Origin of the sequence: Paracoccus sp. Ld10 (assembly GCF_045064235.1) — a bacterium.
Classification (GTDB): Bacteria; Pseudomonadota; Alphaproteobacteria; order Rhodobacterales; family Rhodobacteraceae; genus Paracoccus.
Genome location: NZ_JBISHD010000005.1, coordinates 1 through 55980 on the forward strand (window position 1 = coordinate 1; position 55980 = coordinate 55980).

The 55980-nt window shown below is 67.4% G+C and carries 55 protein-coding genes and 1 pseudogene (1 of these 56 only partly in view); 31 read left to right on the forward strand and 25 right to left on the reverse strand.

The window, feature by feature from the left end:
* The coding region (locus ACJJVR_RS02295; RefSeq protein ID WP_405401912.1) for a hypothetical protein at positions 1-255 on the forward strand (255 nt) is incomplete at its 5' end.
* 14 nt (positions 256-269) lie between these two features.
* Here the strand turns inward: ACJJVR_RS02295 and ACJJVR_RS02300 are convergent.
* The 4 genes from ACJJVR_RS02300 to ACJJVR_RS02315 all read right to left on the reverse strand — a co-directional run bounded on the left by ACJJVR_RS02300 (position 270) and on the right by ACJJVR_RS02315 (position 4274).
* Positions 270-890 carry a sulfite oxidase heme-binding subunit YedZ gene (locus ACJJVR_RS02300; RefSeq protein ID WP_405401914.1) on the reverse strand — a complete coding sequence of 207 codons (621 nt, stop codon included), beginning with the start codon at positions 888-890 and terminating at the stop codon, positions 270-272.
* Positions 890-1810 carry a protein-methionine-sulfoxide reductase catalytic subunit MsrP gene (msrP, locus tag ACJJVR_RS02305; protein WP_405401916.1) on the reverse strand — a complete coding sequence of 307 codons (921 nt, stop codon included), beginning with the start codon at positions 1808-1810 and terminating at the stop codon, positions 890-892. Before msrP ends, ACJJVR_RS02300 begins: the two co-directional genes overlap by 1 nt.
* Before the next feature lie 137 nt (positions 1811-1947).
* Positions 1948-3984, reverse strand: coding sequence for a DNA helicase RecQ (gene recQ / locus ACJJVR_RS02310; RefSeq protein WP_405401918.1), 2037 nt, complete (start codon positions 3982-3984; stop codon positions 1948-1950).
* Positions 3984-4274, reverse strand: a complete 291-nt coding sequence (locus tag ACJJVR_RS02315) for a YggT family protein (RefSeq protein WP_405402168.1) — start codon at positions 4272-4274, stop codon at positions 3984-3986. The genes recQ and ACJJVR_RS02315 overlap by 1 nt, the downstream gene beginning before the upstream one ends.
* Positions 4275-4426: 152 nt before the next feature.
* Here ACJJVR_RS02315 and ACJJVR_RS02320 point away from each other — a divergent pair, with 152 nt between their 5' ends.
* The 5 genes from ACJJVR_RS02320 (at position 4427) to ACJJVR_RS02340 (ending at position 8844) form a co-directional block, all read left to right on the forward strand.
* On the forward strand, positions 4427-4987 hold the full coding sequence (locus ACJJVR_RS02320) for an acyl-CoA thioesterase (protein WP_405401919.1): 561 nt from the start codon (positions 4427-4429) through the stop codon (positions 4985-4987).
* 42 nt (positions 4988-5029) lie between these two features.
* Positions 5030-6400 (forward strand): MFS transporter, encoded by a 1371-nt coding sequence (locus tag ACJJVR_RS02325; protein WP_405401920.1) that lies wholly within the window; start codon positions 5030-5032, stop codon positions 6398-6400.
* Positions 6397-7260, forward strand: a complete 864-nt coding sequence (gene mepA / locus ACJJVR_RS02330; RefSeq protein ID WP_405401922.1) for a penicillin-insensitive murein endopeptidase — start codon at positions 6397-6399, stop codon at positions 7258-7260. Before ACJJVR_RS02325 ends, mepA begins: the two co-directional genes overlap by 4 nt.
* Positions 7233-8150 (forward strand): esterase-like activity of phytase family protein, encoded by a 918-nt coding sequence (locus tag ACJJVR_RS02335; RefSeq protein WP_405401924.1) that lies wholly within the window; start codon positions 7233-7235, stop codon positions 8148-8150. The genes mepA and ACJJVR_RS02335 overlap by 28 nt, the downstream gene beginning before the upstream one ends.
* A gap of 91 nt (positions 8151-8241) precedes the next feature.
* The gene (locus ACJJVR_RS02340; protein ID WP_405401926.1) at positions 8242-8844 is read left to right on the forward strand and encodes a queuosine precursor transporter; all 603 of its coding nucleotides are present in this window, start codon (positions 8242-8244) and stop codon (positions 8842-8844) included.
* 323 nt (positions 8845-9167) lie between these two features.
* On the opposite strand, the gene ACJJVR_RS02345 is transcribed toward ACJJVR_RS02340, so the two are convergent.
* Together ACJJVR_RS02345 and ACJJVR_RS02350 are read right to left on the reverse strand one after the other, a co-directional pair.
* Complete coding sequence (locus ACJJVR_RS02345) at positions 9168-10934, reverse strand: L-lactate permease (RefSeq protein ID WP_405401927.1); 1767 nt, start codon at positions 10932-10934, stop codon at positions 9168-9170.
* A 112-nt stretch (positions 10935-11046) separates the two neighbouring features.
* Positions 11047-12228 (reverse strand): acetyl-CoA C-acyltransferase family protein, encoded by a 1182-nt coding sequence (locus tag ACJJVR_RS02350; protein ID WP_405401929.1) that lies wholly within the window; start codon positions 12226-12228, stop codon positions 11047-11049.
* 129 nt (positions 12229-12357) lie between these two features.
* Between ACJJVR_RS02350 and ACJJVR_RS02355 the strand changes: the two genes are divergently transcribed.
* The 3 genes from ACJJVR_RS02355 (at position 12358) to ACJJVR_RS02365 (ending at position 14044) form a co-directional block, all read left to right on the forward strand.
* Positions 12358-12726, forward strand: coding sequence for a winged helix-turn-helix domain-containing protein (locus tag ACJJVR_RS02355; protein WP_405401931.1), 369 nt, complete (start codon positions 12358-12360; stop codon positions 12724-12726).
* 93 nt (positions 12727-12819) lie between these two features.
* Positions 12820-13404, forward strand: coding sequence for a lytic transglycosylase (locus ACJJVR_RS02360; RefSeq protein ID WP_405401932.1), 585 nt, complete (start codon positions 12820-12822; stop codon positions 13402-13404).
* A 52-nt stretch (positions 13405-13456) separates the two neighbouring features.
* A complete protein-coding gene (locus tag ACJJVR_RS02365; RefSeq protein ID WP_405401934.1) occupies positions 13457-14044 on the forward strand; it encodes a glutathione S-transferase family protein in 588 nt (195 codons plus the stop codon).
* On the opposite strand, the gene ACJJVR_RS02370 is transcribed toward ACJJVR_RS02365, so the two are convergent.
* The 5 genes from ACJJVR_RS02370 to ACJJVR_RS02390 all read right to left on the reverse strand — a co-directional run bounded on the left by ACJJVR_RS02370 (position 14023) and on the right by ACJJVR_RS02390 (position 19871).
* A complete protein-coding gene (locus ACJJVR_RS02370) occupies positions 14023-15210 on the reverse strand; it encodes an NAD(P)/FAD-dependent oxidoreductase (protein ID WP_405401936.1) in 1188 nt (395 codons plus the stop codon). The genes ACJJVR_RS02365 and ACJJVR_RS02370 overlap by 22 nt on opposite strands.
* A complete protein-coding gene (gene holA, locus ACJJVR_RS02375) occupies positions 15207-16235 on the reverse strand; it encodes a DNA polymerase III subunit delta (RefSeq protein WP_405401937.1) in 1029 nt (342 codons plus the stop codon). The genes ACJJVR_RS02370 and holA overlap by 4 nt, the downstream gene beginning before the upstream one ends.
* Positions 16236-16238: 3 nt before the next feature.
* Positions 16239-16733, reverse strand: a complete 495-nt coding sequence (gene lptE, locus ACJJVR_RS02380; protein WP_405401939.1) for an LPS assembly lipoprotein LptE — start codon at positions 16731-16733, stop codon at positions 16239-16241.
* Complete coding sequence (gene leuS, locus ACJJVR_RS02385) at positions 16720-19272, reverse strand: leucine--tRNA ligase (protein WP_405401940.1); 2553 nt, start codon at positions 19270-19272, stop codon at positions 16720-16722. Before leuS ends, lptE begins: the two co-directional genes overlap by 14 nt.
* Before the next feature lie 122 nt (positions 19273-19394).
* Entirely contained in the window at positions 19395-19871 is a 477-nt protein-coding gene (locus ACJJVR_RS02390) for a DUF3576 domain-containing protein (protein ID WP_405401942.1), read from the reverse strand.
* Between the two features lie 158 nt (positions 19872-20029).
* On the opposite strand from ACJJVR_RS02390, the gene ACJJVR_RS02395 reads away from it, so the two are divergent.
* Positions 20030-21130 (forward strand): porin, encoded by a 1101-nt coding sequence (locus ACJJVR_RS02395; RefSeq protein WP_405401944.1) that lies wholly within the window; start codon positions 20030-20032, stop codon positions 21128-21130.
* Between the two features lie 72 nt (positions 21131-21202).
* Positions 21203-21862 (forward strand): YggS family pyridoxal phosphate-dependent enzyme, encoded by a 660-nt coding sequence (locus ACJJVR_RS02400; protein WP_405401945.1) that lies wholly within the window; start codon positions 21203-21205, stop codon positions 21860-21862.
* Here ACJJVR_RS02400 and ACJJVR_RS02405 read toward each other — a convergent pair.
* Entirely contained in the window at positions 21850-22326 is a 477-nt protein-coding gene (locus ACJJVR_RS02405; RefSeq protein ID WP_405402171.1) for a L,D-transpeptidase, read from the reverse strand. The two genes, ACJJVR_RS02400 and ACJJVR_RS02405, sit on opposite strands and share 13 nt — an antisense overlap.
* Positions 22327-22331: 5 nt before the next feature.
* Complete coding sequence (ribA, locus tag ACJJVR_RS02410; protein ID WP_405401947.1) at positions 22332-23390, reverse strand: GTP cyclohydrolase II; 1059 nt, start codon at positions 23388-23390, stop codon at positions 22332-22334.
* A 135-nt stretch (positions 23391-23525) separates the two neighbouring features.
* Between ribA and ACJJVR_RS02415 the strand changes: the two genes are divergently transcribed.
* Positions 23526-24212: a response regulator transcription factor gene (locus ACJJVR_RS02415; RefSeq protein WP_042249906.1), complete on the forward strand. Its 687-nt coding sequence runs from the start codon at positions 23526-23528 to the stop codon at positions 24210-24212.
* 165 nt (positions 24213-24377) lie between these two features.
* Here the strand turns inward: ACJJVR_RS02415 and ACJJVR_RS02420 are convergent, their stop codons facing one another.
* Together ACJJVR_RS02420 and ACJJVR_RS02425 are read right to left on the reverse strand one after the other, a co-directional pair.
* Complete coding sequence (locus ACJJVR_RS02420) at positions 24378-25349, reverse strand: glutathione S-transferase family protein (RefSeq protein WP_405401949.1); 972 nt, start codon at positions 25347-25349, stop codon at positions 24378-24380.
* 57 nt (positions 25350-25406) lie between these two features.
* Positions 25407-26723, reverse strand: a complete 1317-nt coding sequence (locus ACJJVR_RS02425; RefSeq protein ID WP_405401951.1) for an MFS transporter — start codon at positions 26721-26723, stop codon at positions 25407-25409.
* Positions 26724-26839: 116 nt separating this feature from the next.
* Here ACJJVR_RS02425 and ACJJVR_RS02430 point away from each other — a divergent pair, with 116 nt between their 5' ends.
* The 6 genes and pseudogenes from ACJJVR_RS02430 (at position 26840) to ACJJVR_RS02455 (ending at position 31631) form a co-directional block, all read left to right on the forward strand.
* A complete protein-coding gene (locus ACJJVR_RS02430) occupies positions 26840-27625 on the forward strand; it encodes an exodeoxyribonuclease III (RefSeq protein ID WP_405401952.1) in 786 nt (261 codons plus the stop codon).
* Positions 27626-27958: 333 nt separating this feature from the next.
* A pseudogene (locus tag ACJJVR_RS02435) lies at positions 27959-28984 on the forward strand (IS481 family transposase).
* Positions 28985-29223: 239 nt separating this feature from the next.
* Positions 29224-30129 (forward strand): tetratricopeptide repeat protein, encoded by a 906-nt coding sequence (locus tag ACJJVR_RS02440; RefSeq protein ID WP_405402173.1) that lies wholly within the window; start codon positions 29224-29226, stop codon positions 30127-30129.
* A 3-nt stretch (positions 30130-30132) separates the two neighbouring features.
* On the forward strand, positions 30133-30759 hold the full coding sequence (locus ACJJVR_RS02445; RefSeq protein ID WP_405401953.1) for an LON peptidase substrate-binding domain-containing protein: 627 nt from the start codon (positions 30133-30135) through the stop codon (positions 30757-30759).
* Complete coding sequence (locus ACJJVR_RS02450; protein WP_405401954.1) at positions 30756-30947, forward strand: Trm112 family protein; 192 nt, start codon at positions 30756-30758, stop codon at positions 30945-30947. The genes ACJJVR_RS02445 and ACJJVR_RS02450 overlap by 4 nt, the downstream gene beginning before the upstream one ends.
* 24 nt (positions 30948-30971) lie before the next feature.
* Complete coding sequence (locus ACJJVR_RS02455) at positions 30972-31631, forward strand: rhomboid family intramembrane serine protease (protein ID WP_405401956.1); 660 nt, start codon at positions 30972-30974, stop codon at positions 31629-31631.
* Between the two features lie 4 nt (positions 31632-31635).
* Here ACJJVR_RS02455 and ACJJVR_RS02460 read toward each other — a convergent pair whose 3' ends face one another.
* From ACJJVR_RS02460 to ACJJVR_RS02480, 5 genes are all read right to left on the reverse strand, one after another.
* Positions 31636-32445, reverse strand: a complete 810-nt coding sequence (locus ACJJVR_RS02460; RefSeq protein ID WP_405401958.1) for a DUF2268 domain-containing putative Zn-dependent protease — start codon at positions 32443-32445, stop codon at positions 31636-31638.
* Positions 32446-32482: 37 nt separating this feature from the next.
* Complete coding sequence (locus ACJJVR_RS02465; protein WP_405401960.1) at positions 32483-35068, reverse strand: DNA translocase FtsK; 2586 nt, start codon at positions 35066-35068, stop codon at positions 32483-32485.
* Positions 35069-35072: 4 nt separating this feature from the next.
* Positions 35073-36272, reverse strand: a complete 1200-nt coding sequence (locus ACJJVR_RS02470) for an aminotransferase class I/II-fold pyridoxal phosphate-dependent enzyme (protein ID WP_405401961.1) — start codon at positions 36270-36272, stop codon at positions 35073-35075.
* A gap of 85 nt (positions 36273-36357) precedes the next feature.
* Positions 36358-37686: an amidase gene (locus ACJJVR_RS02475; RefSeq protein ID WP_405401963.1), complete on the reverse strand. Its 1329-nt coding sequence runs from the start codon at positions 37684-37686 to the stop codon at positions 36358-36360.
* Positions 37687-37863: a DUF1674 domain-containing protein gene (locus ACJJVR_RS02480; RefSeq protein ID WP_405401965.1), complete on the reverse strand. Its 177-nt coding sequence runs from the start codon at positions 37861-37863 to the stop codon at positions 37687-37689.
* 93 nt (positions 37864-37956) lie between these two features.
* Here ACJJVR_RS02480 and ACJJVR_RS02485 point away from each other — a divergent pair, with 93 nt between their 5' ends.
* From ACJJVR_RS02485 to mutL, 9 genes are all read left to right on the forward strand, one after another.
* Positions 37957-39192 (forward strand): RsmB/NOP family class I SAM-dependent RNA methyltransferase, encoded by a 1236-nt coding sequence (locus ACJJVR_RS02485; protein ID WP_405402175.1) that lies wholly within the window; start codon positions 37957-37959, stop codon positions 39190-39192.
* Positions 39193-39252: 60 nt separating this feature from the next.
* A complete protein-coding gene (locus ACJJVR_RS02490) occupies positions 39253-39429 on the forward strand; it encodes a hypothetical protein (protein WP_405401966.1) in 177 nt (58 codons plus the stop codon).
* Between the two features lie 61 nt (positions 39430-39490).
* Positions 39491-41077, forward strand: coding sequence for a bifunctional phosphoribosylaminoimidazolecarboxamide formyltransferase/IMP cyclohydrolase (gene purH / locus ACJJVR_RS02495; protein ID WP_405401968.1), 1587 nt, complete (start codon positions 39491-39493; stop codon positions 41075-41077).
* Positions 41077-41772 carry a signal peptidase II gene (gene lspA, locus ACJJVR_RS02500; RefSeq protein WP_405401970.1) on the forward strand — a complete coding sequence of 232 codons (696 nt, stop codon included), beginning with the start codon at positions 41077-41079 and terminating at the stop codon, positions 41770-41772. The genes purH and lspA overlap by 1 nt, the downstream gene beginning before the upstream one ends.
* 30 nt (positions 41773-41802) lie before the next feature.
* Positions 41803-42321 (forward strand): DUF3035 domain-containing protein, encoded by a 519-nt coding sequence (locus tag ACJJVR_RS02505; RefSeq protein WP_405401972.1) that lies wholly within the window; start codon positions 41803-41805, stop codon positions 42319-42321.
* Positions 42318-43538: a cytochrome P450 gene (locus ACJJVR_RS02510; RefSeq protein WP_405401974.1), complete on the forward strand. Its 1221-nt coding sequence runs from the start codon at positions 42318-42320 to the stop codon at positions 43536-43538. The genes ACJJVR_RS02505 and ACJJVR_RS02510 overlap by 4 nt, the downstream gene beginning before the upstream one ends.
* Positions 43539-43695: 157 nt before the next feature.
* Entirely contained in the window at positions 43696-45138 is a 1443-nt protein-coding gene (locus ACJJVR_RS02515; protein ID WP_405401976.1) for a M16 family metallopeptidase, read from the forward strand.
* The gene (locus ACJJVR_RS02520; RefSeq protein WP_405401978.1) at positions 45135-46451 is read left to right on the forward strand and encodes a M16 family metallopeptidase; all 1317 of its coding nucleotides are present in this window, start codon (positions 45135-45137) and stop codon (positions 46449-46451) included. Before ACJJVR_RS02515 ends, ACJJVR_RS02520 begins: the two co-directional genes overlap by 4 nt.
* A gap of 112 nt (positions 46452-46563) precedes the next feature.
* Complete coding sequence (mutL, locus tag ACJJVR_RS02525; RefSeq protein ID WP_405401980.1) at positions 46564-48381, forward strand: DNA mismatch repair endonuclease MutL; 1818 nt, start codon at positions 46564-46566, stop codon at positions 48379-48381.
* Positions 48382-48480: 99 nt separating this feature from the next.
* On the opposite strand, the gene ACJJVR_RS02530 is transcribed toward mutL, so the two are convergent.
* Positions 48481-49680, reverse strand: coding sequence for a PQQ-dependent sugar dehydrogenase (locus ACJJVR_RS02530; RefSeq protein WP_405401981.1), 1200 nt, complete (start codon positions 49678-49680; stop codon positions 48481-48483).
* A gap of 83 nt (positions 49681-49763) precedes the next feature.
* Positions 49764-50819: a saccharopine dehydrogenase gene (locus ACJJVR_RS02535; protein WP_405401982.1), complete on the reverse strand. Its 1056-nt coding sequence runs from the start codon at positions 50817-50819 to the stop codon at positions 49764-49766.
* A 122-nt stretch (positions 50820-50941) separates the two neighbouring features.
* On the opposite strand from ACJJVR_RS02535, the gene ACJJVR_RS02540 reads away from it, so the two are divergent.
* Entirely contained in the window at positions 50942-51724 is a 783-nt protein-coding gene (locus tag ACJJVR_RS02540; protein ID WP_405401983.1) for an MBL fold metallo-hydrolase, read from the forward strand.
* Here ACJJVR_RS02540 and ACJJVR_RS02545 read toward each other — a convergent pair.
* Genes ACJJVR_RS02545 through ACJJVR_RS02555 form a run of 3 tightly spaced genes read right to left on the reverse strand, consistent with a single transcriptional unit; the run spans position 51721 to position 53466 of the window.
* Positions 51721-52371 (reverse strand): pseudouridine synthase, encoded by a 651-nt coding sequence (locus tag ACJJVR_RS02545; RefSeq protein WP_405401986.1) that lies wholly within the window; start codon positions 52369-52371, stop codon positions 51721-51723. The two genes, ACJJVR_RS02540 and ACJJVR_RS02545, sit on opposite strands and share 4 nt — an antisense overlap.
* On the reverse strand, positions 52368-52994 hold the full coding sequence (locus tag ACJJVR_RS02550; RefSeq protein WP_405401987.1) for a LysE family translocator: 627 nt from the start codon (positions 52992-52994) through the stop codon (positions 52368-52370). The genes ACJJVR_RS02545 and ACJJVR_RS02550 overlap by 4 nt, the downstream gene beginning before the upstream one ends.
* 19 nt (positions 52995-53013) lie before the next feature.
* A complete protein-coding gene (locus tag ACJJVR_RS02555; RefSeq protein WP_405401989.1) occupies positions 53014-53466 on the reverse strand; it encodes a GAF domain-containing protein in 453 nt (150 codons plus the stop codon).
* 116 nt (positions 53467-53582) lie between these two features.
* Between ACJJVR_RS02555 and ACJJVR_RS02560 the strand changes: the two genes are divergently transcribed.
* The 3 genes in view from ACJJVR_RS02560 to ACJJVR_RS02570 are tightly spaced (at most 15 nt apart) and all read left to right on the forward strand, a layout consistent with a single transcriptional unit that may run on beyond the window.
* Positions 53583-54899: a histidine kinase gene (locus ACJJVR_RS02560; RefSeq protein WP_405401990.1), complete on the forward strand. Its 1317-nt coding sequence runs from the start codon at positions 53583-53585 to the stop codon at positions 54897-54899.
* 15 nt (positions 54900-54914) lie between these two features.
* The gene (locus ACJJVR_RS02565) at positions 54915-55541 is read left to right on the forward strand and encodes a response regulator (RefSeq protein ID WP_405401992.1); all 627 of its coding nucleotides are present in this window, start codon (positions 54915-54917) and stop codon (positions 55539-55541) included.
* Between the two features lie 9 nt (positions 55542-55550).
* Positions 55551-55980, forward strand: the 5' portion of a protein-coding gene (locus ACJJVR_RS02570; protein ID WP_405401994.1) for a DUF2478 domain-containing protein. The gene runs 83 nt beyond the window's last position; only the first 430 of its 513 coding nucleotides appear in the window; it begins with the start codon at positions 55551-55553; its stop codon lies beyond the right edge, outside the window.

Here is a 55980-nt window from a genome sequence, read left to right on the forward strand (position 1 = left end):
ATATCTCTTCAGATATCCATCAATGTCAAAAAGCAAGAGAACCAAAATCACGATCACGACGTCAACTCGACGCCACAACCGTCACCAAATCCCCAGAATGTCTCCCGATCCAACCGCGCCTCTCAGCACCGCCTTCCCGGCCCCTCCAGCGTTCCCGCCTTCGGTGAAGCGGTGTTTAGGCCGAGGTGCCGAGGGACGCAAGCGGGTTTTGTGAAAAAAACGTGTCAGCCGGTCAGTTTTCTTTCAATGTATTGAAAGTAAAAGAAACCTTAGGCGCGCGCCGGGCGTGTCCAGGACATCGGCCGACGAATCACCAGTCTGGAGGCCAGCAAAAGCCCGATCACCACGGCCCAGAAGATCGGTGCGATCTCGTTGACCTTGATCGCCCACAACCAGTGCATCGCAGCCAGCGGGGCGGCGACATAGACCAGCTTGTGCAGGCGTCGCCACGCCTGCCCCCCCATGCGCCGCAGGGACAGGTTGTTCGATGTCACGGCCAGGGCGACCACAATCAGGAAAGAGCCCATTCCGAACAGCAGATAGGGCCGCTTGAGGATGTCGCGCGCCATCTGTCCCCACAGCAGCCCCATATCCAGGACGATCCAGGACAGCACATGGGGCAGCGCATATGCGAAACAGGCCACCCCGATCGCACGCCGGAACCGCATCAACGACACGCCCGTCAGGCGCAGCAGCGGCGTCACCGCAAGCCCGCCGATCAGAAAGTACAGCGCGGTCTGGCCAAGGCGGTGTTCGACCTCCTGCACCGGATCGACGCCAAGGCCGCCCGTGAAGATGTCCCACAACAGGATGGCAAAGGGGATCGCCCCCGCCAGCCATACCGCCCAGACCGGAATACGCCGCAGCGCGTTGTTGATGCTGCGGATCATCAGTAGTTCACCGACAGGTCCATCCCCGCATACAGCGAGGCGACCTGATCGCCATAACCGTTGAACATCTGCGTTTCCTCACGCCCGCCGAACAGCCCCGAACCGATGACCCGGTGGGTGGCCTGACTCCAGCGCGGGTGATCGACCTGCGGGTTCACGTTGGCATAGAACCCGTATTCGCTGGCCTGCAGTTGTTTCCACGTGTTCACCGGTTCCTGCTCCAGCAGGTTGATGCGGACGATCGACTTGATCGACTTGAACCCGTATTTCCACGGCACCACCAGACGGATGGGCGCGCCGTTCTGGTTGGGCATCGGCTGATCGTACAGGCCGGTGGCCAGAATCGTCAGCGGGTTCATGGCCTCGTCCAGACGCAATCCCTCACGATAGGGCCAGTCCAGGATGGCGCGCTGTTGGCCAACCATCTCCTCGGGGCGGACAAGGGTCTCGAATTCGACGAACTTGGCACTTGGCTGGACACCGACCTTGGCCAGCACGGATGCCAGCGGCACGCCGATCCAGGGAACCACCATCGACCATGCCTCGACGCAACGCAGGCGATAGATGCGTTCCTCCAGCGCGTTGTCGGGGGCCAGATCCTCGACGCCGTAACTGCCGGGGCGGTCGACCAGACCGGTGATCTCGACCGACCACGGATCGGTCGTCAGCGCAGCCGCATTGCGGGCCGGGTCTTCCTTGCCGGTGCCGAATTCATAGAAATTGTTGTAGTTGGTGATCTCTTCGAACGTGTTGGGCGTCTGGTCTGTGGACAGGGGCGACGGTCGCCCGGTCATGCCCTGTGCCTGAACCCGTCCGGCCAATGCCGGCAGCGCGACCGCCGCCGCGCCCGCGGCCATGAACTTGCGTCGGTCCAGAAAGATCTTGTGCGGCGTGACGTCAGACCAATTCAGCTTCATCATGTTCTCCGATCGGGTTGCCCCAACGGGGCGTTGCCCATGCGTTATCGCATGATCCACGCACAGCATTGCGCAAATGATGCATCACGTTCGGTTGACCATTCGCTGAAACGCGGCTGTTCGTTACAGCCGGATCAAGACTATTCGGCGCGCACGATCTCGGCCAGGAACGCATCGCCGAACCGTTCCATCCGCGGCACGTCCAGATGGCGCGCCAACCCGTCGGCCCCCGTGGGGCGGCTTTCCGCGATGCGCTTGATCTGCGCGGTAGAGCAGGACAGCGGCTTGTCGGTGCCATCAGGTCCGCGCTGCAGGTCCAGTTGCATGGCCATCAGGCGGTCGAACAGCGCGCCTTCGGGCTTGCCCGCAAGGGCACGCCGCGCCGGGTGCATCTCGGGCTGGGCACCGGCGATGACCTCCAGGAAGGCGCGGCCGAAACTGTCCAGTTTCTTGGCCCCCACGCCTCCGATGCGGGCCATCTGGTCCAGGTCCTGTGGCCGCTTTTCGGCCATCTCGATCAGGGTGCGGTCGGGAAAGATGACATAGGCAGGCACGCGCGCCGCCTCGGCCAGCGCACGCCGCTTGGCCTTCAGCGCGGACAGCAGCGGTTCGTCCTCCTCGCTGACCTGGGTGCGCAGAACGTTGGCGGGCTTGGCCCCCTTGGTCGTGTCCTCGCGCAGCGTCACGCTCTCCTCGCCGCGCAGGATCGGGTGCGCCGTTTCGGTCAGGTGCAGCGCGCCGTGGCGTTCGGGGTCAGGGCGGCACAGGTCCAGTCCCATCATCTGCCGAAAGATCGCCTGCCACTGGCCGCGTCCGTGTTCGCGCCCGACGCCGAATGTCGGCAGCTGGTCATGACCGCGTTCGCGCACCTTGTCCGTGGTGGTGCCGGTCAGGATGTCGATCAGATGACCGCTGCCGAACCATTCGCCAGTGCGCACCATCGCGGACAGCGCCTTGCGGACCGCCAGCGTGCCGTCGAACAGTTTTGGCGGGGCCTGACACAGGTCGCAATTGCCGCAATCTGCCGCCGTCTCCTCGCCGAAATAGGCCAGCAGGCGTCGACGGCGGCAACCGGTCGCCTCGGCCAGACCCAGCAGCGCGTTCAGACGCGCGTGGTCGCCCGATTTGCGCGCCGGATCGGCCAGCCCCTCGTCGATCTGGGTGCGGCGCAGGCGGATGTCGTCGGGTCCATACAGCGTCAGCGTATCCGCCGGATCACCGTCCCGGCCCGCACGCCCGATCTCCTGGTAGTAACCCTCGATGGATTTCGGCAGGTCGGCATGCATGACCCACCGGATGTCCGGCTTGTCGATGCCCATGCCGAACGCGACGGTCGCCACGACGATCAGCCCATCCTCGGTCTGGAACCGCGCCTCGGCCTCGCGCCTGGCTTCGGCCTCCAGGCCCGCGTGATAGGCGATGGCCGGGTGCCCCGCCTCGCGCAGCGCCTGTGCCAGCGTTTCTGTCCGCGCGCGCGCGCCGCAATAGATGATGCCCGACTGTCCCCGGCGCGCTGCGGCATAGGCCAGGACCTGCGTGCGCGGGCTGTTCTTGGGCTGAAACGCCAGACGGATGTTCGGGCGGTCGAACCCGCGCAGGAATGTGGTCGGGGCTTGCCCGTCGAACAGGCGGGTGACGATCTCGGCACGGGTTTCCACGTCGGCGGTGGCGGTAAAGGCCGCCAGCGGCACGTCCAGCGTGCGCTTCAGATCGCCGATGCGTAGATAGTCGGGGCGGAAATCATGGCCCCACTGGCTGACGCAATGCGCCTCGTCGACCGCGATGGCGGTCACGCCCGCCCGGCGCAGCAGGTTCACGGTCCCACCCGATGCCAGCCGTTCGGGCGCCATGTACAGCACCTTCATCCGCCCGTCGGCGATGGCCGAAAAGACAGCGTCGGTCTCGGCCTCGGTATTGCCGCTGGTCAGGGCGCCTGCCTCGACCCCCGCTTCGCGAAGCGCGCGCACCTGATCGCGCATCAGCGCGATCAGCGGCGATATGACCACCGTCACCCCGTCCCGCATCAGCGCGGGCAGCTGAAAGCACAGCGACTTGCCGCCACCCGTCGGCATGATCGCCAGCACGTCGCGGCCTGCGGCCACCGCCTCGACGATCTCTTGCTGTCCGGGGCGGAAACCGTCGAATCCCCAGACCTGGCGCAGCAGGTCGGTGGGCATCAGCCGTAAAAGAAGCCCGCGTTGTTCGCCAGGGCGCGCTGCGCGATGATGATGATGATGAACACGACCAGCGGTGCCAGATCCAGGCCCCCGGTGCTGGGCAGGATGTTGCGGATAGGCTGATAGATCGGCTCCAGCAGGCGGTTCAGCCCGTCCCAGATCTGAGCGACCAGCGGCTGGCGCAGGTTCAGGACCTGAAAGTTGATCAGCCAGGACATGATGATATGGACGATCATGATGAACCACAGAACCTGCAGGATCAGTTGCAGGGCTTCGTACAGGGTTCCCATCGTCGTCTCCTTGGTCATGTGGCGCGTGTTGGGGCACTGTATGGCCGCGCGTCCGCCCGGACGCAAGCGGGACGCGACCAGATGCCGCCGCGTCCCGCTTGACGCCCGCGTGATCGCGCGCCACCCACGGGACAGCACGAAAGGCCCCGCCCATGTATCCGCTGATCCGCTTTGCCAAGGAACTGATCAAGTTCCGCAACGCCCCCGCCCTGGACCCCCTGGGCACGCATGTGTCGTCGCACATGTGCTGGCCCTGGGATCTGGACCCTTGGTGGGAGCTGAACAACGGCCGCACCCTGACCCTGTTCGACCTGGGTCGCATCCCGCTGGCGCGGCGCACCGGGCTGGTGCCGATCCTGCGCGCGAATGGCTGGGGCATCACGGTGGCGGGCAATTCGACCCGCTATCGCCGTCGTATCCGCGCGTTTGAACGGTTCACCATGATCTCGCGGACCGTGGGCTGGGACGCGCGCTTTGTCTACATGGACCAGTCCATGTGGAAGGGCGCCGAATGCTGCAACCAGGTGATGATCCGGTCCGCCGTGACCTCGGCCCAAGGCATCGTCGCCCCCGCCCGCGTGATGGAGGCCCTGGGCCACGGCCCGGACAGCCCGCCCCTGCCCGACTGGATCGCAGCATGGATCGCGGCGGACGCGACCCGTCCCTGGGCGCCCGTCATCCCCGATGATGCGAAACTTCACTTGCCACTCTAGGGGCGGCTGTTCCTTATGGCGCAAAAGCCATGAGGGACGGACATGACGATCGATCGCAGGCGGGTCTGGGGCTGGTGGTTCTTTGACTGGGCCAGCCAGCCGTATCACACGCTGCTGCTGACCTTCGTCTTTTCGATCTATTTCGCCGAGGTCGCGCGCACGCATTTCATCACCCTGGGCATGGACGCCACCCAGGCCGGTGCACAGGCACAGGCCCTGTGGGGCTATGGCCTCGCGATCACGGGTGTGTTGATCGCACTGGCGGCACCCGTGCTGGGTGCCATCGCGGACAGTTCGGGGCGGCGGATGCCGTGGGTCTGGGTGTTCTCGGGGTTCTGCGTGGTGGGCGCCGCGGGCCTGTGGACCCTGACCCCGGTCCAGCCGCCGCTGATCCAGGCGATCGTGCTGTTCGGCATCGGCCTGATCGGGGTCGAGTTCGCCACCATCTTCACCAACGCCATGCTGCCCGCCCTGGCCCCGCGCGCCGAGATCGGGCGGCTCTCCGGGTCGGGCTATGCCTTCGGCTATCTGGGCGGGGTCGCGGCGCTGGCCGTGATGCTGCTGCTGTTCGCGGAAACGCCTTCGGGGCGCACGCTGCTGGGCATCCCGCCGCTGTTCGGCCTGGACCCTGCGCTGCGCGAGGGAACAAGGTTTGTGGGGCCGCTGACGGCGATCTGGTACGCGGTCTTCATGATCCCGTTCTTTCTGTGGGTCCGCGAACCGGGGCCCGGCCGCCCGGTGCAGGTGCGCCGTGCCCTGCACGACCTGTGGGCGCTGATCCGCAGCCTGCGGCACCGGCGCGGCCTGGCCGCGTGGCTGGCATCGTCGATGTTCTCGCGCGATGCGCTGAACGCGCTGTACGGGTTCGGCGGCGTCTATGCCGGGACGGTGCTGGGCTGGCCGGTGTTTCTGGCGGGCGTGTTCGGGGTGGTCAGCGCGATCTCGGCCGCGGTGATCAGTTGGGCCGGCGGGCGCGCCGATCGCGCCTTCGGCCCGCGGGCCGTGATCGTGGCATCCATCCTGGCGCTGATGGCGGTCTGCACGCTGCTGGTGGGCATGGACCGTACATCGGTAATGGGCATTGCCACGCCCGACCCGATCCTGGGCGCGCTGCGCCTGCCCGACCTGATCTTTTTCGCCTGCGGTGCGGTGATCGGGGGCGCGGGCGGCGCGCTGCAGGCGGCCAGCCGCACGATGATGGTGCGCCACACGACCCCCGACCGCGCGACCGAGGGCTTTGGCCTCTATGCGCTGTCGGGCAAGGCCACGGCCTTTCTGGCGCCCTTTTTGATCGCGGTGACGACCGATCTGACCGGGAATCAGCGCATCGGCTTTCTTCCCCTGATCGTGATCTTCCTTGGCGCGCTGGTTCTGCTAGTGTGGGTCGACCCCGAAGGAGAGGCCACGACGTGATCCGCAAGACCCTGACCGCCGCCGCCGTCCTGATGGGCCTGGCTTTGCCCGCATCGGCCCAATCGCTGGCCAAGGACGTTTTCGGCGGCTTCCGCACGGCGTCCGGCGGACCTGCCGTGTCCATCGGCAACCATTCCCAGGGCTGTGCGCAGGGCCTGGTGCAGATGCCCGAAAGCGGGCCCAGCTGGCAGGCCATGCGCCTGTCGCGCAACCGCAACTGGGGCCACCCCGAAACCATCGGCTTTCTGCAGGGGCTGTCTCGCGCGGCCCAGCAGGCCGGCTGGCAGGGGCTGTATATCGGCGATATCAGCCAGCCGCGCGGCGGGCCGATGCTGACCGGCCATGCCAGTCACCAAATGGGCCTGGACGCCGACATCTGGATGCTGCCGCCATCGTCGCTTGGCCTGTCGTCGCAACAGCGCGAGAATTTGTCGTCGGTTTCCGTCGTGGCGAATGGCGGGACGGCGCTGTCGGCCAACTGGACGGGCGGGCACATGTCGATCATGCGCGCCGCCGCCCGCGATCCGCGGGTCGAACGCATCTTTGTCGATCCCATCGCCAAGGTCGCGATGTGCCAGATGGAGACGGGCAACCGCGACTGGCTGCGCAAGATCCGGCCCCTGAACAGCCACGACTATCATTTCCACGTCCGCATGAACTGCCCGGCGGGCTCCGCCTGTCAGGCGCAAAACCCGATCCCCGCGGGCGACGGATGCGCCGAGGCGCAGGAATGGATCAATGTCCGCATCGACCCCAGCCGCGCGAAACCGTCCACCCCGGACCCGAACTATCGTCACCCCCGCACCTACCGGATGAGCGATCTGCCAGCCCAATGTTCGACCGTCGCCTCGGCACCCTGACGCTGGCCCTTCTGGGCTTTGTCCTTGCAACCGCGCCTGCCCGTGCAGGCGCGGTTCTTGATTATGTCGGCACCTATGTCTGGTCTATGGACCAGACGACCTTCGGGGGGTTCTCTGGGATCGACATCAGCGCCGACGGCACCGGCTTTCACGCGCTGACCGACCGGGCGCACCTGTACTGGGGCCGGGTCGAACGCGATGCGCAGGGGCTGGTGCGCGGCATGGCGGTCGCCGGGCGCACCAACCTGAACGACAGCAAGGGCCAGCCCCTGCCCCCCGGCTATACCGGCGACAGCGAAGGCATCGCCGTCGGCCCCGACGGTCGCATCCATGTCAGCTTCGAAGGGCTGGACCGGGTCGCGACCTATGACGACCCCGACGCCCCCGCCACCACCCATCCCCGCCCGCCGGAACTGCCCGGCATCGGCGTGAACGTGGGCCTCGAGGCGCTGGCGATTGCCGATGACGGCACGCTGTTCGCGGTGCCCGAACGGTCGGGTTCCGAAAGCCAGCCGTTTACCATCCTGTCCTTTGACGGCGCATGGACGGAATATGGCCAGATCCGCCGCGACCCGCGCTGGCGGGCGGTGGGCGCCGATTTCGGTCCTGACGGCTGGTTCTATCTGCTGGAACGCGACTTTCGCGGCATCTTCGGCTTTGCCTCGCGGGTGCGTCGGATGCGACTGGCACCGGGCGTGATCCAGGACGACGAAATCCTGCTGGAAACGCGGCCCCTGCAATACGACAACCTCGAGGGCATCTCTGTCTGGGACGACGGCGTGGGCATGCGGATCACCCTGATCTCGGACGACAACTTCCTGTTCGTCCAGCGAACAGAGATCGTCGAATACCGCCTGCGCGACAGCGACCTGCAGGCGCTGCGGAATTGACAACACGGCCCGCGCGGGCGTAAGGCCCGCGCTGCCCCGCCAACCGGGGGCCGAGTTCTTCCGCAACCTTCGCAAAAACGGAAACCCACAGATGATCCGCTTTCTGCCCGGCATCCTTGCCATGGCCGCCATCGTCGCGGCCTCGAACGTCCTGGTCCAGTTCACGGTCGCCACCTGGCTGACCTGGGGGGCCTTCACCTATCCACTGGCCTTCCTGATCACCGACGTGATGAACCGCGTTCACGGCGCCGCCGCTGCGCGCCGCGTCGTGCTGGCCGGGTTCGTCACCGGGGTCATATGGTCGCTGATCGCCGCCGGGCTGGACGCCACGACGTTGCGGATCGCCATCGCGTCCGGGACCGCGTTCCTGGTGGCGCAGATGGTCGACGTGCAGGTGTTCGACACGCTGCGCGGCGGGCGCTGGTGGCGGGCGCCGCTGGTCTCGACCCTACTGGGGTCGGCGCTGGACACGGTGCTGTTCTTTGGAATCGCCTTTGCCGCGGCGCTGCCCGCGGATGGCAATACGGGCTGGGCCAACGAGGCGGTTCCGCTGCTTAGCGCGGGACCGCTCAGCCCGCTGTGGGTTTCGTTGGCACTTGCCGATTGGCTGGTCAAACTTGGTCTGGCGATACTGGCCCTTGTGCCGTTCCGTATCATCGTGCGCAATTTATTGGGCCAAAGGGCAGAAAGCTGATTGACAGATTCTCGATCTGTGTCAGCCTGTCCCTATACAGCAATCTTTTGAAAGGAGGTGGTCCAGTGTCTAGAGTGATAGTGGAGAGACGTTTCGGAACAGTCGGGGGGACCACGGCCTGAGGGCAGCCCCAAAGGCCATCACCCCTGGTTGGGACCGGACCTGCGTCCGCCCCTAACCGGACCATCTCCTTGGATCTCGCGGACCGCCTTTTGCTGGGCGGTCCGTTCCTTTTTGTGCCGCGCGTTTCACCGTCGCCGCAGGGCGCAATGAAAAACGGGCGGCCCCAAGGGACCGCCCGTGTCAACACCCCGCGCCTGATATCAGGCGCGCGCCGGTATCGCGGCCCGGCTGCGATTGGCACGCATCGTGCCGATCACCACCGCGGCCCAGATCACCGCCGCCAGCCACCACAGCCCGCCGCCGATCAGCGCCATTCCGATCAGACCTGCCTGCACCACATAATAGGCCATGGTGATCAGCGTCTTGCGGATGATGTCGCCTTCGCGGTCGGTCAGGCCCACGACGGCCGATGCGGCCACCACGTTGTGCACGCAGACCATGTTGCCCGCGGCACCGCCGACAGCCTGCAGCACCACCACGATGGTGATTCCCGCAATGTCCAGCCCGATGCCTTGCGCCGCCGAGAACTGGAACAACGAGAACATCATGTTCGACACCGTGTTCGACCCGGCGATGAACGCGCCAAGCGCACCGACGATCGGCGCAAACAGGGGCCAGCTGGCACCGGTCGCGGCGGCCATCCCCTCGGCCAGGGTGATCGGCATGGATGCCACCCCCTCCGAGCCCGAGTTGATGAACACCTGCACCATCGGCACCGCCAGCAGCAGCGCAGGCGCCGCGGCCAGCATCGTGCGTCCGGAAATCGCCCAGGCCCGGCCGTAGTCGCTGCCCCGCATGCGGAACAGCGCGACCGAGATCAGCGATGCGATGATCATCACAGTTCCCGGCGAATAGGCGAACTGCGCGGTCGCGTTGATGCCCGACCCGAACAGGTCGCGCATTGCCAGCGTGGTGTCGGGCCCGGTCAGCCACGCCTTGAGCGGCGCGATGGTCCGCGTCAGCACCAGCAGCGCCGCGACGATGACATAGGGCATCCACGCCGTCAGCAAACCGATGCGGCGATCCTGGGGCCCCAGTTCGGCCTGATCGGGCTCGATGTTGCCCTGCCAGCCCTCGACCCATTGGGCGCGCGGCGGAAAATCGAACGTGTCGGACGGCAGGAACCACCCGGCCCGCGCCGCTGGCACCACGATCATCAGGCCGATCAGCCCGCCCAGCAGCGACGGGAATTCCGGCCCCAGCACGCGCGCGACCAGCAGATAGGGCATCGTGAATGCCAATCCGGCAAAGATCGCGAACTTCCACGCGCGGAAACCCTTGGCAAAGCTGCGATCGGTGCCAAAGAACCGCGTCAGCATGCCGACCATCAGCAGCGGGATCAGCACCCCGACCAGCGCATGGACCAACGCGACCTGTGCGGCCACGACCGGCACGTATTCCGCCAGGGTCATCGGCGCGATGGCACTGGCGACCTCGGGGCTGTTGGACAGGCCGGTGTTGATGCCGACCAGCATCGGCGTTCCGACCGCGCCGAACGACACGGGCGTGGACTGAATGATCAGCGTGACCATGACCGCGGCCATGGCCGGAAAGCCGATGGCCAGCAGCAGCGGCGCTGCGACGGCCGCGGGCGTGCCGAATCCCGACGCACCCTCGATCATGGACCCGAACATCCACGCGATGATGATCGCCTGGATGCGCCGGTCGGGCGAGATGTCCATGAACCCCCGACGGATGGTGCGGATCGCACCCGATTCCTGCACCGTGTACAGCAGCAGGATCGCGCCAAAAACGATGTAGAGCAGCGTCACCGCCGTCACCAGACCGTTGACCGTGGCCCCCGCAACCCGCGCCAACGGCGCCCCCCACAGAAACAGCGCCAAAAGCACCGTGACCGCATAGGCGGTCATCATCGACAGTTTGGCCGACCGTCGCATGACGACCAGCAACACAAACACCACCGCGACCGGCAATGCCGCGGCGATGAACATTATTCCCTGTGACACCCCAACTCCTCCTCGAATTGTTGACGTCATTCGGAACAGGTTCGCGGCGGAAAGCAAGAAAAAACCGGTCTGGAAACCAGACCGGTTGCGCAAACGTCGCCAGGATCGTGCGTCAGTCGCGGCGGATCGCGATGGCGATGCCCTGCCCGCCGCCGATGCACATGGTGATCAGCGCGGTGCGACCGCCCGTCCGCTCCAGCTCGTGGATCGCCTTGACCATCAGAATCGCACCCGTGGCACCCACGGGATGGCCCAGGGCGATGGCGCCGCCGTTGGGGTTCACGCGGGCGGGGTCCAGGCCCAGCCCCTTGTTCACGGCCAGCGCCTGCGCAGCAAAGGCCTCGTTCGATTCGATCACGTCGAAATCCGTGGCCTTCAGCCCGGTCCGTGCCATCAGCGCCTGAACCGCGGGGATCGGGCCGATGCCCATCACCTCGGGGCGCACGCCGGCAACGGCATAGCCCAGGATCCGCGCCCGCGGTGTCAGCCCCGCGCGTTCGGCCGCATCGGCCCGTGCCAGAACCAGCGCCGCGGCACCATCGTTGATGCCGCTGGCATTGCCCGCGGTCACGCTGCCACCCTTCTGGAACACCGCCCTGAGGCCGGCCAGCTTGTCCAAGCTGGTGTCTTTGGGGTGTTCGTCGGTGTCAAAGGCGACCATGCCCTTGCGCGACTTGACCTCGACCGGGACGATCTGATCCGTGAAATGACCCGCCGCGATGGCCGCTGCCGCACGACGCTGCGATTCCATTGCGAATGCGTCCTGCTGTTCGCGGGTGATGTCATGTTCGGCGGCGACGTTTTCCGCCGTGACGCCCATGTGGCCCGTGCCCATCGGACAGGTCAGCGCGCCGGTCATCATGTCCAGCATCGACTGGTCGCCCATCTTGGCCCCGAACCGGGCGGACGGCACGATATAGGGCGACCGGCTCATGGTTTCGGCGCCGCCGGCGACCGCGAAATCGGCATCACCCAGCATCAGCGCCTGCGCTGCCGACACGATGGCCTGCGCCCCCGATCCGCACAGGCGGTTCACGTTCATCGCGGGGGTGGTGTGCGGGATGCCCGCCTCCAGCATGGCCACGCGGGACAGGTACATGTCGCGGGGTTCGGTGTTGATGACATGGCCGAATACCACCTGTTCGATCCGGTCGGGCGCCACGCCCGCCCGTTCCAGCGCGGCGCGGGTGACGGTGGCGGCCAGCGTGATCGGCGGAACCGCCGCCAGGCTGCCACCAAAGGTGCCGATGGCGGTGCGGGCGCCGGACAGGATGACGATATCGGATGCGGACATGGATGGGCCTCCTCTTGCCTTTGGCGCCAGTCTGGGCGCAGCGAACGACCCCCGCAACCGTGCCGTCGCGGCAAATTGCATGCACCTGCGCAAGGCGCTATGGAGTGTGGGAATAACGAAAGGCATCCCATGACCCAGACCGGCCCCCGGCTGCGCATCAAGCTGCGCCTGGAATACGACTCGCCGTTGATCCTGGGGCCGGGCAAGGCCGAATTGCTGGCGCGGATCGGGCGGCTTGGGTCGATCTCGGCCGCCGCGCGCGAGATGGGGATGAGCTACAAGCGCGCCTGGACCCTGGTCGAGGAGATGAACACCGCCTTTGCCGACCCGGTCATCGACAGTGCGCGGGGCGGCGCGGGCGGCGGCGGCGCCACCGTGACCCCCACCGGACAGCAGGTGCTGACCCATTACCGGGCGCTGGAATCGCTTTTGCGCGATGCGGGCGCGGCCGATCTGATGGCGCTGAATGCGCTGTTGCGGCCGGAAGGATCGGGCTGATCCACAGGCAGGCCGCAGCCCCTTCCGGCTTTGTGATTTAACAGCCGGGCGATTTTGCGTAGACTGTCCGCAAAACGATAGAACGAGGGCAGGATGAACAGGCTACTGAAACTGGCCATTGTCGGGCTGGTCGCTTCGTGCGGGGGCGGTGGGAACTACAGCGCGCCCCGGCAGCTGGACAACGCATGCGCGATCACGTCGGAACGACCCGCCTATCTGCGCGCCATGCGCCAGACCGAACGCAAATGGGGCGTGCCGGTCCATGTGCAGATGGCAACCCTGTATCAGGAATCGAAATTCATCGGTGATGCGCGGACCCCGCATCAATACGCGCTTGGCGTCATTCCCATCGGCCGTCAAAGCAGCGCGTTCGGCTATTCCCAGGCTTTGGACGCCACCTGGGAGGAATACCAGCAAGAGACCGGAAACCGCCGCGCCCGCCGCGACAACATCCGCGATGCGACCGATTTCATGGGCTGGTACATGCATGGCAGCCAGCAGCGGCTTGGCCTGTCCAAAGGCGATGCCACCTCGCAGTACCTGGCCTATCACGAAGGGCGCAGCGGCTTTGCCCGTGGCAGCTATCGTCAGAAAAGCTGGTTGGTGCGCGTCGCGGGATCGGTGGGCCAGCGGTCCGAGATGTACCGCCAGCAGCTGGTGGGTTGCCGCCGCGCTTGACGCGGCACGGGGGGTGGGGCCTTCTGTTCGTCCAACGGCCAGGAGGATCCCCATGTACCGCGTCATCGGCACTGCCAAGTCCCGCGCCCTGCGCGTCCTGTGGATGCTGGAGGAGCTGGGACAACCCTACGAACACATTCCCGCCAACCCCCGCAGCGACGGCGTGGCCCAGTTCAACCCCGCGGGCAAGGTTCCGGTCCTGATCGACGACGGCACGCCGATCACCGATTCGACCGCGATCCTGACCTATCTGGCCGATCGGCACGGCGACCTGACCCACCCGGCGGGCACGCTGGACCGGGCGCGCCAGGACAGCCTGACACAGTTCCTGCTGGACGAATTCGACGCCGCCCTGTGGCTGGCCGCCCGCCACAGCTTTGTCCTGCCCGAGGAGATGCGCCTTGGTGCGATCAAGAACACCCTGCGGTGGGAATTCGAGGCCAGCCAGAAGACCCTGGTCCATCGCATGGCCGACGGCCCCTATCTGATGGGTGACCGGATGACCGTGCCCGACCTGATCCTGACGCATTGCCTGGACTGGGCCTTGTCGGCGCGGTTTCCCGTCGTCGAACACCGCCTGACCGAATACCTGGACCGCACCCGCCAGCGCCCCGCCTATCAGCGGGCCGCGGCGCTCTGAAGCCTGCGGGCCGCGGCCTGACCCGCCCGCAGCCCGGTCGCCATGCAGGTGGTCAGCAGATAGCCGCCCGTCGGTGCCTCCCAGTCCAGCATCTCTCCGGCGGCAAAGGTGCCGGGCAGCGCGTGCAGCTCCAGGTCCGGCGTCAGCGCGTCGGACCGGATGCCCCCGGCAGATGAGATCGCCCGCGCCATCCCCATCGGCCCGGCATGGTGCAGGGGCAGCGCCTTGGCCCGCGCGGCCCAGCCATGGGCGGTATCCGGCAAAGGCCGACCCCATTCCAGCAGCAGGCCGACCCGCGCCGGATCGCCCAGAACGCGCCGCAGCCAGTTCCCCAGGCTCAGCCGCCCGCGCGGTTGTCCAAATCGCCGCGCCAAGCCCGCGTGGTCCAGATCCGGGGCCAGATCGACATGCGCCGCCTGACCGTCGCGGATCGGGGCCGCGACCGCATAGACGCCGCCGCCCTCGATCCCGTCCGGGGTGATGACCCATTCGCCGCGGCTGACATGGTCGCCCGCGCGAATTGCGACACCCTTGACCGGCGTGCCGTACAGCCGCGCCATCGCGGGCGACCAATCGACTCGGAACCCCATATTGGCCTGGCGAAAGGGCGCGACGGAAACCCCTGCCCCGGTCAGGATCGGCACCCAAGCCGCGTCCGACCCAAGTCGCGGCCAACTGGCGCCGCCCAAGGCCAGCACCGTCACGTCGGGTTGCAGCACATGGCGTCCGTCCGGCGTGTCAAAGACGAATCCGCCCTCCAGCCCGACCCACCGCCAGCGCGACCGCAATTCGACCCCACCTGCCCGCAGACGTGCCAGCCACGCCCGCAGCAGGGGCGATGCCTTCATGCCCATCGGGAACACCCGGCCCGTCGACCCGGCGAACAGCGTGATGCCCAGACCTTCGGCCCAGTCCCGCACCGCCTGCGGACCGAACGTCCCGGCATCGGTGGACAGGTAATCGCGCCCATTCGACGCGATCTGGGCACCGAAATCCGTCAGGGGTTCGTCGCGCGTCAGGTTCAACCCCGATTTCCCGGCCATCAGGAACTTGCGCGCGGGCGTGGGCATCGCGTCGACCACCACCACCTGACGGCCCGGCGCCATCAGCGCCTCGGCCGCCATCAGCCCAGCAGGTCCCGCCCCGATCACCAGGGCAAAGGTCACCGCCGCCCCCGCGGCTTCATCGCCAGACGGAGCAGGGCGCGTTCCACCAACGGCATCTGCGGTGCGCGGCTGGCCGAGCGCAGCGTCATGTCGGTGGCCAACAACAACGACACCGCCTCCTCCAGCGGGCCCATGCCCCAGCTTTGGGCCTGACGGGTCATGCGGTCGCGGCGGGGGCCAAAGACAGGCGGCCGCGCGCGGGCCAGCGCCACCCCCGGTCCGCCCGGATCGGCGGCGGCCAGATGCAGCGTGCGAAAATGGCGCAGCGCGCCGATGCACAGGGTCACGGGTGCAATGCCCTGCTGTTCGATCCGCCGCATCAGCGGGCCGAAATCGGCCTCGCGGCGTTCGGCGACGGTGTGGATCAGCTCATCCAGATCGGCCTCGATGGTGGCGGGGGCCAGCAGGGCGATCTCGTCGACCGTCAGGGGGGCGGGGTCCTGGTATTTGTACAGGCCGATCTTTTCGACCGTCTGGCGCAGGTCGCCGGGGTCCAGCGCCCGTGCCAGCAGGCCCAGTTCGCGCATCGCGTCGCGCGGCACCTCGCGCAGGCCGGCGTCCGCCAGCCACCGGGCGATCTCGTCCTCGGAGGGTGGGTCGTCATAGATGGGGGCGGTCACCGCCTGGCCGTGCGTCTCGAACAGGCGGCGCAGGGACGACGACTTGGACAGGCTGGCCGCGGTGACCACGATCACCGCATCCCCCTGCCGCCAACCGGTCAGCGCATCGCGGATCGCGTCGGTGGCCAGATCGGGCGTGTCCTCGACCACGACCACGCGGGGGCCGGGAAAGAACCCGACCTCGCGCACCGCGTCGATCAGCTGGGCGGGGTCCTTTTTCAGGCCGGCGCCGGGCATGCGGGTCAGGCGCATCTCTTCGTCGGCCTTGTCGCCGGTCAGGGCGCGCACGACCTCGGCCCGTTTCAGCGCGACGCGCATCGCGTCCTGCCCATAGATCAGCACCCCCGGCCGCGACGGGTCGGGGCGGGCCAGATAACGCGCGATCTCGGCCCCCTTCAGCAGCATGGATCAGTCCGGCAGGGTGCGGGCGGCGGCCAGCAGGCGCGTGACGACCTGATCGGCCAGCATCAGCGCCAGCCGTTCGCGGGCATCGCCCTCAGCCGCCAGGGTGGAGATGGTCGTGCCGGTCGTGGAATAGGACGTAAAGCTGCTGACGCGGCCTTGGGTGATCACCGCGCCATCGGGCCCCGTCAGCGCGAAATCGGCGGTGCCGTTCAGCGAATAGCGCGTCGTGACCTCGTCCGGGGTGATGGCCTGCGCCACGACACCCGCACTGATGCGATAGTCCAGGTCATAGACCGCCGCATCCTCGGGGCCCAACCGCTCTGCCAGGCGGCGGTTGAAGACAAAGTCCAGCGGCGTGTCCGGGTCGCGCGGGCGGACCTTGCCGAACAGCGCAGCGCCGCCGCCGCCCGGACCATAGACCGGCGACAGCCCGCAGGCCGCCAACCCCGTGACGGCCAGCAACCCCAGCAGGACCGCGCGGCGATCAGGCGACCACATTGACGATCCGCCCCGGCACCACGATCAGCTTTTTCACCGCAGCCCCGTCCAGGAACCGCAGCACGGTATCGTCGGCCAGCACCAGCGCCTCGATATCGACCTTGGACATGTCGCGGGCGACGGTGATCTCGGCCCGACGCTTGCCGTTGATCTGAATCGGAAGGGTCACGCTGTCATCCTCCAGCAGGGCCGGGTCAGCCTTGGGCCAGCCCGCATCCACGACCATGCCCTGCCCGCCCGATTTCGACCAGACCTCTTCGGCCAGATGCGGCACCATCGGCGCCATCAACTGGGCCATGATCCGCAACGCCGCGCGGCGCGCCTCTCCGCCAGCCTGCGATTTCGCCACTGCATTGGCCAGCTCGTACAGCTTGGCGACCGCCTTGTTGAAAGCGAACCCCTCGATCGCCCTGGTGACATCCGCGATGGCGCGATGGGCCGCGCGCGTCAGATCGGCGTGGTCGCCCCCGTCCGGGAAATCGCCCGCGGGCACCTCGTCGGCCAGACGCCAGACACGCGACAGGAACTTGAACGCGGCCTCGGCCCCGGCGGCGGTCCATTCCACGTCGCGTTCCGGCGGGCTGTCCGACAGCATGAACCAACGTGCGGTGTCCGCCCCAAAGTTTTCGACGATGTTCATCGGATCGACGACGTTCTTCTTCGACTTGGACATCTTGGCCGAGGGGATGACCTCAACCGGGGTGCCATCGGCCAGCGCACCGTCGGTCACGCTTTCGGGCAGGTGATAGACGGGGCGCCCCTTGGCGTCGCGCGTCATATAGATCTCATGGGTGACCATGCCTTGGGTGAACAGGGCGTTGAACGGTTCCCGGGCCGCCTCGGGCAAATGCCCGGTCGCGACCATCGCCCGCGCAAAGAACCGCGAATAGAGCAGGTGCAGGATGGCGTGTTCGATGCCCCCGATATATTGATCCACATTCATCCAGTAATCGGCATCGGCGCGGTTCGTCGGCGTATCGGCATGCGGGCTGGTAAAGCGGGCGTAATACCACGACGAATCGACGAACGTGTCCATCGTGTCGGTTTCGCGCGTCGCCGTGCCGCCGCATTTCGGACAGGTCGCCTGACGCCATGTGGCGTGCCGGTCCAGCGGGTTTCCGGGCACGTCAAAGGTCACGTCCTGCGGCAGCAGCACGGGCAGGTTTTCCTTGGCCTCGGGGACGGTGCCGCAGGTGCCGCAATGCACGACGGGGATCGGACAGCCCCAGTAGCGCTGGCGCGAGATGCCCCAATCGCGCAGGCGGAATTTGGTCACGCCCTCACCATAGCCCGCGCTTTCGGCATGGGCGATGGCCGCGTCCACAGCGACCTCTCCGGTCTGGTCCGCCATGCCGCTGAAGCCGCGGACATAGGTCACGGGTTCGGACTTGGCCGGCACAAAGGGCGCGTCGGCCACCAGCGCGTCGGCCTGATCCAGCGTCATGCCCGGCTGACCAAAGGTCGCGCGGATCGGCAGGTCGTACTTGCGTGCGAACTCGTGGTCGCGCTCATCATGCGCCGGGCTGCCGAAAATCGCGCCGGTGCCGTAATCCATCAGAACGAAATTCGCGATCCAGATCGGCAGGTTCCAGTCCGCGTCCAGCGGATGCGCGACGGTCAGGCCGGTGTCAAAGCCCAGCTTGGGCGCGGTCTCGATCGCCTCTTCGGTGGTGCCGATCTTGCGGCACTCCTCGCGAAAGGTCTCGATCTCGGGACGGGTCGCGGCCAGGTCCCTGACCAGCGGGTGATCCGGCGACAGGGCCACAAAGGACGCACCCATCAGCGTATCGGGACGGGTCGTATAGACCTCGATCGCATCATGCCCCGCGGGCGCATCGACCGTCCGGAACGTGAACTGCAGGCCGCGTGACTTGCCGATCCAGTTGGCCTGCATCAGGCGCACCTTTTCCGGCCAGCCCGACAGCCCGTCCAGCGCCGTCAGCAATTCGTCGCTGTAATCGCTGATCCTGAAGAACCACTGGGTCAGTTCCTTGCGCTCGACCGCCGCGCCCGACCGCCAGCCCTTGCCATCGATGACCTGTTCGTTGGCCAGCACGGTCATGTCGACCGGGTCCCAGTTCACCTGCGCCGATTTGCGCGTGATCAGACCCGCCTCCAGCATGTCCAGAAACAGCGCCTGTTGCTGCGCCACATAGGCGTCGTCGCAGGTCGCGAATTCCCGGCTCCAGTCGATGGACAGGCCCAGGGGCTTCAGCTGATCGCGCATCGTGGCGATATTGGCATAGGTCCAGTCGCGGGGGTGGCCACCCTGCTCCATCGCGGCGTTTTCCGCAGGCATGCCAAACGCGTCCCATCCCATCGGATGCAGCACGGAAAAACCCTGCGCGCGCTTGAACCGCGCCACCACATCGCCCATCGCGTAATTGCGCACATGGCCCATGTGGATGCGCCCCGACGGATAGGGGAACATCTCCAGCACATAGTATTTCGGGCGTTCGTCGCGGATGGCGACAAAGGCCTCGGCATCGGCCCAGGCCGTCTGCCAACGGGCTTCGCTTGTCGCGGGATCATAGGGCATGGGGAACCTCGGGCGTCATTCGTTGCCCACAGGGTCTATACGCCCCGCTTGTGCGGGTCCAGATGCGGCCTGACCGGTGGTGTTCCGGATGCCGCAGTACACCATGTGCCGCGAATGCGACCTTACAGGCGTCCGTCCTGGATGCGCAGCTGGCGGGCACGGGTCAGGATCGCATCCTCTACCGCGCGGACGGTGCCGGGTTCGACCGCGGCACCGCCGGGTCCCTGCAACGCCAGGCGCAGACTGCGCGCGTCCAGCGCCGGGTCGCTGATCTGGATCGTGGCGCGATAGGACCGCCCCCCGCCCGGCGGCGTGCCGTATCCTGTCTGGATCACGCCGGTAAACGGATCGACCGTCTGCACTGGCAAAAAGCTCAGCACGTCCAGGCTGGCATTCCACAGGTACTTGTTCACGCCGACCATCTGATCGGGGTTCCCCGACCGTACGAACAGGTCCTGGATCAGGGTTCCACGTTCCGCCGGGCGCATGTCACGGTCCAGGATCGGGCCTGCATTCTCGGTCGAGCCGTTGCCGCAGGCAGCCAGCCCCGCGCATAGCGTCGTGACGATCATCAGGCGCGTCGCGCGTGCATAGGTCATCCCAGTCCCTCGAAGGTCAGTGCATTCGCCGTCAGCATTAGCCCGGATCGCAACCCCGAAACAAGCGCTTTGGCCCGCCGCGGCCTGCCGTCCCGGCACGACCGATACTCTGCCCAGTGCACCGCATCACGAAAGTGTGGCTCAAGTGCATCACGGAAATGGGCAAAGAAAACAGGCACAGCTTGATTCCGTTGCATCACAAAGTCGAAAGGGTGAAACAAATCGCATACCCAAGGCGGGAGCGCCGGCTTGGGCAACAGAGAGACAAGAGGGAAAACACCATGAAAAAGGCACTTATCGCCTCGACCGCGCTGGTCCTGACCGCCGGCATCGCCGCAGCAGACGTCACCATCTCGGGTTATGGCCGCACCGGCATCCTGTACCAGGAAGACGGCGTTCGTGGCGACGACACCAACGACGCGATCATCCAGTCGCGCCTGCGCATGAACATCGACGCAACGACCTCGACCGACCAGGGCGTCGACTTTGGTGGCCGCATCCGTCTGCAGTGGGACCAGGGCGATGACGAAACCACGATCGCGCCGGGCTACCTCTATGTCACCGCCAGCGGCCTGACCGTCGAAATCGGCAACTCGAACACCGCCTACGACAGCTCGAACCTGATGTATTCGTCGGAAATCGGCATCTACTCGCGTTCGTTCGGCAACTCGCGCGGCGACTTCTTCGCGTACAACACCGACGGCTACCCGACGTTCACGAACATCGTCGACGGCGCTATCGATCGTCGCAGCGACTACATGGGCGTCCTGGTCAGCTACACCGTTGACGACCTGACCGTCCGCGCGTCGCAGGTCGACCCCGATCAGGTTTCCTCGGTCGATGGCACCGAAAAGGAATACGGCCTGTCGATCGACTATGTCTACAACGACACGATCACCCTGTCGGCAGCGGCACTGAAGGACGGCGCCGGCATCGACGGCAACGACCAGTACTTCGTCGGCGCAGAATACGCGTTCAACGAAAAGACCGACATCGGCCTGCTGTACTTCGACAACGGCGATCTGGATGACGGCGTCGACCTGGGCAACACCGTGACCCTGTACGGTAGCTACCTGGTCGCACCGCTGACCACGATCAACGGCTATGTCGCCAACAACGACGGCGACGACAACGAGACCGACAATGCATACGGTATCGGTGGCGAATACGACCTGGGCGGCGCCAAGCTGGCCGGTTCGGTTCAGCGCGGCTACGACGAGAACATCACCGCCGACATGGGCGTGCGCTTCGACTTCTGATCCTTCGCGATCAAACGTCACATGGAAAGAGCGGGCCTTGCGCCCGCTCTTTTCTTTTTGTCAGGTGGGATCATGGGACTGGATGACATCACCCGCCGCATCCGTGCGGCCGAAGCCGCCGCAGGGCGCGCCCCGAACAGCGTCACGCTGATCGCGGTCAGCAAGCTGCAACCCCCCGAACGGGTCGAGGACGTGCTGGCCGCGGGCCACACCGTGTTCGGAGAGAATTACGTCCAGGAGGCGCAGGCCAAGTGGCCCGCCTGGACCGCCGCGCATCCGGACGTGTCGGTCCACATGATCGGCCCACTGCAATCGAACAAGGCGCGCGCGGCGGTGCAGCTGTTCGACGCGATCCACACGCTGGACCGGGTGACCCTGGCCCGCAAGCTGGCCGCGCAGATGGCCGAACAGGGGCGCCACCCACAGCTGTTCGTACAGGTGAATACCGGAGACGAACCGCAAAAGGCGGGCATCCTGGCGGATGAGTTGCCCGGTTTCCTGACCCTGTGCGCCGAGCTGTCGCTGACCCCGCAGGGCCTGATGTGCATCCCCCCCGACGGCCAGGACCCGGCCCCGCATTTCAGCCTGCTGCGCGATCTGGCCCGTGATCACGGCCTGTCCGGCCTGTCGATGGGGATGAGCGCCGATTTCGAGACCGCCATCGCCCATGGCGCGACCCATGTGCGCGTCGGTTCGGCGATCTTTGGCGCGCGGAACCCTCAGGGCACGTAAAGCGGCGTGCCCGGGGCTGCGTGGCGGGCGATCCACATCAGGTCGGCGCGTGCAAAGGCGATGCAGCCTTCGGTTCCGAAACCGGGGCGGCGCCACTGGTGCAGAAAGATCGCCGATCCCCGCCCCGGAATCGCATCCGCGTTCCAATCCGTCGTCAGAATCAGGTCGTACAGCGGATCGGCGCGGCGCATCCGTTCATGGCTGGCAGCCAGCGGCGCGCGGGCGTGCCGGTTATAGGCCGGATGCCCGGGGTCGTCGCACCACAGATCGCCCGGCCCGATGGCCTGCGCCCAGGCCGTGGGGCGTGCCAGACGGTCGGGGCGATACCACAGGCCGGTGATGCGATGGGTACCCGACGGGGTCGCGTGATCGCCCTCACGTTTCATCGGCGTGACCCCGGCACGGCCGATGCTGCAGGGAAACACCCGGCCCAGGAACCGCAGACCCTGTGGGGTCAGCACCATCCCGGTCACAGCAGATGTCCCGATTTTTGGGCCTTCACGTCCAGATAACCGGTGTTGTGGCGGTTGCGCGCCACGACCAGCGGCACCCGTTCGGGGACCGCGATGCCGTGGGCCTGCATCATCGCCACCTTGCGCGGGTTGTTGGTCATCAGGCGCACCGCGCCGAACCCCAACCGTCGCAACAGGGCGGCACCGATGCGGAAATCACGCTCGTCATCCTCGAACCCAAGGCGGTGGTTGGCCTCGACCGTGTCAAAGCCCTGGTTCTGCAGGTCATAGGCGCGCATCTTGTTGGCCAGCCCGATGCCCCGCCCCTCCTGGTTCAGGTACAGCAACACCCCCGCCCCCGCCTGCCCCATCGCGGTCAGTGCGGCGTTCAGCTGTGGCCCGCAGTCGCATTTCAGGCTGCCCAGCACGTCGCCGGTGAAACAGGCCGAATGCAGTCGCGCCAGCACGGGCGCGTCACGGGGCGGATCACCGATCTCGATGGCGTAATGCTCCTCTCCGCCATCGTCAGGGCGAAAGATATGCAGGCGCGACCGTTCCGCCGACTGCAACGGCAGCCGCGCCGCAGCGACCGGGGCCATCGCGGTTTCCGCCGCCAGTTGCGCCAGCACCGGGCCGGCGGGCAGGCGGGTCAGACCCGGCGGCGCGGGGGCCGCGACCAGCAGCATGGCGGGCAGCAGCTGCGCGGACTTGGCCAGCGCCAGCGCGGCGCGATGGGGCGTGGCGTCGCCGTCGCGCAGGGTGGTCAGCGGCCCCTTCATCGGCGTCATCAGGTCGCCCGCCGGATCGGCCAGCGCCCGCAACCATGCCAGATCGGCGCCGTCGGGCAGGCCGACCCGCGCCACATCGCCGTCATAGGCGCGCGCCTTGAGCGTCTCGGCCCGCCGCCCGGTCAGGGCCAGAACTGCGGGGCCAAGCGCGCGCAGATCGGCCAGCCGCGCGGGCGACAGTGTTTCCACCGCCGCCGCCAGATGGTGGCCCACGGCCACCGGCAGGCCCATGCGCAGGTCGGCGCGGGCGCGGGCAATCGTCTCGGGCAGGGTCGGGATCAGGCTCATGGGGCCACGCATTCTTGAAACAATGTGAAACATAACGCACCGATCCGACAACTCCATGTGAGAATTTGCACATGGCGCTGGACGGGCCGGGTCGCCGCGCCCAACTCATTGCGCAATGACGCAAAGGAGGCAACCATGGCCGGACTGAAGAAAATCCTGCTTGTCGACGACGAGGAAGACCTGCGCGAGGCGCTGGCCGAACAGCTGGTCGCGACCGACGATTTCGACGTGACCGAGGCCGGCAGCGGTGCCGAGGCGGTCGAGGCCACTAAGAACGCCATCTTTGATCTGGTGGTTCTGGATGTGGGCCTGCCCGATACCGACGGGCGCGAACTGTGCAAGAAACTGCGCAAGCTGAACGTCAAATGCCCCATCGTGATGCTGACCGGGCACGACACCGATGCCGACACGATCCTGGGCCTGGATGCCGGTGCCAACGACTATGTCACCAAGCCGTTCAAGTTCCCGGTCCTGCTGGCCCGCCTGCGCGCGCAACTGCGCACGCATGAACAGTCCGAGGACGCGATCTTTCAGCTGGGGCCGTATACGTTCAAGCCGTCGATGAAGATGCTGATCGACACCAAGGACCGCAAGATCCGCCTGACCGAAAAGGAAACGAACATCCTCAAGTTCCTGTACCGCGCGCAGGACGGTGTGGTCGCGCGCGACGTGCTGTTGCACGAGGTCTGGGGGTATAACGCGGGTGTGACGACGCACACGTTGGAAACCCACATCTATCGTCTGCGCCAGAAGATCGAACCCGATCCCTCGAACGCACGGCTGCTGGTGACCGAATCCGGCGGTTATCGTCTGGTTGCCTGACACGCCATCGGCGGGTTTATGCGCAGACAAGTTCGGCGGGAACCCAAGGCCTGATGTGACGTTCTGTCCCCGAAGCCCAGTGGTCGGCGGATGCGGCCACAACCCTCCCTCTCTGTTCCTGCCCCGGCGTTCCCTGCGCCGGGGCTTCTTTCTGTCGCGTCCGGGTCAGCGCCCGTGCGGCGCGGTCCAGTCGGCGTCCGGGCCGATCGGCACGATGCGGTGCGGGTTGATCATGGCGTGGCTGACATAATAGTGCCGCATGAAATGGTCCATGTGGACCGTTTCCGCAACGCCCGGCCACTGGTACATCTCTCGTGCCCAGCCCCACAGGTTCGGATAGTCGACCACGCGGCGGCGATTGCACTTGAAATGTGTATGATAGACGGCATCGAACCGGACGATGGTGGTGAACAGCCGCCAGTCGGCCTCGGTCACCCGGTCGCCGGTCAGATAGCGGTGTTCCGCCAGCAACCCCTCGATTCCGTCCAGACTGTCGAACAACGGGCGGACGGCCTTGTCATAGGCGTCCTGGGTCGTGGCGAAACCGGCCTTGTAGACGCCGTTGTTGACGGTGTCATAGATGCGGTCGTTGATCGCCTTGATGCGCGCGCGCAGGGGTTGCGGCCAGTAATCGTCCGTGTTGCCCGTCACGCCGTCAAAGGCGCTGTTGAACATGCGGATGATGTCGGCGCTTTCGTTCGACACGATCCGGCCGGTCTGGCGGTCCCACAGGACGGGCACGGTGACGCGTCCCGACATATCGGGCGTGTCCTTCAGATACACCTGACGCAGATAATCCAGACCGAACTGCCGGTCGCCCGTGGCGCCGTCGAAACCGGTGCGGAATTCCCACCCGTCCTTCAGCATATCGGGGTGCACGACCGATACGTCGATATGGTCCGCCAGCCCCTTGAGCGCGCGAAAGATCATCGTGCGGTGCGCCCAGGGACAGGCATGGCTGACATACAGGTGATAGCGCCCCGATTCGGCGGCGAACCCGCCATCGCCCGTGGGGCCGGTCTGCCCGTCAGACGTCACCCAGTTGCGGAACCGGGCCGCATCCCGTTTGAATTCGCCGCCCGTGCTGTCGGTGTCATACCATTCGTCCTTCCAGACGCCGTCGACCAGCTGGCCCATGTGAAATCCTTTCGGTGATGTGGCAGGGGAACGGGCGGAGGGCCGCCTTGTTCCCCGTCAGCCGATGGCGCGATCGCGCGTTTCGGTCCGGACCAGCAACAGCGCGGCGGCCGCCAGCAACAGCAGCACGGCAAAGCTGCCGATGGCCAGACCAAAGCCGCGCGCGAACACGACGGCCAGCAGGCTGGGCGCCAGGATGCCGCCCAGACGGGCGACCGCGCTGGCGGTGCCCATGCCGGTGCCGCGCAGATGCGTCGGGTACAGTTCGGGCGTGAACGCGTACAGCGCGCCCCATGTGCCCAACAGCGCGAAACTCATCACGATCAGGGCGGTGGCGACCAGGACAGGGCCGCTGGCCATCGCGAACAACCCGCAGCCCAGTGCCGACAGGATCAGAAAGACGGCCAGCGTGGGCCGGCGTCCCACCGCCTCGACCCCCCATGCCGCCAGCGCGTATCCGGGCACCTGCGCCAGCGCCAGGATCACCAGGAACCCGTATCCGCGGACAAAGCCGAACCCTTCGGTGGCCAGTTGCCCCGGCACCCAGACGAAAACGCCGTAATAGGACAGCGACACCAGGAACCACACGGCCAGCACGCCGATGGTCGCGCGCCGCAGCGGCTGCGCCATGATGGACGTCGCGCCCCCCGACGGCACCGATGCCACGCGCAGATGTGCGTTCGCAGGCAGCGGCACCGCCCCGTTCACGGCCAGCACGCGGTCGATGACGGCGCGGGCCTCGGCCTGGCGACCCTTGCGGACCAGATACATGGGCGATTCGGGGATCCAGAACCGCAGAAAAAACCCGATCAGCGCCGGCAACGCCGCAATCAGAAAGATCCAGCGCCACGGCGCGACCGCGCCCCAGCTGGCGGCGGCCCAGGCGGTCAGGGCCACGACGATGGTGCCGATGGCCCAGAACCCTTCCAGCCAGACCAGCCAGCGGCCGCGGTTCTTGGGGGGCAGAAACTCGGCCATCATCGCGTAATCAACGGGCAGCGTGCCGCCCACCGCCACCCCGGTCAGGAACCGCAGGACCAGCAGCCAGGTGAAATCGCCCGCCATCACCGATGCCAGCCCGAACACCGCATCCATCGCCACGGTCCCGATCAGCACCCATTTGCGCCCGATGCGGTCGGCCAGCCTGCCAAAGGCGAATGCGCCCACGAACATGCCCAGAAAGAACACCGTCCCGATCTGGAGCGCGGTCACCCGCTCCAGGCCAAAGGTCGCGGCCACCGATGGCGCGGCAAAGCCCACGGCGATGACCTGCATTGCGTCCGACGCCCAGACCAGGCCGAATATGCCCAGCAGGCGCCACTGGAACCGGCCCGTGCCGCCGCGCGTCAGCGCCTCGTCGATGGTCAGTTTCATGGTCGTCCCCCTTGTCCGCTTTGCACTTGCATAGCGCGCGGGAATCATATGGCAAGCCCGCACCTCGACAGGTCCGGCATGCGGCGCTAGGGTCCGCGCCCAAAGGAGCCTGCGCCATGTTCACCATCGCCACCTGGAACATCAATTCGGTCCGCCTGCGCGAGGGCCTTGTCGCCCGCCTGCTGCAGGAGGAGGCACCCGACATCCTGTGCCTGCAGGAATGCAAGTCGCCGGTGGACAAGATCCCGCTGACCCGGTTCGCAGAACTTGGATACACCCATATCGTGGCGCGCGGCCAAAAGGGCTATAACGGCGTGGCGATCCTGTCGCGCCTGCCGCTGGAGGATGCGGGCGACCGCGATTACGCGCAGCTGGGACATGCCCGGCACGTGGCGGCCCGGCTGGAGAACGGCGTCGTCATCCACAACATGTACGTCCCCGCGGGCGGCGACATTCCGGACCGCGAACAGAACCTGAAATTCGGGCAGAAACTGGATTTCCTGTCCGAGATGCGCGACGTCTTTCACGCCGACCGGCCCAGCCGGTCGATTCTGGTGGGCGATCTGAACATCGCGCCGCGCGAGGACGACGTCTGGTCGCACAAGCAACTGCTGAAAATCGTCAGCCATACCCCGGTCGAGGTCGACCACCTGCTCTCTGCCCAGGATGCCGGCGGATGGGTCGACGTGACCCGACAGGACATCCCGCAGGGGCTGCTCTACAGCTGGTGGAGCTATCGGGCCAAGGACTGGGACGCGGCCGACAAGGGTCGGCGGCTGGACCACATCTGGGCCACCGCCGACATTGCCGGGGCCGCCCATGGCAGCCGCGTCCTGCGCCCCTTGCGCGGCTGGGAAGGGCCAAGCGACCACGTTCCGGTCATGGCCAGCTTCGACCTTTAGGCCGCCCTGTTGAGGGGGTCGTTGTCCGGCACCAGCACCGGCTGATCCTTGGCGACCCGATCTGCGACGCGCGGCATCACCCGGGTGAAAGTAACCGCCCGTGTTCCCCGTGCTGCCTGCAGATTGATGGCACTGTCCGGCTAGCATCGGTCAGGGCGCCGTCCATCACCCCGCGCAAGACGGTCCTGACGGCGATGCCCCCCCCGGCGCATCACGACATCAGCGTCAATGGGACCAGCCTTTTGGGTAGCACGCGGCAGGTTTGGTGTCCCATAGGTGTTTGATCCCAGGTTTTGATGGTGCGATCCTTTCTCAGGAATGGAGGGAAGCACTATGGGCCAGGTTCGTCACGGAAGCGCCACGACCACGCACGCCGTCAGAGCAGCAATAATGAGGGCGGGCCCGCCATTGGGCCGAGGGTCGGCCCGAATGATCGCAAGCTTCGCTCGCAACGCTGAGCCGGGAGCTTGGGATCAACCCCAAGACGGTCGCGAAGTGGCGCAAGCGCCAGACTGTCGAGGATCTCAAGACCGGGCCGAAGGAGCCGCGATCAACGGTCTTGGCCGAGGCTGAGGAGGCGATAGTCGTCGCATTTCGGCGGCACACATTGCTGCCGCTGGCCGACTGTCTTTACGCTCTGCAGGCGACGATCCCTCATCTGACGCGCCCTGCACTGCATCGGTGTCTGCAGCGCCATGATATCTCTCGGCTACCTAATGTGGAGGGAGACAAGCCGACGCGGCAGCGCTTCAAACGGTATCCCATCGGCCACTTTCATATCGACATCGCCGAAGTTCAAACTGCGGAAGGCAAGCTCTACCTGTTCGTCGGCATCGACCGGACGAGCAAGTTTGCCTTTACCCAGCTTGTCGAAAAGGCGCTGAAAATGGCCGCCGCTCAGTTCCTGCGCGACCTGATCGCTGCCGTTCCTTACCGACTGCACACGGTGCTGCCTGATCGAGCCATTGGAACGCCATTGGTCCGAGAGACAATGGCGAGGGGCATCCAGTTTACAAACCGAAGCCGCGATACAACCGCCTTCGAGCATATCTTCGACCGCGTGTGCAGGGAGCATGAAATCGAGCACAGGCTGACGAAAGTGAAGCACCCCTGGACCAATGGTCAAGTCGAGCGGATGAACCAAACGATCAAGCACGCGACCGTTAAACGCTTCCATTACGACGACCACAATCAGCTTCGCATTCATCTCGCCAACTTCATGGACCCCTACAATTTCGCCCGCCGGCTCAAGACACTCGGGGGCTCACGCCCTACGAATACATCTGCAATATCTGGACATCCGAGCCAGACAGATTCATCCTAAACCCGATCCACCAGAGGCAGGGACTGACCAGCTAGCCCCTGCGACGATACAGTGGCACACCCATCCGCACCAAAGCGCGGCCATGATGCCGGCAACAGCGGCAACAGCCGAACCCGGCGTGGGTCGGGGTCATCGTCGCCACGGCCCCCCGGCGCATTCACACGGCCCTGAAGCCTGCGTGATCTGGACGCGCAAACCGGCCCTTTCGTTCAGCCGCCAAGCGCCCCATATTGCACGGGATACGCCAACCGAACCATGCGGGGCCAGGATGACCATGCTTTTCGACGGGGCCGAAGCGCCCAAGACCGACGACTTCATCAAGGACGTGACCGAGGCCACATTCATGGCAGAGGTGGTCGAGGCCTCCATGACCGTGCCCGTCATCGTTGATTTCTGGGCCCCCTGGTGCGGGCCCTGCAAGACGCTTGGCCCCGCGCTGGAGGCAGAGGTCGCCCGCCACAAGGGCCGTGTCCGCATGGCCAAGGTCAACGTGGACGAGAACCAGGCTATCGCGGGCCAGCTGCGCGTGCAGTCGATCCCGACCGTCTATGCCTTCTTTCAGGGTCAGCCCGTAGACGCATTCCAGGGCGCGGTTCCCGCCAGCCAGGTCAAGCAGTTCGTCGACAAGCTGGCGGCGATGTCGGGCGATGACGGCGGCCTGGCCGACGCCCTGGCCGCGGCCGAGCAAATGATCGAGGACAACGAGGCCGCCGACGCCATCGAGACCTTTACCGCCATCATCGGCGAACTGCCCGACAGCGCCGATGCCTGGGGCGGCCTGATCCGCGCCCATCTGGCCGCGGGCGACCATGCCGCCGCCGCGTCCACCCTGACGCAGGTCCCCGCCCCCCTGGCCCATGCCGGCCCGATCGAGGCCGCACGCGCCAAGCTGGCCCTGGCCCAGCAGGCCGCCAGCGCCGGTCCGCTGGACGATCTGGCCGCCCGCGTAGAGGCCGATCCCGCCGATCAGCAGGCGCGGCTGGAATACGCCCAGGCCCTGCATGCCGACGGGCAGGTGGAGGCCGCCGTCGACATCCTGCTGGACAGCTTCCGCCGCGACCGCGACTGGAACGAAGGGGCGGCCAAGGCCCAGCTGATCACCATCTTTGACAGCCTCAAGCCCACCGATCCCATCGGGCAAAAGGGTCGCCGCCGCCTGTCCTCGATGATCTTCGCCTGACCGATGGTGCTGCGTTTCGACCTGCCCGACCGCATCCCGCTGTTCCCGCTGCCCGGTGCCGTGCTGATGCCGCGGGCCCGCATGCCGCTGCACCTGTTCGAGCCACGCTATCTGCAGTTGCTGGACGACACGTTGAAAACCGATCACCGCCTGATCGGCATGATCCAGCCCGAAGGCGATGGCCTGTCCGCCATCGGCTGCGCGGGTCGGGTGGTGGCGTTTTCGGAAACCGGCGACGGGCGGATGATGATCTCGCTTGGCGCGATCTCGCGGTTCCGCCTGCAGGACATCCAGGAAGGGTTTGCCCCCTACCTGCAGGCACAGGTCGATTGGTCTTCCTTTGCGCGCGACCTGTCCGGCCCCGAACAGGACCCGACACTGGACCGCGACGCGCTGTTCGCGCTGTTGGACCGGTACATGCAGACGCAGGAACTGTCGACGGACTGGGACGCAGCTGCCGAAGCAGAGGATGAGTTGCTGATCAATTCGCTGTCGATGATGCTGCCCTTCAGCCCCGGCGACAAACAGGCGCTGCTGGAATCGCCCAGCCTGGCGGACCGGCGCGAACTGCTGGTCGGCCTGATCGAATTCGCCCTGCACAGCGGCGACAACGAGGAACGAATGCAATGACCGATGCCCCCCTGTTCGACCGCCACATGCTGGAGGCGCTGGTCTGCCCGGTGACCCACACCACGCTCAGCTATGATGCACAGGCACAGGAGCTGGTGTCCCGCGTGGCGGGGCTGGCCTTTCCGATCCGCTCGGGCATTCCGATCATGCTGATCGACGAGGCCCGCCAGATCCGTGCCGATGACTGACCCGCACAGGGCGGCCTGAGCGACATGGACCGCCCCGTGGCGATCCCGCGCGTGTCGGCCGCGCGACGGCCGGAACCCGCTACCCTGCCCCTGTGGCTGCGCGTCGTTATCGTCACCTGTTGCGTGATCGAGGCGGTCTGTTTTGCCGCCCCCATGCTTGGCATTGGCAGCGCCCGGACGGCATCCGTGATGCTGGGCGGGTTCTGGGCGCCTCTGGTGGGCGGTGGTGTCGGGCTCTATCCCGGTCAGGGCATCGCGATGTTCCTGACCTATGGCCTGTTGCATTCCGGGCTGCTGCATCTGGCCATGAACATGATCTCGCTGGCCGCCGTTGGGCGCGAACTGGTGCGCATGATCGGTTCGGCCCGCATGGCGGCGACCTATCTGGTCAGCCAGATCGCCGCCGCCGCGGTCTTTGCCGCGATGGAGCCGGGCGCCGGGCCGATGGTCGGCGCGTCGGGTGCGGTCTTCGGGCTGGCGGGTGCGCTGGTCGGCTATGCCGCGATCACCCTGCGCCGACGCCGCCGTTCGATGTCACCGCTGGTCCGCTCCGTCGGGCTGATCCTGGGACTGAACGTGGCGCTGACGCTGCTGATGCCGTCCATCGCCTGGCAGGCGCATCTGGGCGGCGGCGTCGCGGGCCTGGTACTGGGCGTTGCCTTTGCCCTAATACCCCGCCGCTGATCCGTCAGCCCTCTTGGGGGGTCCGGGGGGCCTGCCCCCAGGCGTCGCGGCACGCAATCTGCCCATCGCTCCCTGCCGCAACTGTCCCGTCCAGCGGCTCGGTCGCTGCAGGATCATCCGCAACGGTCGCGCTATCCGCCGGACCATCTGCCGTGGGCGCCTCGGCTTCGTCCTCGATCCCCGCCGATGCCATCATCCGCCGCATTGCCGCACGAAAATCGTCGGCAGGCCGCCAGACAAGCGATGCGGCACTCTCGCCTTCGGTCATCGCCAGATGCTCGGCCACGACACGGTGCGCAATGCCATGCCCTACCCATTTCCGCATCCGCCCCCGGCCCAGGAACCATTCTCCGTGATCATAATCGCGCCGCGCCCACAGCGCCGCCGCCTGCTTCAGCGTTCCTGCGACGGGCCGCGTCTGGTCCCACGGATCGGCAGGCCCGCCCAGAACCTGCTGGACGAAATGCCCCGCCAAGCCTTCGCTGACCAGCGCCTCGCCCAAGGAACGACCATAGCCCGGCCCGTCCCACCGGGTCAGGTGATGCATTTCGTGAACCAGCGTACGGCGGAAATGCTCGGGCGCGACGCGGGCGGGGTCCAACGTGATCTCTATGATGCCCGGGGATGGGGCGTGGCCCGCGATGCCCCATTCGGGGCTGACGGCATCGCCCGCCCGGACCACCAGATCGAAACGCGGCAGGTCCAGATGCGCCTCTACCGCGGCCACCATCTCGCGCGCATGGGCGCGGATCTCGGCCATGATGGGTGTCAGCGCACTGCGCGCGTTCAGCATGTGCAGTTGCCAGATCGTCATGGCCGCATCCCGTTTCCGCCGATCCCCGTCACGGTCATCAGACCTCGGGGACAAGCACCTCGCGCTTGCCGACGTGGTTGGCACTGGACACCACGCCCTGATCCTCCATCTGTTCGACCAGGCGCGCGGCCTTGTTGTACCCGATGGCCAGCTTGCGCTGGATATAGCTGGTGGAACATTTCCGGTCCTTGGCCACGATCATCACGGCCTGATCGTACAGCGCATCGTCACTGCCGTCGCCACCCAGTCCCAGCACCGCGTCGATGTCATCGGCCTTGTCATCCTCGACCCCCTCGACCACGCCGGATTTATAGCTGGGCGGGCCAAAGGATTTCAGATGGGTCACGATCTCCTCGACCTCCTCGTCGCTGACGAAGGGGCCGTGGATGCGGGTCACGCGCGCGCCGTTGCCCATGTACAGCATGTCGCCCTGACCCAGCAGTTGTTCGGCACCCTGTTCCCCCAGAATGGTGCGGCTGTCGATCTTGGAGGTGACCTGAAAGCTGACCCGTGTGGGAAAATTCGCCTTGATCGTGCCGGTGATGACATCGACGGACGGGCGCTGCGTGGCCATGATCAGGTGGATGCCGGATGCCCGCGCCATTTGCGCCAGGCGCTGGATGCAGGCCTCGATCTCCTTGCCCGCGACCATCATCAGGTCGGCCATCTCGTCGACGACCACGACGATATAGGGGAAAGTCTCTGGCTGGAACTCCTCAGTCTCCCAGATCGCGTCGCCGGTATCCTCGTCGAACCCGGTCTGGACGGTCCGCTTGAACATCTCGCCCTTCTTCAGGGCTTCGGTGACGCGGCCGTTGTACCCTTCGATGTTGCGCACGCCCATCTTGGACATCTTGCGATAGCGGTCCTCCATCTCGCCCACGACCCATTTCAGCGCGACGACGGCCTTTTTCGGGTCGGTGACGACCGGGGACAGCAGATGCGGAATGCCGTCATAGACCGACAGTTCCAGCATCTTGGGGTCGATCATGATCAGCCGGCATTCGTCCGGTGTCAGCTTGTACAGCAGGCTCAGAATCATCGTGTTGATCGCGACCGACTTGCCCGACCCGGTGGTGCCCGCGATCAGCAGGTGGGGCATCTTGGCCAGGTTCGCCACGACCGGATCGCCGCCGATATCCTTGCCCAATGCCAGGGGCAGCGGCTGCGTGCCGTCGCCGAATGCCCGGCTGGCAAAGATCTCGCGCAGCAGCACCTTTTCACGCTTGGCGTTCGGCAGCTCGATCCCGATGACGGTGCGGCCGGGGACCGTGCTGACGCGCGCGGACAGGGCCGACATCGACCGGGCGATGTCGTCGGACAGGCCGATGACGCGGCTGGCCTTCAGGCCCGGCGCCGGTTCCAGTTCGTACAGGGTGACGACCGGGCCGGGGCGGACCTCGGTGATCTGACCCTTGACGCCGTAATCGTCCAGCACCGCCTCCAGCATGCGGGCGTTCTCCATCAGCGCCTCGTGGGACACGGGCACTGCATCGGTGTCGGACGGTGCCGACAACAGTGACAGCGGCGGGCGCTCATAGGCGGGGTTGCCGCTGTCGTCGAACCGCAGAGCGGGTTCCGCCTCGGCCCGCGCGCTGCGCGAGGGTTCGGCACGTTTTGCGGGGGCAATGATCTGGCGCGGTGTTTCGGCGCCAAAGGGGCGCGGGTCGACGGGTTCCTCGGGCGCGGGGGTGGCGGGCGCGCCCTCGCGGGCCAGCCGGGAGGCCACGGCCTTCAGGACCGACGATTTCGCGGTGCTGGTGCGGATCGCGTCGCTGATGCGGCCGCGGACCTCGGCCTCGGTGGGGGCGTCGCCGTCGTAATCGGCATCCCGTTCGATCAGCTCTGGCTCGGGCATTTCTGCCTCCAGCTCGAACTCCGGGGGGGCAGGCCTGCGGCGTGCGGCTGGCGCGTTCGGGGTCGGGCGCGGCGCGTCGTCAACCGCGCGCGGCTGGCGCATGCGCTGCGCCGCACCGGCGGCGGCCGTCCCGGCCAAGACCGCGCCGTGCAGCGCCGTCACCAGTCCGCGCCGGAACCGCTGCCACAGGGCCGTCAGTTCGGCCCTGTCAAACCCCAGCACGAATGCCGCCGCCGCGACCACGGCCACCGCGGCCAGCAGGGCGGCCAGGCGGATGCCCAGCTGCGCCTTCATCGGCAGCAGGTTCAGCACCGCACCCATGACCATGTCGCCGAAATGTCCGCCCAGACCGTAATTCTGCTGCCATGCGGGACCGGGAACCAGCGTGCTGGCATAAACCGACACCAGCGCCACGGCGATGGGGGTAAAGATGCCGCGCATCAGGCGGTCTTCGCCTTTGTGCAGCATCATGCGCAGGCCCCAGACCCAGGCCGCGACAACCAGCATCCAAGCGCCCATTCCCGCGATCATGATCAACGCCGAGGCGATCATCGCCCCGATCCCACCCATCATGTTCTGCGCGGGCGCGTCGGTGGCGGACCCGAAACTGGGATCATCGGGCGACCAACTGCCCAGCATCATCGCAACCAATACGCCCAGCACGATCAGGCCCGCGCCGATGGCCTCCTTGCCGCGTCGTTCCAGGGCGGCCTGGGTCGACTGGTCGAACAGCGGGTCGCGGTGTTTCGCCTGCCAGCTTGCCATGATCTCAGTCCCCCGTTTCGTCATATAGGACCGCCCGCAGGCGGGTCAGCGCGGCGCGCGTCTGTTCGGCATCCGCCACCAGCGCAACCCGGATGAAACCGGCGCCCGGATTGACCCCGTCCACGTCGCGCGACAGATACGCGCCGGGCAGCACCTGGATGCCCGCCTGCGCCCACAGGGTCCGCGCAGCCTGTTCGCCGTCGGCGACCGGCAGCCACAGAAAGAACCCGCCCTGCAGCGGCAGGTATCCGGGAATATCGCCCAGAATCTCATCCGCGATGCGGTATTTCTGCTGGTACAGGGCCAGGCTGGCGGCCACATGATCCTCGTCCGCCCATGCGGCGGCGCTGACGCGCTGCACCGGCAGCGGCAGCGGCGCACCCGCGTAATTGCGCAGCCGCCGCATCTGGGCGATCTGGGCACGCCCGCCCGCGGCAAAACCCGACCGCAGGCCGGGCAGGTTCGACCGCTTGGACAGCGAATTGAACATCACCACCCGGTCGGGCAGGCCCATCGCTGTGGCGACCTGCAACGCGCCCGGCGGGGGCGTGTCGCGCCAGATCTCGGAATAGCATTCGTCGGCGAAAACCAGGAAATCGTGCTTTTCAGCCAGCGTCACCAGCGTCTGCAGGTATGCGCGGTCGGCCACCGCGCCCTGCGGGTTGGCGGGAGAACACAGATAGGCCACCGCGACCCGGTCCAGCAACGCAGGGTCCAGCCCCGCGTAATCGGGCAGGTTCCCCGTGGCGGGGGTGGCGGGCACGAACAGCGCCTGCGCCTGCACGGCGGCGGCGGCCACGGCATAGACCTGATAGAACGGGTTCGGCACCAGAATGACCGGTTGCTGGCCAGCCTTGGTTTCCGGACACAGGGCAAGGGCTGCATTGAACAGCCCCTCACGCGTGCCGTTCAGAACCATCAGCCGGTCCGGCGCGACGTCCAGGCCATAGCGACGGTCCAGCCATCCGCCGATCGCGGACAGCAGTTCGGGCGCACCTTCGTTCGGGGGGTATTTCGCCAACTGGGACAGGCTGTCGGCCATCACCTGCGCCACGAAACCGGGCATCGGGTGCCGGGGCTCTCCGATGGTCAGGATCATGGGGGATTCGCCGGGGGCCAGCCCCGGTTCGATATCCGACAACAGCGCCCGCAGACGCGGGAACGCGTAGTCCGGCAGGTTCGAGAACCGCTCGGGGAATGCCATCTCTGCCTCGCTTTTCGGGGTCTGCGCCCCGTTCCTTGGCCGAAACATTAGCGTGATCCGGGCCTTGCGTCCAGCAAAGACCCGGTCACGCCAACGCGGCCTCGGCCCCTGCCGCCACGCGCAGCAGATGCCGGTCATGGCCCGCATGGCCCAACAGGCTGATGCCGCAGGCCGGGTGACCGGTGGGCAGCGTGATCGCGGGCAGACCCAGCAGGTTCGCGATGCGGGTATTGCGCAGCGTCAACAGGTTGGCACGCACGAATTCCGCGCCATCGGTCATCAGCCGTTCGGTCGCGGGCGGCAGGATCGGCACGGTTGGCACCAGCACGGCGTCGTATCCGCCGACGACCTCCTTGATCCACTTGCGGCGAACGCGGGCCAGACTTTCCCAGGCGGCCACGTAATCGGGGGCGCTGACCTCGGCCCCGCTGCGGAACCGCTCCAGGATGGGCTGCCACATCAGTTCGGGCGCGTCCTCGATCTGGGCGCGCCAGATGCCATAGGCCTCGGGGGCGAACAGTTGCGGCGACAGGGCCATCGCGCGATTCAGCCAGTCGGTAGAGACATGCGCGACCTGCGCCCCTGCCCGGCCCAACCGGTCCACTGCATTCTGAAACGCCGTCACCGGCCCGGATTCGGCATCGTCAAAAGGCAACCCCTCCAGCACCATCAGGCGCAGGCCCTGGACGCTGGCGCCGTCGAGATCGGGGGCCCGTTGATCGGCCATGATGGCAAATATCTGGGCGCAATCCTCGACGGTGCGGGCGATGGGTCCGGCGATGTCGAATTTCCGCGCCAGTGGCACGACGCCCTTTTCGGGCAGCGCGCCGTGCGTGGGCTTGAACCCCACCAATCCGTTCCACGCCGCGGGCACGCGGACGGACCCGCCCGTGTCGGTGCCCACCGCCGCCGCCGCCAGCCCCAATGCCACGGACACCGCCGCCCCCGACGACGACCCGCCCGGCGCCAGATCGGGGTCCAGCGCATTGGGCGGCGTTGCCGTGCGCGGGTTCAGCCCCAGCCCGGAAAACGCCAGTTCGGTCATGTGGGTCTTGCCCAGACAGACCATGCCGCGCCGCGCCGCGCGGGCCAGAATGTTCGCATCCTTGCGCGGCACGCGCCCCTCCAGCAGGCGGGACCCGGCCTCGGTCACGGTGCCGCCGCTGTCGATATTGTCCTTCCAGCTGATGGCAACGCCGTCCAGCAGGCTGTGGCGGCGTTCCTGTTTCGCGCGGTCATGGGACGCCACGGCCTCGGACCGGGCGCGGGCGGCGGTCAGGCGGGCATAGATGCGCGCGCAGTCGGGGTGATCCTTGGCGGCGGCCAGATAGGCCTCGGTCTGGTCGATGGGGTCCAGGACGCCTGCCAGAATGGCGCGGCCCTGCTGGGTGGCCGATGCGCGCAACCAGTCCATTCAGAAATCCACCGCGATTCCGCCCTTTTCCCAGTCGCCAAAGCGGACGGGTTCCGGCCCATCACGCCCGCCGTATTCGACCGGCAGAATCTGTCCGGCCTGCTGTTTCCTGCGGGCCTCGGCCTCGGCCAGGGCGCGCTGTGCGGCGGCGGGCAAGGCGGGGGTGTCATCGCTCATGGAAAGATCCTCCGAATGGGCGTAAGGGGTCGCGGAACAGTGTTGAACATCACTTAGGCAAAGGAAAGCGTTTTGGCAAAGCCGGGCGGCGATATGGCGCGCAAGGGCGCACTGCAATTGATCCAGGGCGTGCGCGAGGGGCGGTCCCTGTCGGACCAGACCGGCAGCCTGCGCGCGCTGCCGGTGGCAGATCAGGCCCGCGCGGCGCGGCTGGCGGCGGAAACGCTGCGCCATCAGGGGCGCGCGGACGTGGTCATCGACGCCTTCGTGAACCGCAGGCCCGCCCCCCAGATCGCCGACGTGCTGCGTCTGGCCGTGGTCGAGATGCTGGAGCTGGGCGCCCCGGCCCATGGCGTCGTGGGCGCGGCGGTCGACCTGACCCGCACGCTTGGCGCGCGCGGACAGGCGGCGGCGGGCATGGTCAACGCGGTGCTGCGCAAGGCGGGCGCGTATCAGGGCTGGGCCGACCTGGCCCCCCAGCCCCTGCCCGAATGGCTGCGCGGACCGCTGGTCGAGGCGTATGGCGATGCGGTCATGACCGCGATCGAGGCCGCCCATCAGGGCGGCGCGCCGCTGGACCTGACGATGAAACCGGGCGCGGACCCGGTGCCGGGCGCGGATGCGCTGCCGACCGGGCCGTGGCGCCTGCACGGTCCCGTTCATGTGACCGCCCTGCCGGGGTTTGACGCCGGCGACTGGTGGGTTCAGGACGCCGCCGCGGCCTTGCCCGTGCGCCTGCTGGCGCCGCAGCCCGGCGAACGCGTCGCCGATCTGTGCGCGGCGCCGGGCGGCAAGACGCTGCAGCTGGCCGCGGCCGGGGCCGAGGTCACCGCCGTCGACATCAGCGAACAGCGCCTGCGCCGCGTGACGGAAAACCTTGCCCGCTGTGGCCTGAACGCGCGGCTGGTCGCGGTCGACGTGCTGGACTGGCGTCCCGACGTGGCGCCCGACGCGATCCTGTTGGACGCGCCCTGCAGCGCCACGGGCACCATCCGCCGCCATCCCGACCTGCCCTTTATCCGCGACGGCCACGGCATCGCCGAGCTGATCGAGCTGCAGGCGGCCCTGCTGGACCATGCGCTGTCGGTGCTGCGACCCGGCGGGCGGCTGGTCTATGCCACCTGTTCGCTGATCCCCGACGAGGGCGAGGTCCAGATCGACGACGCGCTGGCCCGCCACCCCGGCCTGACCGTGGAACGCCCGGACCTGTCCGGTATCGACCCTGCGTGGATCACCGAAGAGGGCGGCCTGCGGCTGCGTCCGGATTACTGGGCGGACCGAGGCGGCATGGACGGGTTCTATATGGCGTGCCTGCGCAAGCCCGGCTGAACGGAACCGACGGGCCGCCTTGTGTCTTCCTTCCGCGAACGCGGATGAAAGGATGACCAGATGAGGCTGACCACTGTCGCAATGGGACTGAAACTGGCTCAGGCCGTCCTGCGCACGCGCGGGGCGACGACCGCTGCCAAAGGCGCGGGGGGACTGGCGTCCGGGATCGGCACGGCGGTCATGGTCGTGGCGGCGGTGCAGCTGGCGCAACAGCTGTTCTCCACGCGCAAGCGCTGAGGCGCTGGACCTTCGGCGGGGGTTTCGGTAACTGGGCGTCACCCAGAGACACGAGGCCCCCATGTCCGACCCCGTCGCCATCCGACGCGCGCTGCTCTCCGTTTCCGACAAGACCGGACTGATCGATTTCGCCCGCGCCCTTGACGCGCGTGGCATCCAGATCCTGTCGACCGGCGGCAGTGCCAAGGCCCTGCGCGATGCGGGCCTGACCGTCACCGACGTGGCCGACGTGACGGGTTTCCCGGAAATGATGGATGGTCGGGTCAAGACGCTGCACCCGGCGGTACATGGTGGATTGCTGGCACTGCGCGACAATGCGGACCACGTGGCCGCGATGGAGGAACACGGCATCGGTGCGATCGACCTGCTGGTCGTGAACCTGTACCCGTTCGAGGAAACCGTTGCCAAGGGCGCGGCATACGACGACTGCATCGAGAACATCGACATCGGCGGCCCGGCGATGATCCGTGCGGCGGCCAAGAACCACGGTTTCGTCACCGTAATCGTGGACGTGCAGGATTACGACGCGGTTCTGGCCGAACTGGATGCCAACAGCGGCACGACCCTGCCCTTCCGCCAGCGGATGGCGCAGACGGCCTATGCGCGCACCGCCGCCTATGACGCCGCGGTGTCGTCGTGGATGGCCGACGCCATCGGAGAGACGACGCCCCGCCGCCGCGCATTCGCCGGAACGCTGGCCCAGGGGTTGCGCTATGGCGAGAACCCGCACCAACAGGCGGCCTTCTATGTCACCGGCGACGCGCGCCCTGGCATTGCGACCGCAGAGCAGCATCAGGGCAAAGAGCTGTCCTATAACAACATCAACGACACCGATGCGGCGTTCGAGCTGGTGTCGGAATTCGACCCCGCAGACGGCCCCGCCTGCGCGATCATCAAGCATGCCAACCCCTGCGGCGTGGCCCAGGGGGCGACGGCGCTGGAGGCGTACAAGCGGGCCTTTGATTGCGACCGCACCTCGGCCTTTGGCGGGATCATCGCGCTGAACCAGCCGCTGGACGGTGCCACGGCAGAAGAGATCGTCAAGATCTTTACCGAGGTCGTGATCGCCCCCGACGCCGACGAGGATGCGAAACGCATCTTTGCGGGCAAAAAGAACCTGCGTCTGCTGACCACGGGCGGGTTGCCCGACCCGCGTGCCGGGGGCCTGACCTTCCGGCAGGTGTCGGGCGGCATGCTGATCCAGGGTCGCGACAACGGCCATGTCAGTCGCGACGACCTGAAGATCGTGTCCGACCGCCAGCCGTCGGAACAGGAACTGGCCGACCTGATGTTCGCCTGGACCATCGCCAAGCACGTGAAATCGAACGCGATCGTCTATGCCAAGGACCTGGCCACCGTCGGCATCGGCGCGGGCCAGATGAGCCGCGTGGACAGCACCCGCATCGGGCGGCGCAAGTCCGAGGACATGGCCCAGGCCCTTGGCCTGTCGGAACCCCTGACCATCCGTGCGGTCGTGGCGTCTGACGCGTTCTTTCCCTTTGCCGACGGCATCGAGGCGCTGGCCGAGGCCGGTGCCCGCGCCGTCATCCAGCCCGGCGGCTCGATGCGCGACGACGAGGTCATTGCGGCGGCCAACCGCCTTGGGCTGGCGATGGTCCTGACCGGCCAGCGGCACTTTCGCCACTGATGGCCGCGCCCGCCAAGCCCGCCGCCGCCCGCAAGGCGCGCCCGGCCCCGCAGCCCGCGCGCAGCGACATGCGGCCGGTGATCTGGGTCGCGCTGGCGATCTTTCTGGCCGACCAGGCGCTGAAATACGTGGTCGTGCACATGCTGGATCTGGACCGGGTGCGGACCATCGACGTGTTTCCGCCCTGGCTGAACCTGCGCATGGCGTGGAATCAGGGCGTAAATTTCGGCCTGATGGCGTCGGATACGGACATCATGCGGTGGGTGCTGGTCGCAGTGGCGGTGGTCATCTGCACCTGGGTCTGGGTCTGGGTCTGGCGTGCGGCACTGGGGCGGTTCGCCCGCATCTCGGCGGGGCTGCTGATCGGCGGCGCGTTGGGGAACGTGGTGGACCGCGTCCTGTACGGCGCGGTGGCCGACTTCCTGAACATGTCGCTGCCGGGCTGGCAGAACCCCTACAGCTTCAATGTGGCCGATATCTCTATCTTTGCGGGGGCGATCGGGCTGGTGCTGATGCCGCAGCCCAAGACGCCCGCAACGCCGGCCCCGACCCCGGCCAAGCCCAGGACACCGCGCAAGACACCCAAGGCCCCCGCGCCCAAGGCACCGTCGCCGCCCCCCACAGGACCGCGACAGCCCGACCTGTTCGCGCCCACCGACCAACAGGGTCGTGACGGCGACGGAAAACCGGGCTAGAACGGCGCAACGGACCAAAGGGGGCAGAACATGCGGACAAGCGCGCTGATGATCGGATTTGCGGCCGCGATGGGGCTTTCCGCCTGTGGCGGCGGGTCGCTGAACAATATCGGCGCAGGTCAGGTAGGGCCGGACGAGTTCGCGATTCTGCCCACGCGGTCGCTGTCGATGCCGCCTGACCTGGCGGTGCTGCCCGCGCCGACGCCGGGCGGTGCGAACATCACCGATCCGACCCCGCGCGGCGATGCGGTGGCCGTTCTGGGCGGCAACCCCGAGCGGCTGACCGACCAGGGCATCGGCGCCGCCGATCAGGCGCTGATCGCGCAGGCCGCCCGCGCGGGAACCGACCCGCAGATCCGCGAACGTCTGGCGCAATCGGATGCCGAATGGCGCGCCCGCAACGGCCGCCGCCCGCTGGAACGCATCATGGGCACATCGGTCTATCAGCGGGCCTATGCGCCGATGGCGCTGGACGCGGTGACCGAACAGCAGCGCTGGCAGCGCGCGGGGGCCATCACCTCGACCGGGCCGGCCCCTGCGGCCGAGTGACCACCGCCCTGTTCGACCCGACGGCCCCCGGTTTCGGGGCCGATCCCTGGCCCGCCTATGCGGCGCTCAGGGCACAGCCGGGCCTGCCCGTGTGGCCGGGCTTTGGCGGGCATATGGCATCGCGGATGGCGGATGTGCGCGCCATCGCGCTGGACCGGCGCATGGTGCGCGCGCCCGCGGCATTCGCGCCGCCCGATCAGGTGCGTGCCATGCGGGTCGCGGGCAATTTCCACGACATGCCGTTCCATGAACGATTTGTGCAGACCTCGATGCTGGACACGGATGGGCCGGACCACGACCGGCTGCGCAGGGCGGTGTTCCCGTTCTTTACCCGGACCCGGCTGGAGGGGCTGCGCGGTTTCGTCACGGCCTGGGTCGACGCCGCGCTGGACCGGGTGATTCCGCAGGGGCGGATCGATTTCATCGCCGATCTGGCGGCGCATCTGCCGGGTCAGGTGATCGGGCATCTGATCGGCACCGACCCGGCGCTGGCCGCGCAGATGACCGAATGGTCCGATCACGTTGTCAGCTATTTCGACATCGACCGCACGCCTGCCAAAAAGGCCCGCGCCGAGGAGGCCACCCGCCTGTTCGCGGCGCTGCTGGAGGACCTGCACGCCGAACGCGCCGCGCGGCCCCGCGACGATCTGATGTCCGCGATGATCGAGGCCGAACGTGCGGGCCTGATGACCCATGACGAGTTGATCGCCACGATCATGCAGATCCTGCATGCGGGGCACGGGTCGACCATCGACGTGCTGGGATCGGGGATGATGGCGCTGCTGGAGCATCCGGAGCAGGCTGCGATGCTGCGCGCACAGCCGGGGCTGATGCCGCAGGCGGTGCAGGAGATGTTCCGTTTTGCCGCGCCCCTGCCATTCTTTCACCGCTATGCGTCCGAGGATCTGACGATCTGCGGGCAGGACTGGCCCAAGGGGACGTTGTTCGGGCTGTTGTACGCGTCGGCCAACCGCGATCCGGCGGCGTTCGCGGATGCCGACCGTTTCGACGTCACCCGGCGACCGAACGTGCATCTGGCGTTTGGCGCGGGGGTGCATGTCTGCCTGGGGAACAACCTGGCGCGGCTGAACATGGAAACGCTTTTCACGGCCCTGCTGGCCCGCGCGCCGGACATGGTGGTCGACGGGCCGGTGCGCTGGAAACAGGGGTTGCAGGCGCATGGGCCGTTGTCGCTGCCGGTGCGGCTGACGGCCTGAACGGGTCGCCCGCACGGCCCCCATCGAGGGGGCCATCCGGGCGCGCGGCTGGCGCCGCGTCCCATCCCGCCACCGCTGCACATTCGCGCGAGCGTGGCTTGCGCGGCCTGCCCCTGAGGTCCAAGTTGCGCCTCAGCAAGAGGAGGTTGCCTCACCCATGCGTCATCCCGCATCCCGTTCCGCCATAGCCGTTGCCCTGGCCCTTGGCACGTCGCTGACAGGCCTGCCCGCATCGGCGCAGGACACCGCCCCGCCGATGCCCGAGGGCGTTACCCATTTCACCCTGCCCAACGGGCTGGAGGCCGTGGTCGTCCAGGACGAACGCGCGCCCGTCGTGGTACAGATGGTCTGGTACAAGATCGGCGCCGCCGACGAGGTACCCGGCAAGTCCGGCATCGCGCATTATCTGGAACACCTGATGTTTAAGGGTACCGACACGCTGGAACCCGGAGAGCTGTCCAAGACGGTCACCGCGAACGGCGGCAGCGACAATGCCTTTACGTCGTGGGATTTCACTGCGTATTTCCAGCGCATTGCCAGCGACCGCCTGCCCCTGGTGATGGGGATGGAGGCCGACCGCATGGCCAACCTGAACATCCGCGACGAGGACTGGCAGGCCGAGCGCCAGGTCGTGCTGGAAGAGCGTGCGCAGCGCGTCGACAGCGACCCCGCCGCCCTGTTCGCCGAGGAATTGAACGCGGTCGTCTATGACAACCATCCCTATGGCATCCCCATCATCGGCTGGCGCGACGAGATCGAGGCGCTGACCCGCGACGACGCCGTCGCGTGGTACGACACGCATTATTCCCCGAACGAGGCCGTGCTGGTCATCGCCGGCGACGTCACGCCCGAGGAGGCCCGCGCCTTGGCGGAGGAGCATTACGGTGCCATCCCCGCCAAGGGCGAGGCAGAGCCGCGTGTCCGCCCGCAGGAGCCGCCCAAGCGGACCGCGCGGCGGCTGGAGATGTCGGACCCGCGCGTGGCCCAACCGAACATGATCCGCAGCGTTTTGGCTGCGGAACGCGATCCGGGCGCACAGGAGGACGCGGCAGCGCTGACCGTGCTGGCGGCGCTGTTGGGCGGGTCGTCGCAGACGTCCTATCTGGCGCAGCAGCTGACACTGCCGGGACAGGCGCTGTGGGCGGGGGCCAGCTATGACGGGCTGTCGCTGGACCGGACCGAGTTCATGCTGTCGATGATCCCGGCGCAGGGGACCACGCCCGAGGACGCCGAAGCCGCGCTGGACGATGTCCTGGCGCAGTTTTTGGCCGAGGGGCCGGATGATGCCGATCTGGAACGCGTCAAGACCCGCATCCGCGCCGAGGAGATCTATTCCCGTGATTCGGCGCATGGCCGGGCCTATGACTATGGCCAGGGGCTGTCGACCAGCCTGACCGTGCAGGACGTGAACGACTGGCCGGACATCCTGGATGCGGTCACGTCCGAGGACGTGATGGCCGCTGCCCGCGATGTGCTGGAAGCGCCCGCCGTCACCGGCTGGTTGCTGCCCGCCGATACGCAGGCACAGGCCACGACACCCGCCGCGACCACAGAACCGGCCCCGGCCACCCCAGACGAACAGACCGAGGTGCAAGGATGATCCGTGCCACAATCGCCACCGTTCTTGCCCTGCTGGCCGTTCCCGCACAGGCGATCGAGATTCAGGATGTCACCTCTCCGGGCGGGATCAAGGCCTGGCTGGTTCAGGACGACAGCATCCCGTTCGTGGCGCTGGACATCCAGTTTCGCGGCGGCGCCAGCATGGACGCCCCCGGCAAACGCGGTGCGGTCAACCTGATGACATCGCTGCTGGAGGAAGGGGCCGGGTCGAACACCGCCACTCAGTTCGCGCAGTCGGTCGAGGATCTGGGCGCGCGATTGTCGTTTTCCGCCAGCGACGACACGTTGTCGGTCGGGTTCCAGTCGCTGACCGAGAACCGCGACGCGGCCGCCGGCCTGTTGGCGCAAGCGCTGGCGCAGCCGCGGTTCGACGACGATGCGCTGGCCCGCGTACGCGGTCAGGTGCAGGCCGTGATCCGGTCCGAGGCGACCGACCCGAACAGCATCGCCGCCAAGGAGATGGCGGCGCAGGCCTGGGGCGACCACCCCTATGCCACCTCGATCAACGGAACGTCCGACAGCGTCGCGGCGCTGACGAAACAGGACCTGGTGGCCGCCAAGAACCGCGTTCTGGCGCGCGACCGGGTGGTCGTCGGCGCCGCGGGCGACATCTCGGCCGAGGAACTGGGGCTGTTGGTCGACCGCATTCTGGGCGGGTTGCCGGAACAGGCGACGGCGCCCCTGCCGGAACCTGCAGAGCTGCAGGTGACGGGCGGCACGACGGTGGTCGATTGGGACAGCCCGCAGACAGTCGTCGCCTTTGCCGGCCCCGGCATTCCGATCGACGATCCCGATTATTTCGCGGCCTTTGTGGCGAACCATATTCTGGGCGGCGGCGGGTTCAGTTCGCGCCTGATGACAGAGATTCGCGAAAAGCGCGGCCTGACCTATGGCGTGGGCACGGCGCTGGCCACGGGGCTGTACGGCCAGACTTGGCAGGGCGGCATGTCAGGATCGAATGCCACCACGGCCGAGGCGGTGGAACTGATCCGCGCCGAATGGGCCCGCATGGCCGAGGGCGTGACCGATCAGGAACTGACGGATGCCAAGACCTATCTGACCGGGGAATATCCGCTGCGGTTCGACGGGAACGGGCGCATCGCGTCGATCCTAGCAGGGATGCAGCTGATCGGGTTCCCGATCGACTATATCGACACCCGCAACGACAAGGTCGAGGCGGTCACCTCCGAGGACGTGTCCCGTGTGGCGCAGCGTCTGTTGGACCCTGAACAGTTGCGTTTCGTGCTGGTGGGTCGCCCCGAGGGAATCGAACAGGACCCCGTCACCAACTGAGTGGCGACCTGCGGTGGCGCCGCGCCCCAAAAGGCGCGGCGCGGTCGTTCTGCGGGTCTGATGGCCCGCGAATCTCTGGTGGCGGCGGGGCAGTCCTGCTATATTTGGGGCGATGAATAGCCATGCCCCCAAGATACGCGCCGACGCCCGCCCCGTGATCCGCCAGCTGGACGAGGCCACCGCCAACCGCATCGCGGCCGGCGAAGTGGTCGAGCGTCCCGCATCCGCGGTCAAGGAGCTGGTCGAGAACGCGTTGGACGCCGGCGCCACCCGCATTGAGATCGCCATTCAGGACGGCGGCAAACGGCTCATCCGTGTCACCGACGACGGTTGTGGCATGGTGCCCGACGATCTGCCGCTGGCCCTGTCGCGCCATGCGACCAGCAAGATCGACGGGACCGATCTGTTGGCCATCACCAGCTTTGGTTTTCGCGGCGAGGCGTTGCCGTCGCTTGGGGCGGTGGGGCGGCTGACCATCACCTCGCGCGCGCAGGGGGCCGAGGGGGCATCCATCGCGGTGACGGGGGGGCGGCTGGACCCGATGCGTCCGGCGGCGGCTAATTGCGGCACGGTGGTCGAGTTGCACGATCTGTTCTTTGCCACGCCCGCGCGGCTGAAGTTCCTGCGCACCGACCGGGCGGAAACGCAGGCTGTCGCGGACACCGTGCGCCGGCTGGCGATGGCCGAACCCTATGTCGGCTTTTCGCTGACCGCCGACAGGCGCGAGATTTTTCGCGCCGATGCCGAACAGGGAGAGCTGTTCGGCGCGCTGACCACCCGCCTGACCCGGCTGATGGGCGCCGATTTCATCGACAACGCCCTGCCGATGGATGCCGAACGTGATGGAATCACGCTGACAGGCTATGCCGCTCTGCCGACCTATTCGCGCGGCGCGGCGGTGGCGCAGCATCTGTACGTGAACGGGCGACCGGTGCGCGACAAGCTGCTGACCGGGGCGCTGCGGGCGGGGTACATGGACGTGCTGGCGCCAGGGCGTCACCCGGCGGCGGTGCTGTTTCTGGAATGCGATCCGCAGATGGTCGACGTGAATGTCCATCCTGCCAAGGCCGAGGTGCGGTTCCGCGACCCGCAATCGGCCCGCGGGCTGGTGGTGGGCGGGCTACGGCATGCGATGGCGGGGGCAGGTCACCGGGCCTCCAGCACGGTGGGCGACGCGACGCTGCAGGCGGTGCGGATCGAACCGCGCCACGACCCCCGCCCCGCATGGCAGGCCGACAGACCGTCGGCAGCAGCGCTGCGGGCGGGGCTGGAAATGCAGATGCCGGGCTTTGCCGAGACGCCGTCGGCGCGGTTCGACCCGGTCGTGACCGAAGCGCCCGTCGACGACGCCCCCCTGGGTGCCGCGCGCGCGCAGATCCATGAGAACTATATCATCGCGCAGACGCCTGACGGGCTGGTGATCGTCGATCAGCACGCCGCCCACGAACGGCTGGTCTATGAGCGGCTCAAGGCGCAGGCGCGGGCCGCGGGCATTCCGGCCCAGGCCCTGCTGATCCCCGAGATCGTCGAGCTGTCCCCCGCAGATGCCGACCGCATTTTGTCGATCGCGGGCGATCTGGCGGCGCTTGGATTGGTGATCGAACCGTTCGGACCCGGCGCGGTGGCGCTGCGCGAGGTGCCCGCGATGCTGGCGCGGCTAGACGGGCACGCGCTGATCCGCGACATCTTGGACGATCTGGCTGATCAGGGCGCGTCGGACCGGCTGCAGGCGCGCATCGATGCGGTGCTGTCGTCCATGGCCTGCCACGGATCGGTCCGGTCGGGCCGCCTGATGGGCGCGGACGAGATGAACGCTCTGCTGCGCGAGATGGAGCGCACGCCGAAATCCGGACAGTGCAACCACGGTCGCCCGACTTGGGTCAAGCTGCAGCTATCCGATATCGAACGGCTGTTCGGCCGTAGGGACTGAACAGCGGATCCGGCAGATCAGGTTGTGCAACCTGCTGTCGTCGCTGCCCGTGTCGGGGCGGTCCCGGATGACCGCCCCCACCTGTGGCCGTGCGACGGCTTAGCCCTCTGGCATCAGGCGGATCAGGCGGCCGTTATCTTCGTCGGTGATGACGACGATCGCGCCGTCCCGGGCGACTTCGACCTCGCGCACGCGGCCGATGCCTTGGGCCAGACGTGCCTCTCCGGTGACGGTGGTACCGTCCATCTGCAGACGGATGATGTCGCCGGACTGCAACCCACCGATCAGCGCGTCGCCCCGCCAGTCGGGGAACATGTCACCGTCATAAAATGCCATGCCACTGATCGCAGGCGAAGGATCCCAGTAATAGGCAGGCTGTTCGGTGCCATCGACCTGCGTCGCGCCCATGCGGGCACCGCTGTAGTCGGTACCATAGGTCGCCAGAGGCCAGCCGTAGTTCCGCCCGCCGTCAACGGCGTTCAGTTCGTCCCCGCCCTTGGGGCCGTGTTCATTCATCCACAGTTGCCCGTCGGGGCCCATGGCCGCGCCTTGGATGTTGCGATGGCCGATCGACCAGATCTCTGGCAGGGCGCCCTCGATGCCGGCACCGGCGGGGGTGCCGTCGGTCGCGTCAATGCGGATGATTTTGCCCAGCGTGGCCTGCGGGTCCTGCGCATACTGGCGCGGCTCTGGATTGCTGCGTTCGCCCAGACCGACAAAGATATGGCCCTGGTCATCGTGAACGATCCGCGCGCCGAAATGCTTGGTCGATGCCCACGCGGGCTGTTGTTGCCAGATACGACGGACATCGCCCATCGTGGTGCCGTCTTGGGACAGGATGCCCGTTGCTACGGCGGTACCGTTCTTGCCGTCGCCGCGGGGTTCGGCATAGGTCCACCAGACGCGGCGGGTTTCAATGAAATCATCCGCCACGGACACGTCATGCAACCCGCCCTGATCGCGTGCATCGACGTCGGGCAGGCCCGTGATCGGTTCGGACAGCGTGCCGTCGGTGGTATAGATGCGCATCCGGCCGGGCCGTTCGGTGATCAGCCAGTTGCCGTCGGGCATCTCTGCCAGACCCCACGGGTGTTCCAACCCCTGAATCAGCACCTGTTGCCGCAATGGGGTGGTGTCCAGCATGGGCGCGCGGGTCTGTCCCTGAAACGCGGGTTGCTGGTCATAGGCGGCACCGTTGGGGGTGGCGTCGTTGAAACCCTGCGCCGCGGCCATCGAGGCCAGAAATCCGGTGGCGGCAAGGGTTGTCAGGCTTGTCGTCGTGCGGCGATTGCGGCGCATCGTGCGGGTCCTCCGATCAGGTGAATACCCGGGCCCAATTCCTGACACGCCCCGGCGTTCCCGCCTGCGGCAACACGTCCCCGTCAGCCACCATCACGATGGTCGCGAAACAGCGCCCCCGCCCGGCCCCACGCCCCCGCATCGGGATGGTCCAGCCCTTTCAGGACAGGCAGCAGTTGGGCCGCGTAATCCGCGCTGCTTTCACGGGGCAACAGGGACGGCAGGTTGTCGATCGCCATCACGTCCAGCACCGGCGCATCGGCCACCCGCAGGACGGGCGCATCCCAGGTGGTGGTGCGGTCATAGACCTTGATCGGAGAAAAATCGCTGGTCGGATCGCAGGCCACGTCGGCGATCACACTCAGCGTCCGTCCCGGCGCCACGGCATCGGCGGGAACAAAGACCGGGGCACCGGGCCGGGCCAGGATCGCGTTGACAAGGATGTCGTGGGCCATGACCTCGGGGAATGGGCCACCATGGGCGGTTTCGGCCATGTCCCATGCGGTAACGGGAACGCCCATCGCGGCCAACAGGTCGGTGGCGCCGCTGCCCACGCGGCCCTTGGCCCCGATGACAATGGCGCGCGGGCGCGGCCCGGCGACGGCATCCAGCCGCACGCGCAGGTCGTCCAGCAGGTGATGGCAGTCGGGATAGGCGCGGACCGGGCCGCAGAGGCCGCCGGCCTGCTGTGCAGCCCATGCCATCAGCGACACCGCCGCCCCGGCATAACCCGCCCAATAGCCGAATGCCGCCAGCCTGCGCCCGCCGTCGTCGGTCAGGTATTCCAGATCGTACAGCACCCCGCCCCCGGCCCGGAACCGGTCCAGCAGCACCCGCCCCGCCGGCTGGCCCTTGAAGGCATGGCCGAACATCACGTGGCGGTGGCGCAGCGGGGTGCCGTCGTCGGGCAGTTCCTTGAGGCCAAAGACGATGGCGTCGTCGGGGGCGGTGCGCCAGCTGCCTTCGGGCACGATGGTCGCGCCGGCATCCGCATAGGCGTCGGTCGGGATGATGCGCCGGGGGCTGTCCTCGACCGTGACGCGCATGCCCTGACCGATCAGGGTGGCGACACCGTCAGGGGTGATGCCCACGCGATCCTCGTTCGGGCGGCTTTCCGCTCTGATCCACAGATGTGTCATCCCGATCCCCACCATCGCTTGCGCCCCAAGATGTAGGTCGCGCGACAATGCGCCGCAAGCGATCGATGGAACCCCGGGCGCACGTGGGGGGTTTGGCGTTTTTCACCATGTCTGGAGACATCATGAACCTGACCCGCCGCACCGGACTGAAACTGGCTGCAGCCCTGATGGGCACCGCTGTGATTCCCGCCCTCGTCCTGCCCCGCGCCGCCCATGCGCAGGACGGCGGGTTCCGCCACCCGGTCGACGGAGGAGAGGTTGTGATCCACCCGGTCGATCACGCCAGCATGGTTCTCGAAACACCCGCAGGCGTCATTCTGGTGGATCCGGTTGGCGGGGCCGAGGCCTATGCCGACCTGCCTGCGCCGGACCTGATCCTGATCACGCACGAACATGGCGACCATTATGACCAGGCCACTCTGGACGCCCTGCCAGAGGTCCCGATCATCGCCAACCCCGCCGTTGCCGGAATGCTGCCCGCGGCCATGGCCGAACGCACCACGACAATGGCCAATGGCGACACCGGAGAGGCCCTGGGCCTGTCGATCGAGGCGGTTCCCGCCTATAACACCACCGAGGATCGTCTGCAGAACCACCCCAAGGGCCGCGATAACGGTTATATCCTGACCATCGGCGGCCAGCGGTTCCTGATCGCAGGCGATACCGAGGACACGCCGGAACTGCGGGCGTTGACCGACATCCACGTGGCGTTCCTGCCGATGAACCTGCCCTATACCATGTCGGTGGAGCAGGCGGCCGAGGCGGTGACGGCATTCGCGCCCGACGTGGTCTATCCCTATCACCACAAGGGCAGCGATCTGGACGCCTTCACGGCATTGGTGGCCGAAGGCGGTTCGGGGACGCAGGTCGTCGTCGCGCCGTGGTACACGGACGCCGAAGCCTAAAACGGCACGGTCGCCGAAAAATCGGCCTGCACCCCGGTCTTGGGGTGCAGGAACCGCAGACTTTCGGCATGCAGCATCAGGCGCGGGTGATCGGCGGCATCGCCCGTGGCATACAGCGAATCCCCCAGAATCGCGTGGCCCAAGGACGCCATATGCACCCGCAACTGGTGGCTGCGCCCGGTGACAGGCATCAGGCGCACCCGCGTTTCGGCATCGGTGGCGCTGACCACGTGCCAGTCGGTCTGTGCGGGTCGGCCTGTGTCATGGTCGACCTTCTGGCGCGGGCGGTTCGGCCAATCCACGATCAGCGGCAGGTCGACCCGCCCTGTGTCCGGCTGCAAACGACCCGACAGGCGCGCGACATAGACCTTTTTGGTCAGCCGACCCTCGAATTGCTTGGACAGATGGCGCTGTGCCTGCGGGGTCAGGGCAAAAACGATCACCCCCGACGTGTCCAGATCCAGCCGGTGCACCAGTAACACGGTCGGAAACGCTTCGCGCAGGCGGGCGATCAGGCAGTCGGCCCGATCATCGCCGCGCCCCGGCACTGACAGCAGGCCCGCCTGCTTGTCCACGACCAGCACATGGTCATCGGCATGGATCACCACCGGGATGTCGGGCGGCGGGGCATAGACGAATTCGGTCATTTCCAGACGAGGCGCAGCGCCAGCCCTGCGAACATCACGGCGGCGATCTTGTTGACCAGCCCCAGCCGCTTGCCGATCACACCGCCCGCGACCCCGCCGACGACGCCGTAACCAATGGTCACCAGCGTCCCGGTAAAGGCAAAGATCAGCCCCAGCCCCAGAATCTGTTGCCAGATCGCCCCCCATGCGGGGTTGGTGAACTGTGGCAGGAACGCCAGCAGGAACAGCACCGGTTTGGGATTCAGGGCGTTGGACAGGAAACCGCGACGAATGATGTTCCAGACCCTGACGCTGCCCCGTGCCGACGGGTCGATATCCCCCGCCCGCCAGCTTTTCCACGCCAGCCACAGCAGATAGGCCGCGCCTGCATACTTGATCGCGCGCAGTGCCTCGGGGTGGGCGGCGACGATCGCGCCCAGGCCCACGGTCGCCAGCGCCACGTGCATCAGCACGCCCAACCCCACGCCGAATCCGGCCCAGGCCCCGGCACGCGGCCCGCCTTGGATGCCGCAGGCGCTGGCAAAGAACACGTCCTGACCGGGCGCAAAGTTCAGGACCAGCCCGCCCGCGATGAACGCGGTCATCTGTCCCGCAGGGATGTTCGCCAAGGTGTCCCAGATCATCGTGCCGCCCCCAAAGTGTTCACAGATGCCCGAAGGCATCCGCCAGAATCGCCGTCAGCGCATCCGCGTCGGCCTGATCGAATGCATCGACGCGGTCGCTGTCGATGTCCAGCACCCCGATCAGCCGACCGCCCGCGCCCAGCACGGGCAACACGATCTCGGACCGGGTGCTGCTGGAACAGGCGATATGGCCGGGGAACGCCTCGACATCCGGCACGATCTGGACCGTGCGCGTGCGCGCCGCAGCCCCGCAGACCCCGCGGGAAAACGGGATCACCAGACAGCCGTGCCCGCCCTGATAGGGGCCGATCTTCAACAGCTCGGGGCCCACGACGCGATAAAACCCGGTCCAGTCGAACCGGTCGTCGGATTGGTGCAATTCGCAGGCGACGGTCGCCATCAGCGCGACCTCGTCGGTCTCGCCCGCACACAGGGCCCGGATGCGGGCCGCAAGATCGTCATAATCGCTCATTTGCATATCCTTACGCGGGGCCGTTGGGACAGAAAAGCCCACCCGTTCATGCGCGTGAAAATTGTTCCGGGGACAGGGGCATTGCTCTGGCAGCCGCGTGGCGGCACTGTTGCGCCATGACGCTGCGCGCCCTCATCCTGACGCTGATCGTGATCGTCCAGTTGGGTCTGATCGCCCTGTTGGCCATGGGCAGCCTGGACCGGCTGCGCCGCGACATCGCCACCGAAACGCGGATGGGCGCGGACACGGCGCGCAATCTGGTGCTGGCCACGATCGGCACGATGCAGGGGGCGGTGCCGCCCGACCGCATCATGGCGTTGTTGCCGGAACGGCTGACCGAACCCCGCCACGCCCGCATCGGCATCCTGGACGTGCTGGACGGCACGCTGCGCCAGCCTGCGGGCCCGCCCGACCCGGCACTGCGCGCGCCGGGCTGGTTCGCGGGCCTGGTCGCCCCCGACCCGCAGGAGACCCGCCTGCCGGTGGTGATCGATGGCCGCCCGCGTGGCTATGTGCTGATCACGGGCGACCCGGCTGAGGAAATCGCCCGCGCCTGGCGCGACATGCGCGACCTGATGGCGCTGGCGCTGGCGGCGGCCGCGCTGCAGGCGGCGCTGATCGCGGGGGCGCTGGCGCAGGGGCTGCGCCCGGTCGCCACAATCGCCGCGCGCCTGTCGGACATGACGCGGGGCGATCTGGACAGCCGCATCGGCCCGCTGCCTCATCCCGACCTGGCGGCGCTGGCCGCGCATGTCGACCGGCTGGCGCAGGCGCTGGAACAGGCGCGTACCGATCGCACCCGGCTGCAGCATCAGGTGATCGCCCGCGCCGATGCCGAACGTAAGGCCATCGCCCGCGACCTGCACGACGAGATGGGCCCCTGCCTGTTCGGCCTGCGGGTCGAGGCCGACGCCCTGCGCGAGGCTGCGCCGGACCCGGCGACCGCCGCATCGGCCGACCAGATTGCGGCGATCGCGGAACAGATCGCCCGCGTGAACCGCGCCCTGCTGGACGACCTGCGCCCGATGGCGGTAGGGCAACTGCCGCTGGCCACGGTGCTGGCCGATTACGTGGCCGACCTGAACCGCAGGTTTCCCGGCACCCGCTTTGCGCTGGACATGGCAGCGGGCCTGCCCGAGCCTGACGAGGCCACGGCCCTGACCCTGTTCCGCATCCTGCAGGAGGGCACGACGAACGCCCTGCGCCACGCACAGGCGGGTTGCGTGGACATCCGGCTCTGGACCGATCCGGCGCATTGGCGCATGGTGCTGGCCGATGACGGCGCGGGCATGGCCCCCGACCGGCGCGAGGGGACAGGCCTGACGGGCATGCGCGAACGCATCACCCTGCTGGGCGGCACCCTGCGCCTGGAGGACGGGTCGCCGGGCACGCGCCTGACCGCCGACCTGCCCCGGCGGGCCGGACCGCATTAGGAACAGGACGACGCCGTGACGAAACGTGCCTTGGTCATCGACGACCACCCGATCACCCATCTGGGCGCCAGCCGCCTGTTGCGCGATCTGGGCTATGACCCGGTGGGCCAGGCCATGTCCGGAGAGGAGGCGCTGGACCAGCTGGCCCGCGACGCGGCGCCCGATCTGATCGTGCTGGACATCAGCCTGCCCGGCGCGGGCGGGCTGGACCTGCTGGGCCCGCTGCTGGCTGCCGCGCCGGATGCGCGCGTTCTGGTCTTTTCGATGAACGACCAGACGGGCTTTGCCGCGCGTGCCCTGCAGGCGGGCGCCCAGGGGTTTTTGTCCAAGAACGCCCCCCCGTCCGATTTCCGCGATGCCGTCCGCACGCTGGAGGCCGGAGAGTTCTATCTGGCACCCAAGCAGGCCATGGCGCTGGCCACGCTGCGCGCGGGGGCGGCGGGCGACCCGTTGGGCACGTTGTCGGACCGCGAACGGCAGGTGCTGGCCCTGATCGGGCGGGGACATGCGCTGCAGGCCATCGCGGATCAGCTGGGCGTCAGCTACAAGACCACGGCCAACACCTCGTCGGCGCTGAAAAAGAAACTGGGCGTGGACGGGATCAACGGCTTGATGAAATTCGCGCTGGACAGTGGCGTATAGGGGGCCCGGATGCTGGCTTGGTTCACGAACGACACCGACACGACGCCCGGCGCGGCCGACCTGGCGTTGGAAACGCTGGCGTCCGACCTGCGCGCCCGCGGCCTGCCCGTGGCGGGGGCGGTGCAGCGCAATCTGGACCTGGGCCCGGACTGCGCCTGTGACATGGAGATGATCGTGCTGGGCGATCCGGGGGACCCGGTCCGCATCTCTCAGTCGCTTGGACCGGGGGCGCAGGGCTGTCGGCTGGATACCGGCGCGCTGGAGGATGCGGTGGCGCGCACCGCGCCCCATCTGGCAGGCGCCGGTCTGGTGGTGATCCCCAAGTTCGGCCGGCAAGAGGCAATGGGCCGCGGTTTTCGCGACCTGATCGGTCAGGCGGTGGCCGATGGACAGCCGGTGGTCCTGTATGTGCCGCGCCAACAGCAGGCCGCGTTTCTGG

Bases quoted from the DNA above. Each gene is read 5' to 3' on its own strand.
- ACJJVR_RS02480 (WP_405401965.1), bottom strand. From the start codon at position 37,863: ATGAGCGATGACACCCCCGCCTTGCCCGCCGCCGCACAGCGCGCCCTG.
- ACJJVR_RS02390 (WP_405401942.1), bottom strand. From the start codon at position 19,871: ATGACCTATGCACGCGCGACGCGCCTGATGATCGTCACGACGCTATGC.
- ACJJVR_RS02300 (WP_405401914.1), bottom strand. From the start codon at position 890: ATGATCCGCAGCATCAACAACGCGCTGCGGCGTATTCCGGTCTGGGCG.
- ACJJVR_RS02400 (WP_405401945.1), top strand. From the start codon at position 21,203: ATGGGACTGGATGACATCACCCGCCGCATCCGTGCGGCCGAAGCCGCC.
- ACJJVR_RS02535 (WP_405401982.1), bottom strand. From the start codon at position 50,819: ATGACACATCTGTGGATCAGAGCGGAAAGCCGCCCGAACGAGGATCGC.
- ACJJVR_RS02355 (WP_405401931.1), top strand. From the start codon at position 12,358: ATGACCCAGACCGGCCCCCGGCTGCGCATCAAGCTGCGCCTGGAATAC.
- ACJJVR_RS02430 (WP_405401952.1), top strand. From the start codon at position 26,840: ATGTTCACCATCGCCACCTGGAACATCAATTCGGTCCGCCTGCGCGAG.
- ACJJVR_RS02405 (WP_405402171.1), bottom strand. From the start codon at position 22,326: ATGGTGCTGACCCCACAGGGTCTGCGGTTCCTGGGCCGGGTGTTTCCC.
- ACJJVR_RS02335 (WP_405401924.1), top strand. From the start codon at position 7,233: ATGTTCGACCGTCGCCTCGGCACCCTGACGCTGGCCCTTCTGGGCTTT.
- ACJJVR_RS02530 (WP_405401981.1), bottom strand. From the start codon at position 49,680: ATGCGCCGCAATCGCCGCACGACGACAAGCCTGACAACCCTTGCCGCC.
- ACJJVR_RS02440 (WP_405402173.1), top strand. From the start codon at position 29,224: ATGCTTTTCGACGGGGCCGAAGCGCCCAAGACCGACGACTTCATCAAG.
- ribA (WP_405401947.1), bottom strand. From the start codon at position 23,390: ATGAGCCTGATCCCGACCCTGCCCGAGACGATTGCCCGCGCCCGCGCC.
- ACJJVR_RS02490 (WP_405401966.1), top strand. From the start codon at position 39,253: ATGAGGCTGACCACTGTCGCAATGGGACTGAAACTGGCTCAGGCCGTC.
- ACJJVR_RS02445 (WP_405401953.1), top strand. From the start codon at position 30,133: ATGGTGCTGCGTTTCGACCTGCCCGACCGCATCCCGCTGTTCCCGCTG.
- ACJJVR_RS02320 (WP_405401919.1), top strand. From the start codon at position 4,427: ATGTATCCGCTGATCCGCTTTGCCAAGGAACTGATCAAGTTCCGCAAC.
- ACJJVR_RS02420 (WP_405401949.1), bottom strand. From the start codon at position 25,349: ATGGGCCAGCTGGTCGACGGCGTCTGGAAGGACGAATGGTATGACACC.
- holA (WP_405401937.1), bottom strand. From the start codon at position 16,235: ATGCTGCTGAAGGGGGCCGAGATCGCGCGTTATCTGGCCCGCCCCGAC.
- recQ (WP_405401918.1), bottom strand. From the start codon at position 3,984: ATGCCCACCGACCTGCTGCGCCAGGTCTGGGGATTCGACGGTTTCCGC.
- ACJJVR_RS02555 (WP_405401989.1), bottom strand. From the start codon at position 53,466: ATGAGCGATTATGACGATCTTGCGGCCCGCATCCGGGCCCTGTGTGCG.
- ACJJVR_RS02450 (WP_405401954.1), top strand. From the start codon at position 30,756: ATGACCGATGCCCCCCTGTTCGACCGCCACATGCTGGAGGCGCTGGTC.
- mutL (WP_405401980.1), top strand. From the start codon at position 46,564: ATGAATAGCCATGCCCCCAAGATACGCGCCGACGCCCGCCCCGTGATC.
- leuS (WP_405401940.1), bottom strand. From the start codon at position 19,272: ATGCCCTATGATCCCGCGACAAGCGAAGCCCGTTGGCAGACGGCCTGG.
- ACJJVR_RS02360 (WP_405401932.1), top strand. From the start codon at position 12,820: ATGAACAGGCTACTGAAACTGGCCATTGTCGGGCTGGTCGCTTCGTGC.
- ACJJVR_RS02545 (WP_405401986.1), bottom strand. From the start codon at position 52,371: ATGACCGAATTCGTCTATGCCCCGCCGCCCGACATCCCGGTGGTGATC.
- ACJJVR_RS02540 (WP_405401983.1), top strand. From the start codon at position 50,942: ATGAACCTGACCCGCCGCACCGGACTGAAACTGGCTGCAGCCCTGATG.
- ACJJVR_RS02505 (WP_405401972.1), top strand. From the start codon at position 41,803: ATGCGGACAAGCGCGCTGATGATCGGATTTGCGGCCGCGATGGGGCTT.
- ACJJVR_RS02315 (WP_405402168.1), bottom strand. From the start codon at position 4,274: ATGGGAACCCTGTACGAAGCCCTGCAACTGATCCTGCAGGTTCTGTGG.
- ACJJVR_RS02415 (WP_042249906.1), top strand. From the start codon at position 23,526: ATGGCCGGACTGAAGAAAATCCTGCTTGTCGACGACGAGGAAGACCTG.
- ACJJVR_RS02425 (WP_405401951.1), bottom strand. From the start codon at position 26,723: ATGAAACTGACCATCGACGAGGCGCTGACGCGCGGCGGCACGGGCCGG.
- lptE (WP_405401939.1), bottom strand. From the start codon at position 16,733: ATGTGGTCGCCTGATCGCCGCGCGGTCCTGCTGGGGTTGCTGGCCGTC.
- ACJJVR_RS02460 (WP_405401958.1), bottom strand. From the start codon at position 32,445: ATGACGATCTGGCAACTGCACATGCTGAACGCGCGCAGTGCGCTGACA.
- ACJJVR_RS02455 (WP_405401956.1), top strand. From the start codon at position 30,972: ATGGACCGCCCCGTGGCGATCCCGCGCGTGTCGGCCGCGCGACGGCCG.
- ACJJVR_RS02550 (WP_405401987.1), bottom strand. From the start codon at position 52,994: ATGATCTGGGACACCTTGGCGAACATCCCTGCGGGACAGATGACCGCG.
- ACJJVR_RS02325 (WP_405401920.1), top strand. From the start codon at position 5,030: ATGACGATCGATCGCAGGCGGGTCTGGGGCTGGTGGTTCTTTGACTGG.
- ACJJVR_RS02365 (WP_405401934.1), top strand. From the start codon at position 13,457: ATGTACCGCGTCATCGGCACTGCCAAGTCCCGCGCCCTGCGCGTCCTG.
- lspA (WP_405401970.1), top strand. From the start codon at position 41,077: ATGGCCGCGCCCGCCAAGCCCGCCGCCGCCCGCAAGGCGCGCCCGGCC.
- ACJJVR_RS02350 (WP_405401929.1), bottom strand. From the start codon at position 12,228: ATGTCCGCATCCGATATCGTCATCCTGTCCGGCGCCCGCACCGCCATC.
- ACJJVR_RS02465 (WP_405401960.1), bottom strand. From the start codon at position 35,068: ATGGCAAGCTGGCAGGCGAAACACCGCGACCCGCTGTTCGACCAGTCG.
- ACJJVR_RS02560 (WP_405401990.1), top strand. From the start codon at position 53,583: ATGACGCTGCGCGCCCTCATCCTGACGCTGATCGTGATCGTCCAGTTG.
- purH (WP_405401968.1), top strand. From the start codon at position 39,491: ATGTCCGACCCCGTCGCCATCCGACGCGCGCTGCTCTCCGTTTCCGAC.
- ACJJVR_RS02340 (WP_405401926.1), top strand. From the start codon at position 8,242: ATGATCCGCTTTCTGCCCGGCATCCTTGCCATGGCCGCCATCGTCGCG.
- ACJJVR_RS02520 (WP_405401978.1), top strand. From the start codon at position 45,135: ATGATCCGTGCCACAATCGCCACCGTTCTTGCCCTGCTGGCCGTTCCC.
- ACJJVR_RS02515 (WP_405401976.1), top strand. From the start codon at position 43,696: ATGCGTCATCCCGCATCCCGTTCCGCCATAGCCGTTGCCCTGGCCCTT.
- ACJJVR_RS02485 (WP_405402175.1), top strand. From the start codon at position 37,957: ATGGCGCGCAAGGGCGCACTGCAATTGATCCAGGGCGTGCGCGAGGGG.
- msrP (WP_405401916.1), bottom strand. From the start codon at position 1,810: ATGATGAAGCTGAATTGGTCTGACGTCACGCCGCACAAGATCTTTCTG.
- ACJJVR_RS02395 (WP_405401944.1), top strand. From the start codon at position 20,030: ATGGGCAAAGAAAACAGGCACAGCTTGATTCCGTTGCATCACAAAGTC.
- ACJJVR_RS02475 (WP_405401963.1), bottom strand. From the start codon at position 37,686: ATGGACTGGTTGCGCGCATCGGCCACCCAGCAGGGCCGCGCCATTCTG.
- ACJJVR_RS02470 (WP_405401961.1), bottom strand. From the start codon at position 36,272: ATGGCATTCCCCGAGCGGTTCTCGAACCTGCCGGACTACGCGTTCCCG.